Below are 57,671 nucleotides of genomic sequence, written 5' to 3'. Positions count from 1 at the left end.
AAACAGATGGTAGCTTCAAGCACAGCCTATCGACCGTACCGCTTTGGGGGACTAAGGCTTATAGTACGGACATAACGCTCACTAAATAGCCGCTAACGCCTCGGCGATCTAGATTTAGCTCACTTTTTTATGTAATAAAAATGAAAGGAACCTTTCATATCCGTGATATGATGCGGGAAATTTTCAATTCTCATTTTTCAACATGAAGTTTCCTGGACAGCGTAAATCTAAGCACTATTTTCCGACTCATGCTCGTGACCCTCTCGTCAATCAAATTCAACAAACGGCTATGCTCCACCGCCCAACAGTGGTCGGTGTTGGGCAAACCATTGTTGATATTGAAGCTCGTGTAGACAATGAGTTCTTAGAGAAACATCAATTGAGTAAAGGTCACTCACTGGTGCTCGAAGAGAGCAAAGCCGATGCGCTCTATGAAGAGCTAGTCGAACGAGGTTTAATTACTCACCAATACCCGGGAGATACGATTGGCAACACACTGCACAACTACTCTGTGTTGGCCGATAGCAAATCCGTTTTGCTCGGCGTGATGTCCAAAAATATTGAAGTCGGCTCATATAGCTATCGTTATTTGTGTAGAACCTCATCGCGCATGAACCTAAACCATCTTCAAACTGTCGATGGTCCTATCGGGCGTTGCTACACCCTAATTTCTGATGATGGAGAGCGCACCTTCGCCATTAATGAAGGGCATATGAATAAACTTCGCCCTGATAGTGTTCCTGAAGAGGTTTTTGAAAAAGCTTCCGCTTTAGTTGTTTCTTCTTACTTAATGCGTGGAAAGCCCGAAGATCCAATGCCACTTGCGGTCAAACGCGCTATTGAGATCGCTAAATCCAAGCACATTCCAGTGGTGTTAACCCTAGGCACTAAGTATGTAATTGAAGGTAATGCGAAGTGGTGGCAAGACTACATCAAAGAAAACATTACAGTCGTCGCCATGAATGAAGAAGAAGGTGAAGCGTTAACTGGTGAGAAAGATCCACTGCTTGCGGCTAACAAAGCACTCGAATGGGTAGATTTAATCCTCTGCACCGCGGGGCCCGTGGGTCTTTATATGGCTAGCTACACCGATGAAAGCGCAAAGCGCGAAACTGAATTACCTCTCCTACCGGGTAATATTGCTGAATTTAACAAGTACGAATTTAGCCGTGCGATGCGAAAACAAGACTGCCTCAACCCAATAAAAGTGTATTCACACATTGGCCCTTACTTGGGTGGCCCATTGGAAATCAAAAACACTAACGGAGCGGGAGACGGAGCGCTATCGGCTTTATTGCACGATATGGCCGCGAATAGTTATCATCAACGCAATGTTCCAAACTCTGCCAAACATGATGTGCCGTACCTCACTTACTCTTCGTTATCTCAGATCTGCAAATATGCAAACCGTGTCAGCTACGAAGTACTCACACAGCACTCTCCTCGTTTATCGCGAGCATTACCAGAACGTGAAGATAGCCTAGAAGAAGCGTATTGGGATCGTTGAATCGTATGACTTCTACATGAATAAAAGCGACAATTTGTCGCTTTTATTATTTCCACAACGAATAAACCGCACGATGCGATCCTACGTTATTTAAGTCTCACCATTTCGTTTCAGAAATAACAACTTCCGTGAAATAAACTGATAACTTGTGCCTAATTGATGAATCAATAGTTTTATAATTGAGACATCTTAGTACAAGCGTTATAGTACTCTTTAAAGATGAGTCATAAAGGTTTTGGCTCAAGACTCACAATTATCATCCATTGCTGCTTTCGCTTGAATTAGGATTAACATGACAATGTCATTTCCGCAGGAAGAGTATTCAATTTCAGACCTAGACAGTGCCGTTGCAAAGCAGCGTCTGGTTCATATTCTCGATTTTTTTAGTCAAGGTCTGTTTTATATGAGCAGCGATGGAAACATGGTGCTCTATAATCCAACGTTTTATGTACAATTTGGTGTAAACAGCGAAACCATTTCCTATGCTGATTGGCTGAGTTTAGTGCATCCTATGGATCGTGCACTGCTCAATAGCCGCGTCGACGAGCATATCAACACCACTGAATCAAGGGAAACGATTCAATACCGAGTCAAAAAAGCGAATGGTCAATATATCTGGTTAGAAGGGAATGCGGTCACAAAAAGTGTGAACGGTGAACATTTTATGGTGGGTAGCCATAAAGACATCTCCGATCAAAAATTGATGGAAGATTACATTCATCAAGCTGCATTTTTTGACAGCTCATCAGGCCTCTATAATCGAAGTAAATTACTGCTCGATATTGATGAGAAGGCACTCAAAATTGGAGACCCTTACTCACTTATCTACATCCAACTTGAAGATATTAAGTCTTATCTCAATCAATACGGCTCAGATATTGTTAAAGATTTACTGAATCACGTCGTCAGTGCACTGCGTGAACTGCCCGATGAATTTGCTGATTTTTACCGTATTCGCTCTGACGATTTTGCCATATTACTTAGAGGAGAACGCTCATACGATGAGCTCAAGCATATCTGCTCTCAAATAATGAAGCACTACTCGAAATCAGCCACGGAGCATGGGCACCTCTATGGTAATGATATTAGCATTGGCGTCTATCCCGAGATAAACCGTGCTATATCTGCCGATGAGTTGTTAAATATTGCATCACGAACTTGCCAATTTGCCAGTGCCAAAAATCATTCTCGTATCGAAATTTACAGTGGCCGAATTCAAAAGAACGTTGATCGTTATTTCTTCATCGAAAGAGGCTTAAAGGAAGCATTAGCTCAACGTTCATTATCTGTGAAATTCCAACCCATTATTCATGCACAATCAGGACAGGTATCCAGCTTTGAAGCCTTAGTCCGCTGGCGCTCAAAAGAGTTTGGTGAGATTTTCCCGGACGAATTTATTCCCGTTGCAGAAAAAAGGGGCTGATTGTTGATTTAGGCTATTTTGTCTTCAAAAAAGCCTGTGAGTTTATTGGCCGTTACAATAAACAAAATGGGGTCAATATTCGGGTTAATATTAATGTTTCAGTCCTGCAACTTCTGAAAAGTGACTTCCCACAACAGATACTAACGATGGCTAAGGCTTCCGCTGTATTGCCCTCTTCTATTGTGTTAGAACTGACGGAAACTGTCATACTCGATGGCGATAAAAATGCGATTAACCAGCTTCACTCCTTAAATGAAATGGGGTTTCAACTGTCGCTGGATGATTTTGGAGCTGGTTTTAGCTCACTCAATAGCTTCTTTGATTTGCCCCTCAATCAAATTAAAATAGACAAAAGCATTGTATGGAAAACACTGACCAACCCAGCATCAGAACAATATTTAGCCTTTCTCATCCAGTTTTGTCACACCAATGGCGTCGACATTGTTATTGAGGGGGTTGAAAATGGCGACATGTACCAAAAATTTAAAGAGATGGGGGCAACTTATTTACAAGGCTATTGGTTTTCAAAACCACTATCTTTAGCCAGTGCAAGCCGCTATACATTAAATGCCGTCAATGGATAAGCACAAAAAATAGCTTAGCTAAATTAAGCACTTACACCTAAAATTTGAAGAAGCAGAGCGGAAAGGAAGTAGTAAACCCTGTGAGCCCGACTGCGACTTCAAATCGCTTAAAGAACGTTGTTATTCTTTTTCTAGCACTAAGCGAGCATTGTGAGCTTGTATGGGCCGATTGTTATTTCCCATCACACTATGTAGTGCTGTACTTTGTTGCTGTGACAAACTTTTCGGCTGCTTGACCACCAACCATCTCACGCCTTCACTGCAAGGCGGCGTTGTGAGTGACCCATTAAAACGGTAATACTCATCTAGCTTAGGTAACAGTGACTGTACTGCTAACCCTTTTGCTAACTGCACACTCGTCCCAACTTTAGGCAACTCTGCAGTAAGCTGGGCTAATGGTTCATTCTGTGCGCCCGTTTCAAACATCACCGCCAAAACTGCCAGATTGCCAGCCGCATCAGCATGCACAAAATGCGCTTCTAAAGGATATTGATGTCCTTTAATTAAGTTTTCAGAAGGGGTATGGAAGTGAAATTGTTTGAGTTCAAATTCTGTACCATCCACTACCAGTGTATTTTTCCCTGAAACTGAGGCTTGCAGCGTGTGTCCATTGTTGGTCAATGTACCCACAACGCCTGAATAGTGGATATCTAAAGATTTTAAATCAGCTTCAACGAGGCCATTGATATCAATTGGGCTTTGATTTTTGCCCATTTCACAAATTTTAGAAACATGTCCCCAATGTTCAGGGCCACGTTCACCTTCATATCCCCATTCATTTGCTTGCGCCACATAGGTAAAGCAAACGCTAATTGCTAGAGTCAACAGTTGTTTTTTCATTATCGTTCCTTGAGACAGCTTGTTATCTAAAATGTAACATTCAGGTTAATATCACGCGCACATGGTAATACATTCTTCATACCGCATCCGTGGTGAAAAATAACATTACATTGACGTGACTAGTCATTCATTTCAGTTCGCGCTCACCCTTTCCATGGCTAGCGCCGAACAATGTTTTGGCAAAACTGTTCGATATGTTTTCGGGTGGTATTGGGGTTCATTAAAACCGCTTTTTCTCCCGGAATATGTAAACAATGTCCAGTGTCATCATAATGAGTGCGCGCAATCGAATCGACCCAATTGGTGTTGAGATGCTGGCCTTTATGAGATAAGAACTGATGACGATGGTAGAGCGTATTCTCTACTATCGAATCAACCATAGAACCCTGACGTGCGACGTTCATTTCTTGATCAAACATCGATTCAGCACACGTCACTTTCTGTGGGTCATAGAGACGAAAAGTAACACTTGGCCCTTGGTTTTCTACTGCTGCCACCTTGCAGTGTGGTAGAGCGGCTAATTGGCAGCGTAAATAATTAGCATTTTGCAATGTATGACCAATCACGGTTTGGTAGCCTTCGATACCTAAATGTTGCAGTGCTGAATAGGCAGAAAAAACACCCACGGCACTGCGTGAACATTCAATGGTCGATTGCAAATGGCTCTCTTCTCTTTGAGCATGTTCAAAGTAGGAGTAATAACCGGGATCTGTTTTTAATACCGCGAGATCGTGTTTATTTTTGAGCATCACCAAGCTGGAAGTATAAGGGACATAACCCCATTTTTGAAAATCGACCGTAAATGAATCCGCTAATTGTAAACTTTTAATCCTCGGCAATAAGGATTCAATACCCGTCAGTGTTGCCCGATTAAGCGATAAAGGGTTGCGTTCAAAATCATACTCTTGAAAAAACAACATACTCCACCCAACAGCAGCATCAACATGAATATGTGGTTTTATCGAAATCGCATATTCTTGGCATCTTCTTTCTCTTATCGCATAAACCTGTTCAATATCATCAGTTGCGAAGGTATCGGTACTGCCAAATGTCAGCATTATGCTAGGAACAGCAATGCCATTTTTAAAACAGAAAATCAATTGTTGGTCTAATTCAGCCAAATCCATTTCATTGTTATCTTTAACTTTGATCCGAATCGCTTTACCTTGAACATCAACCCCCAACAACGACAAATTTGTCATGTTTGAATAGTGACCTGCTTCTGAATTGAATATCCTGTAATCTTCTCCCGCCAAACCATTCAGAGCTGACTTTGGCAACACTTTTCGAATACCTAATAGATAGCCGTACAAATTACAAAATGTACCTCCTTGTGTGAATACTCCAGTCGCTTGATCACTATCATAACCAGCTAAATGCGCGATTTGCCGCACGACTAATTTTTCCAGTTCAATGGCATCTCCCGCATATTCGCTATAAACCAAGTTAGGGTTGGCGATAGTCGCAAGTAGCGCACCGTGAATGGCCGGATCACAAGGTGTCGAGATCACATTTTCCACTGAGCGAGGGTCATCCCAGTTTTTTGAACGTTTGGCTGCATAAAGCGCTAAGTCGTTAAAAGGGTGAATGGCGTGGCTCGAGTGTCGAGGAATGGTGTTTGAATGCCGTAATTGTTGCTGCAATGCAGTATTTACCACGGTTGGCGCATCAATTTTTCGCTCTTCAAGCCAACGGGCGATCTCATGAATACGATACAAAGGCCAACGATTGGGATCGCGAGCAAAAAAATGCGCTTTCACTGTCTGGAAAATTTGCTCAAACGCAGGGTTCAGTTGGTTGGCGTGCTCATCTAGCCACACGCTATAATACGCTGTTTTCATGATGCTCTCTCCATGCTTAATCCCAAATAAAACGCCGCGTTAGCGGCGTTTTATTACTTTAATTTAAAGTTGGAGACCAAGCGGTCAAGCTCATGGTTTGAGTAAGAGAGTGACTCTGTAGCACTAACGGTTTGTCTGCCACTCACCACCAATGATTCAACGATGTCTCTTATCGCTAGCATATTGCGACTGAGCTCTTCTGCGACTGTACTTTGCTGTTCGGTCGCAGCTGCGATCTGGGTACTGAGATCATCAATTTCGGACACGGAAGTGCTCATGATGTTTAAACTACCAGAAACTTCGGACGTTTTATCTGCTGTGGTTTGACATTGGTTTTTAGTTTTGTCCATTGCGGCTACAACGCTATCCGTCCCTTCAAGTAGCTTGGCCAGCATATCTGATATTTCAGTAGTGCTGTTTTGCGTTCTTGCCGCTAAAGCACGAACTTCATCTGCAACCACCGCAAACCCACGGCCTTGCTCACCCGCACGCGCCGCTTCGATCGCCGCATTCAACGCAAGCAAGTTCGTTTGCTCTGAAATAGCGCCAATCACGGTCAATACTTCGCTGATCTTGATCGCATCTTTGTTCATATTGGCAATGCGCTCAGACATCTGTTCAACATCACTCACCAATGAGCTGACCGTTTCAACCGCATTATTCACAATAATAATCGATTGTTTGGCCTCTTTGCTCGCCGAGTCAGTAATGTGATTCGATTGAGTGACGCTCTCTGCCACAGTACGTGCACTTTCACTCATTTCAGTAATAGCCGTCACTACTTGCTCTGTTTCAGATGAGTGCGAAAGCAGCATCCGCTCATTTTCCTTTGCCGTTTGACCTAACTGTTCAATATTAGAGGAGATGTTTTGACTGGCATCAGATATTTGCAACATCATTTTTTGTAGATTTTCTGAGAATAAATTGAAGCCTTGGCTTATCTGCGCTAAGTCATCATCACCATTCACCTCCAAGCGGCGTGTCAAATCACCAGAGCCTTTCGAAAGATCAAGTACCGCTTTTTTCAGGCGTAGCAAAGGCTTGTAGATATAATTAAGAATGACGAAGATTGCCGCAACGCTGATAATGAGCAAAGTCACTCCAGTGTAAATAGCACTACTTTGCGCTTCATACACATTAGCTAACGCTGTACCTTTGTCGACGAACACCATCATGGTCCAGTACATGTTATCGGTTAGGTTAACGCGCTTGAAATAACCATCAAACTCAATACCTAAATAAGGAAATGACAAATGACCAGCATCTTGCTGGCTAAAAAGTTTCTCCATTTCGAGGAAATTAGGGCTGACTTGCGAGGGCGTTCGTCCAATATCACTAGGATCATCACTAGCAAAAAAGACAGCATTCTTGTCGGTTAGTGTCGCTGCACCGCCGGCAAAGCGCATATTACTGACTTGGACAATGACTTCATCCAGTTGGATATCTCCCAGCAAAACACCAATGAAACGGCTTTGTTGGTAGACAGGCATAACTACACTAATAACCTGTTTACCGGTGATTTTATCTTCATAAATTTCAGTTACCTGAGCAGTTCGAGAGGTTTTTGCTTGCTGATACCAATCCCTACTGGTGAAATTTTGTTGACCTGTAACAACTCCGTTGTCTTTGTCAAACGACATATAGGCACGGCCATCGTCATACGCCATAATGACATTTGAAATTTGCGCACTCTCAGCTAACAATCGAACTAAGTTGACATTCTCTTGATCAGAAAGAGCAGATCGGAAATGTTGTGAACCTTTAACTACGGCTTGATAACGTGTTTTCACCCAAGATTCGAGTTCAGAAACGTGATAGTTGAGCTTGTTTTGAGTTTCTGTGGTTAAAGAAGTAATCATCTTCTCTTTTAACGACAGCATGTTGATGGTGCCCAAAACGATTAAAGAAATCGCAACGAGCAGTGCTACGCTCACATATATTCTGCTTTTAAAACCTAAAGTCATAGATTCACCCTCACCGTGTAACAGCTAGAAAGATTAAGGTGAAACTTGATCATATTATTAATATGAATGGTAGACCAATGAGACACCTAGCCAACCTAATAAAATTGGTACACGGCGAACACTTATGCAAGTTATGTCATTAATATTTATTATTGAGTGCGCAAAGTGAATTTTACATTAGAAGACAACATGATGATTTTTAATGGAAATACGTTGAGATGATGGTTAAGAAAAACGCGCAGTGGTGATGCTGCGCGCTGACTTATTTTTTATGACGCCACATTTGGCTTAGAAGCCCAAACGTAAAGCAGCTCTAGAGCAATTGTCGCACCAGCCAAAGCCGTTAGCTCACTTTGATCGTACGGAGGAGAAACTTCAACAACATCCATTCCCACCAAATTAATACCGGCCAATGCACGAATGATTTTCAGCGCTTTATCGGAATTCAATCCACCACATACTGGCGTACCCGTTCCAGGAGCAAAAGCGGGATCTAAACAATCAATATCAAACGTTAGGTATACGGGTTTATCACCAATAGTTTGACGAATATTAGCGACGATCTCTTCCACTGACATATCATTCGCTTGCATCGCATTGATGACATTAAAGCCGTGGCCTTCCTGTTTGTATTCGGTACGAATACCCACTTGCACAGAATGCTTGGCTGAGATTAACCCTTCCTTCGGCGCATGATAGAACATAGTGCCGTGATCATAAGCGCTGCCATTGGCATAAGTGTCTGTATGAGCATCAAAGTGAATCAATGCCATTTCGCCATAATATTTGGCATAAGCGCGCAATATAGGCAGCGTGATAAAGTGGTCACCACCTAAAGCAAGCATGGTTTTGCCACTTTTTAGAATTTCGCTAGTCGCTGCTTCTAAGCGATAAGTGAAATCTTCAGCGTCACCACAATCAAACACCAAATCACCCGCGTCGATCACTTTGGTATCTTGGAACAAGTTAAAGTTCCAAGGAAACTTTTTACCTTCCCATGCAAGGTTCACTGAAGCGCGACGAATCGCATCTGGACCCATTCTCGCCCCCGGGCGACCTGATGTAGCCATATCCAAAGGTACGCCCAGTACCACGACATCGGCATCTGCACTTACTGGGTCTTTAACATAAGGACGACGTACAAACGTCATCGCATTGGAATACAGGGAATAATCAGTTTTAGTAAACAAATCATTCATTTAGAAATCCTCTAGATAGGTATAACCGCTCAAGCCTTGCTCAAGCTCTTGCAATACATTTTCTTGTTCTTCAATCGCCACACGCTGGCTAACTAATTCGCGGTAGTTTTTACGGATGGCATCCACATCAATATGAACATAGCGCATCATATCTTCAACCGTGTCTCCTTCGTTGATCGATACGATTTCAGTTTCGCCATTCTCTGCCATGTTCACCACCACGCTGTGTGTGTCGCCAAATAGGTTATGCATATCACCTAAGATCTCTTGATAGGCCCCTACAAGGAAGAATCCCATCAAATACGGTTCATCGGCATTCCATGCTGGCACTGGCAGCGTTGTTTCAATACCTTGCCCCTCGACGTATTGCTCGATGGCACCATCAGAATCACAGGTGATATCCAGCATCACGGCGCGGCGATCTTCCACTTTTTCAAGGCCAGACAATGGCAACACAGGGAAAACTTGGTCGATTCCCCACGCATCTGGCAATGATTGAAACAGTGAAAAGTTAACAAAAAACTTATCCGCCAAACGCTCATTCAGTTCATCCAAAATAGGACGATGGAAGCGGTTTTTGGTGCTCATTTGCAGTGTCAGTTCGTGATAAATGCGCAGCGATAGCTGTTCAGCCCAAGCACGGTGTTGAAGGTTAATAACGCCAGTCGAAAACTGGTTGTGCGCTTCCGACAGATCGCTTTGCGTATCGTTGTAAATTTCAATCAGTGCACGCGCATCAGAGCCTTCACTTAAGCTTTGCCAGTTACGCCACATGTTTTGTAGCAATACCGGAGCTTCTTCACCGACTTCTGGAATCTCTTCTGGGTAATACGCTTCTGTACCAATAACATTAGTGATAAGTACGGCGTGGTGCGCGGTAATCGAGCGGCCTGATTCAGAAATAATGACTGGCCTTGGCTGACTATATAACTGGCACACATCGCTCACCGTGCTTACGATATTGCGTGCATATTCAGCTAAACCATAGTTCATCGAGTTGGATGATTGACTGCGTGTACCGTCGTAGTCCACCGCCAAACCGCCACCCACATCGAAGAAGTCAATCTCCGCACCAATATCACGCAGCTCGCAGTAAAAACGCGCCGCTTCGTTCACGCCATTACGCACATCACGAATATTCGCCATTTGCGAACCTAAGTGGAAATGCACCAGTTGCAATGCTTCTAGTTGCTGCTCTTTTTTAAGGCGTTCGATAACGGTCAACACTTGAGATGCAGAAAGCCCAAACTTCGATTTTTCACCACCACTCGCCTGCCATTTCCCCGCGCCTTGAGAAGCTAAACGAATACGGAGCCCTAAACGTGGTTTCACGCCTAGGCTTTTCGCTTCTTTCAGCACGAGATCCAGCTCAGACAATTTTTCCAAAACGATGAATACTTTATGGCCAAGCTTTTCACCAATCAGGGCCAGACGAATGTATTCTCTGTCTTTGTAGCCGTTACATACAATCACTGAACTTGCTTGTTGGGCTAAAGCCAATACCGCCAATAATTCTGGCTTACTGCCCGCTTCCAATCCAAGCTGTTTAGTCTCTAGCTGCGCTTGGCTGGCTAAAATCTCATCTACCACTTCTTTTTGTTGGTTCACTTTGATTGGGTAGACCAACAGGTAGTTGTTTGGATATTGGTATTCTTCAATCGCCTGATTAAAGGCGTCACAAATGTTATGTACGCGTTGATGCAGGATCTGCGGAAAACGTACAAGCACAGGCAAATTTAAATCACGCGCTTCAAGCTGCTTTACGATCGAACTCAAGGGGGTTTGGTGCGCCTTATCATGGCGCGGCGAAACATAAACTTCGCCTTGATTGTCAATACCGAAGAAGCCTTGGCTCCAATAATGAACATTGTAGTCAGCGCGAACGCGATCTAATTTGGATGGTTGTTCCACATCTAATCTCACAAAAACAGAGAGTAAAAAGTGAATCAGAAAGTCTGATATCACGACTTGACGCCTGTAACGTCAGGCGCATTAACGGTTAAAAGCGTATGTGTGTCTAATGATAATAATTTGTCGTTAAGATTACGTTTGATTATCACCAGTTCGCTATAAAAAGTGGATGAAATTTAATACAAAATCAAATGTTGCTACTGATAAGCTCGTCAAACTTCTTATTGCCGTGTAGCCCTTCTAAATCAGCTTCTTCTGCAATTAAATCTCGCAATGAAGCGCTAATTTCCGTGGCTCTTTGTAAATCCTCAATCGCTTGTTCTTCGGCTCCGATACGCGCATACGCACATGCTCGTTGGTACAAGGCTGGCGCATTAGCATCATCTAACTCTAGCACGCGATTACATAGGCTCAGTGCCCAGTAGTATTCCCGAATTTCCATCGCAGCATCTGCTTTGTATGTCAACGCTTCCAAATCTCCGGGACGGATTTTTAAAATTTCGTCATACACTTCAATACGCTGCTCTGGTGTTTGGACACTTTGTGCTCTCAACCATAAGTTATGGATTTCATTAATAATTTCAATTTCACGGTTGTTTTCGGTAATGATGCGTGTTTTGCGCTTAAGATCTCGCTCCAAGGCGAGGAATTTTTTCTCATATTCCTGCGCAATTTGATTTAGCCGTTTATCGGCCAGCTCACGCGTGTTGTGCTTCACTTCTTTAAGTGACTGCCAACCAATTAATGCAACTAATGAGGCAACACCAGCGATGACATAGAAAAAATAGGTCACCGTCACATTCGAGTAATTCAGTGACTTGTCTGCAACGGACAGTTCTCTGTCGGTAATTTGAATCGTGAGTCGTCGTTCAAGATCTTGTTGATCTTGTCTTAACGCTTTCAACTCATCCAATATGTAGCGCTCAACCAGAGGACGATCCAATATTGGCGATTCAGAATAGGGCTCTTCCTGTGCCAGTGTTGGGAAAGACGTTAGCACTATCAGGAACAAGAATAGCGGCAATAATTGCCGCACAATCGGTTGCTCATTTATTTTTCTCACTCTCTACCTCTTTCATCAGACACGTTGTCGATTTATTCGTCGCCATTTTCAAATCTGCACACCGATGGACCCAAATTTCTCTGGCCTGTCATCCACATATAACCATTTTAACTCAAACTATTTTTTGTTTTTTTAAATTTATTTTTGATATAAAAAATCAGTAAGTTAATGGAAAAATAGCTAATGACAACTGGGTTAAAACTTGAAAACCGTCAAATTAATGTTTAGTGTACTATACATATTTACGGCTAAACATTAAATAGCCATGAAGAACAAAGGATGTAAATCATGTCACCCGTGTTAGAAGTTAAGAACCTCTACAAGGTATTTGGAGAGACTCCGCAACAGGCTTTCCCGCTGTTAGAAAAAGGGTTGGATAAGGACCAAATTTTCGAGCAAACCGGACTCACTGTTGGGGTCAAGGATGTGTCTCTTTCAATCAATGAAGGGGAGATTTTTGTCATTATGGGTTTGTCCGGTTCAGGCAAGTCCACTTTAGTTCGATTGTTGAACCGCCTGATTGAGCCAACCCAAGGAAGTGTTTTACTGAAGGGTAAGGATATTGCCCATATTTCAGAGCAAGAGCTGCGCGATGTAAGACGTAAAAATATCTCAATGGTATTTCAGAACTTCGCACTCATGCCACATATGACCGTTCTTGAAAACGCTGCCTTTGGATTGGAACTATCAGGAGTAGTGGCTCATGAACGTAATAAAAGTGCAAAAGAAGCGCTCGCTCGGGCTGGCTTAGACGCCTACTGTGAGTCATTCCCTGATGAGTTATCGGGTGGGATGAAACAACGCGTTGGTTTGGCCCGTGCACTCGCCAACGACCCTGACATTTTGTTAATGGACGAAGCATTTTCTGCACTCGACCCGTTAATCCGCACCGAAATGCAAGATGAACTAATCCGCCTGCAAAATGATGATAAGCGAACCATCGTTTTTATTTCTCATGACCTTGATGAAGCAATGAGAATTGGTGACCGTATCGCCATTATGCAAGATGGCATCGTCGTACAAACGGGCACGCCCGATGAAATATTGCATCATCCTGCTAACGATTACGTCAGTTCATTCTTTCGTGGCGTTAATGTTGCCAGTGTTTTTTCAGCTAAAGACATTGCCCGCAAAAAACCCGCGGCCGTTTTTAAAAAACACGACAATGATGGCCCAGCTGCAGCAATGCAGTTACTGATGGATCATGACCGAGACTACGGAATTGTAGTTGACCGTACGAATAAATACTCTGGCATTGTGTCGCTCGACTCTCTGAAACAAGCTCTCAAGCAACAAACATCGCTTAGCGCGGCTCTACTGCCTGACATCGTGACGGTTGATCCGGAGCTGTCTGTTAGTGAATTAATCAGCCAAGTGGCTGAAGTCCCCTACGCCGTGCCTGTTGTCGATCAGCAGGGAAATTATTACGGCGTGATCACCAAATCACGCTTATTGCAGACTTTGGATAGGGAATAATTATGACAACGGAAACCAACATTCAATCCACAGAGGCGCTTGACCCATGGGCGTCTGCCGCGCAAACGCCTGTCAGCAGCGATCCTTGGTCAGCGACTACTGCATCCCCAACTACAGCAAGCGATTGGTTGAATGGTGCAACCGACGCTCCCGCGCCTTTCGATTGGCTGCACCCATTTCAAGATGCAATTATCCCCTTTGATCACTGGGTTGAAACCGGGCTGGGTTGGTTAGTGGAACACGGTAGGCCATTATTTCAAGCTGTCAGAGTACCTGTTGATTTTATTTTAAGTTCATTTGAAACCACGTTAGTTTCAACGCCAGCGCCTGTGATGTTGTTGATTTTATTTTTGATCACATGGCAACTTGCTGGACCTAAAATGGGTATCGCTTCATTAGCCTCACTGATTACGATTGGATTAATCGGAGCGTGGTCACAAGCAATGGTCACCCTCGCCTTGGTCATGACCTCGGTATTCTTTTGCCTATTGATTGGCTTGCCACTTGGGATTTGGCTGGCCAGAAATCAAACGGCTGCAAAATTCATCCGCCCCGTTTTGGATGCGATGCAAACCACGCCCGCATTTGTGTATTTAGTCCCGATCGTGATGCTGTTCGGAATTGGCAACGTACCTGGCGTGGTGGTAACCATTATTTTCGCCCTGCCACCGATTGTTCGTTTAACCATATTAGGTATTCAACAAGTTCCGGAAGAGCTTATCGAAGCTGGCCATGCATTCGGCGCAAGTCCAAAACAGATGCTCTACCGTATTCAGTTACCACTAGCCATGCCGACCATTATGGCCGGTGTCAATCAAACACTGATGCTATCGCTGTCGATGGTTGTGATTGCATCCATGATTGCTGTCGGTGGCTTGGGGCAAATGGTTTTGCGTGGTATTGGCCGACTTGATATGGGACTCGCTGCCGTGGGGGGACTTGGCATTGTCATTCTCGCCATCTTACTTGATCGCCTAACTCAGCATATCGGTACAGAAAATCGCGATCAAAAAGTACGCTGGTATCAAACCGGCCCTATCTCACCCTTTTATTTACTGAAGCAAAAACTGACTCATCAGAGTGCCAACAATCTAGGAGAACAGAAATGAATTACGCATGGAAGACGTTAATCTCAACCAGTTTAATCGCATCGGCGGCATTACCCATCAGCGCTTGGGCTGATAAACTTCCTGGCAAAGGTATTAGTGTACAACCCGTACAATCGACAGTGGCTGAAGAAACATTTCAAACTCTCATCGTGAACAAAGCGATGGAAGCGCTGGGGTACGATGTCAAACCGACCAAAGAAGTCGACTACAACGTGGCTTATACTTCGATTGCCGAAGGCGATGCAACCTATCTCGCCGTTGGGTGGTTTCCTTTACACGCCGACAAATACTCGATGGCGGGCGGCGACGCTAAGTTCTATCGAAAAGGTCAATATATATCAGGAGCAGCGCAAGGCTACTTGATTGATAAAAAAACGGCAGATAAGTACGGTATTACTAATATTGCTCAGTTAAAAGACCCTAAAATCGCCAAGCTATTTGATGCAAATGGCGATGGTAAAGCAGATTTAACTGGCTGCACACCCGGTTGGGGTTGTGAGATGGTGATTGAGGAGCACTTAACCGCCTACGGTTTACGACCGACCGTGACTCACAACCAAGGTAACTATGCCGCTATCATTGCCGATACGATTTCACGCTATAAAAAAGGCGACCCTATCCTTTATTACACTTGGACACCTTATTGGGTAAGTGGGGTTTTGGTCCCTGGTAAAGATGTCACTTGGCTTGAAGTCCCTTTCTCTGCCCTACCTGGTGAGCGCAAAAATATCGATACAACCCTACCCAACGGAAAGAACTTCGGCTTTGAGATGAACAGCATGCTGATTGTCGCCAATAAAAAATTCGCTCTAGAAAACCCAGCCGCAGCAAAACTTTTTGAAATCATGAAGTTGAATATTAATGATATCAGTGCACAAAACATGATCATGAGTAAAGGTAAAAACTCTGCCAAAGATATTGAAGCTCATGCCAATGGTTGGATAAAAGCTCACCAATCTGAATTCGATTCGTGGATAAAAACCGCCAAAGAAGCCGCTAAGTAAGAGAGTATGGAGCCACCCATATCAAAAGGGTGGCTCTGCTTATTTTCAAGGAGGAAAGTATTGGATATTCATGAAGAAGTACTGGTCGCTATACGCCAAATTATTCGTGCGACAGATCTCCATTCCAAAAAAATAAACAAAGATTTTGGCCTCACTAGCCCCCAACTATTGTTAATGCGTGCGATCCAAAACTCGGCCGATATGACCATAAAGCAACTCTCCGATCATACTAATATGAGCCAAGCTACAGCGACCAGCATTTTGGATCGCTTAGAAAAGCGCGCACTGATCATTCGAGAGCGAGATCAACAAGATAAACGTAAAGTTCATGCATTGTTGACCCCAACAGGAGATGAATTATTACTCAAAGCACCCACACTGCTAAAAGATAGCTTTATTGAACAATTTCAGGCGTTAAACGCATGGGAACAAACTCTCATTCTCTCCACTTTACAGCGGTTATCGATGATGATGAAAACACCAGAAATAGAAGCATCGACGCTATTGTCTAGTCTAGAACCCGATGATCCTCTCTAGTTTTTATTCGACCGACTAAAGCAAATTGGTTACTTTTTTCTCAGCCCAATTCCAATTATCAACCTCAGCCAGATTAGAGGTTGTAATTGACTGAATTTCGGTTATTTTGAACCAAATCTCCTTTTTCTGATTCGTCATGGAATACTTAGACTTATTTCAAAAAAATTATCAATGGATCATCACGATCATGGCGTTGCTTATTTATCCTAAAACAGCCAGCTACACCGTGCGATGGTTTGAGAATATGGTCATAGGCAAAGTCGATATTCATCGGCTTAAACGAGCACGTTGGCTGGTGAAGACCTTACTCTTCTTGGTGTTAGTGTTGACTCTGCTAATGATGTGGGGCGTGGAACTGCGTGGGTTATTGGTTGTTGGCTCATCACTTTTTGCGTTGCTTGGCGTCGGTTTGTTTGCAGGTTGGTCTTTGCTGAGCAACGTCACCTCATTTCTGGTTTTATTTGTACAAAACCACTGTCGCATCGGTTTATGGGTGCGAGTGGTGGATGGCGCAAATTTTGTTGAAGGTAAAATCGTCGACATGAACCTACTCAATGTCGTATTAGAGAATGTTGATGGCAATACAGTGCTCTATCCAAACAACCTCTTTATTGTTCGCCCTGTGATTGTATTAAACAAAACTCCAGAAAAAGCCGTAAAAAAAATCGTGAAGAAACAACTTCCTATCGGAGTAAAACGTTGAACGAATATCAAGACCTTTCACTGCATATTGAAACGATTTCAAAAGCCGATGAGCAGCAACAAATCGACTTACTCGGCGAGTACGTGGAAAGTGGGCTTGATGAAAGCTCGATCGCAATCATCTTAGAAGCTTTTCCTGTCGAGCAGCGGGTACGTCTGTGGCGTAGCCTACCCTTAGAGCTACACATTGATGTACTGACAGAGATGCGTGCTGAAGTACGTTTTTCTATCATCAACGCACTGTCAGAAATAGAACTAAAACTGACTCTCGCCAAACTCGATAACTTATCTCTGCTCGAATGGGCCGATTCTCTGCCTGATGAAATCATCAGTGAAGCGCTGCGCTTAATTAGTCGCGACGAGCTTGAATTATATGATCAAGCCAATGCCTATGAAGATACTGAAGTTGGCCACTGGGCAAACCGTAAAGTGTATACCTTGCCTTTCAGCATCAGTGTCGACAAAGCCAAGATACTATTGGAGAAATATCATTATGACTCTCCACAACATATCTATTTGATCAACAAAGCAAAAAAATTCCAAGGTATCGTGAGTTATACAGAAATTTTGCTTGCTGAAAGCAAAACTTTACTGAAAAACATCAAGCAAGATGATCTCTTTACGCTGAATGCTCACCAGTCACTTTCTGAAGCAGTAGAAGCGTTAGAACATTCCCAATTGCCGACCGTCGCCATCATTGATAACCATGAAATCTTAGTGGGTGAAATTGACTGGCAATTTGCCCTGAGTACACAACGAGAGATTTACGAATCACGCTTAATGGCTGGTACGGGTATGGATGAAGGAGATGACTTATTTGCACCCATCATTAAAAGTTCTAAAAAACGAGGTCTTTGGCTCGGGATCAACCTGCTGACCGCCATCCTCGCTTCGGTCACTATAGGTATGTTTGAAACGGTCATCTCGCAAGTTGTCGCGTTAGCGGTGTTGATGCCAATTGTTGCCTCGATGGGCGGTATTGCGGGAAGCCAAACCTTAACCTTGATGGTACGCGCCATGGCATTGAACCAAATTACACCGGGTAACCGTTTTGCGTTGCTCAAAAATGAAATTGGTATTGGTTCCATTAACGGTTTGTTATGGGCGTTGATCATTGGTGCCTTGGCAGGGCTCTGGTTCCAGTCAGCGATGATTGGCGCCACCATTTCACTAGCCATTGTCGTAAATATCATTACCGCCGCGCTGTTTGGGGTACTCATCCCGATCACGCTTGATAAGTTTAAGCTTGATCCAGCATTAGCGGGCTCTGTCATCTTAACCACAGTAACGGATGTTGTCGGCTTCTTTGCCTTCTTGGGCACAGCAAGTTTAGTGATGTTGTAGCTTTCCAAACCGCTTGAAACCTAATCGAGCTAAGCCACTTAAAAAAACAGCCGCTCAGAAAGTAAATCCCCCAATCACGTAAATTACGATGCGATTGGGGAATGATACTTCAATCTGAACCGCTAGGCCGCTTTTTTGGTAGATAGCAGTTTCGCAATCAACACATCATGTAAAACACAAATCGCGTGATTGTAATCGTTGTCTTCTACGACGAATTGTACATTGACATTACGCATCGACGAGTGAGCGGCAATAGGGCTAATTTTTGCGTTCACTAATGCTTGCATGCCTTGCGTTAATGCGTTGTTGGTGTTCATTGATGCACCGATTGCGGAAATGAGGGCGACCATTTTTCCTGATGCGGATGCATTCGGGTAGCGCTTCTCTATTTTGTACAACACGTGGTTTAAGTTATCGCTGCTGCCACTGAGGTAATACGTCATCGAGTTTGCATTCATCTCTTTACCAACGAGATGTACCTTAGCTTCGGCGATCACTTCCATCAATTCATAACTGGCATTATCAATTTTCCCGACCATGCTTTGGTCAAAAATATGCAAGGCGAACACTTTGTCCTTGCCCGCAATAATCTCTACCTTATTGTTCTTAGGCTTATGAACATTGGAAATGAGAGTACCTTTATGCTCTGGTTCGAACGTATTTTTGATTCTGAGCTCAATCCCCTGCTGACGCAGCCCAGCCGCCGCATTCGGATGAATCGCTTCCATACCTAAATTAGCCAGTTGGTCTGCTACGTCAAAGTTCGTCAATCCCATCGGGCTAACCTTATCTGCGCCTACAATTCTCGGGTCTGCGGAGCTTAAGTGATACTCTTTATGGATGATCGCTTGCGTTGCGTTGGTTAATGCGGCAATGCGGCTAAAGGTCATTTCACTATAGCCACGATCATAGGTTTTCATTAATCCTTCATTACAGTAAGCGTAGCCAGTCACGATTGGCAATTGCGTTGCTACATCAATGTCTTCGAAGGCAGCCAAAATCACCTCATCTAAGCTTCCTGCTTGCCCATTATTCCACCCGGAGAGATCAATGAAGCATGCATTAATCCCAAGAGTTTTTAGCTTCAAACTGGTGTTATAGGCACTATGAGCCTCGCCTATTGAAGATAAAAATTCTCGCACCTGAGGCAAATACTGACGCAATGAAAACTGCCCGTATTGACACGTTTCTAGAATATTATTAATGCAGTTGACTGCTTCTGAGATCCGCGAACGAATAAATTTATCCGCGCGAATACGACTCATAGGATCGGCGAACAAATGCTCATTAATCAGCAACATACGTTGCTCAAGTTGGTACATGGCCTCTTGCCATTGCGTATCATGTTTCGCGATCATCTGGTAAATACCGGGCTTGCCAGTGCGTTTGCATTCCAGTAGAGCATCGGTAATGGTTGCATACGCTGATACCACAAACACTCGATCATAAGGGTGATGAGGCCTTAGTAAAATATTGTCGAGTACAGCATCAAAAGCGCTCATTGATGTTCCACCGATTTTTTCTACGGTGTAAGACATGGGATCTCCTTTTCTTTTAAATTGGATGCAGTGAATCGTCGCGAGTGATTACTCAATGATTGGGTAAACACCTTTTTCATCATGCGTTTCAGTTCCTGTCAGTGGCGGGTTAAAAACACATGCCATAACCATATCTGCACCAGAATAAGCTCTTAAATAGTGCTCGTCATGTTGATCAAGGATGTACAAAGTGCCAGGTTTTATCGGGTAAGTTTCCCCTCCTATTACTTCGATTTCCCCTTCACCTGACATGCAATACACGGATTCCAAATGGTTTTGATAGTGGATATGGGTCTCGCCGCCTTTAAAAATGGTCGTAACATGGAATGAAAAACCCATATTGTCATCTTTCAGCAGCATACGAACGCTTTCCCAAGTTTGAGCAACAACCCGGCGCTCACTTTGACGACACTCTTCTAATGTTCTAACAATCATTTTTTATTCCTAAGATGCTTTTTTAATTAACTGAGAGGCTAGCTCTTCTACCGCTTGAGCAAAAATATCTAAACCTTGGTCGAGTTCGGTTTCCGTGATAGTGAGTGGACAGAAAAACTTAATCACTTCGTCATTTGGGCCTGCGGTTTCAATCACCATCCCTAGTTGAAAACAACGACGAGCAATTTTATGGGCGATCTCACCACTGCTACATTCAATGCCTTGCATTAGTCCACGCCCTTTGTGGCGGTTAAACAGTGTGGGGAAACGACGCAGTGTGGTTTGAATAACATGCGTCACTTGCTTGGCTCGATGTGCGATATGAGTGGTAAAATCATCATTTGACCAATAGGTTTCCAGCGCTTTTGTAGCGGTTACAAAGGCGTGATTATTACCGCGAAAGGTTCCGTTGTGCTCTCCCGGTTTCCACACATCTAACTCAGGTTTCAGCAGCACAATCGCCATAGGTAACCCATAACCACTGAGCGATTTCGATAGCGTCACTATGTCCGGTTTTATTGCTGATGGCTCAAAACTGAAAAAGGTTCCCGTACGTCCACAACCAGCTTGAATATCGTCAACGATAAGCAAAATGTCGTTTTTCTTACAGAGACGACTTAAGCGTTGCAACCACTCGTTGGACGCGCAATTCAAGCCACCTTCGCCTTGGACAACCTCCAATAATACCGCAGCCGGTTTGTCTAAACCCGATGAGTTATCATTCAGCATATTTTCAAATAGCGACAGGCCATCAATATTGGCATAGCCATCATAAGGGAGCCGCGTCACGCCACCTAAGCTAAGCCCAGCGCCGCCTCGATGATGTTGATTTCCTGTTGCGGCAAGTGCGCCATAAGAGCAACCATGAAAGCCGTTAGTGAAAGCCACAATATTACTTCTCCCCGTGGCTTTTCTGGCCAGCTTCATTGCCGCCTCTACAGCATTAGTCCCAGTTGGACCAGTAAACTGCACTTTGTAGTCGAGGTTTCTTGGTTCAAGAATGAGACTTTCAAATACCGCGAGGAACTCAGCCTTGGCAGAGGAGTGCATATCCAAGCCGTGAGTAATACCGTCTTTATCAATGTACTCCAATAGCGCCTGCTTAAAGAGGGCGTTATTGTGACCATAATTTAACGAACCAGCTCCAGCCAAAAAATCTAAGTAGCGATCACCAGAATCGGTAAATAGCCAGCTCCCTTTTGCCGTAGAGAAAACCACGGGAAAGTGATTGGCATAAGATTGCACGTTTGATTCTTTCTTTTTAAAAATGTCCATAACGATGATAATTATCCTGTTAAGTTAGAACGAGGTTTGAGCGGAATGCGGTACAAATACTCGGTATCATGTTCACCTTCAAAGTGACGAGTTTGATCGAGAAAGGTCGATACCTCTCCTTGCTCGCCATGTGCTCGATCAAACTTCTTAAAGAGGCTCCATGAACCTTGATTGTTTTTCGTGATAGTCGTTTCCAATACACGAACATCAGCCATAACGTCACGAGCGAGCAATTCATGTAACAAATGTGAGGCAAGCCCTAGCCCACGAGCATTTGGATGCACGGCCACTTGCCAAATAAACAATTCATCAGAATTGTCAGGCTTTAAATAGGCCGAAATAAACCCCACGGTTTCGCCATTTCTTTCCGCTAAGATGCAGGTCTCTTGAAAGTGAATCGCTTGTAGGAAATTACAGTATGAGGAGTTTTCATCTAAGGGAGGACATAGCCCAATCAAATCATGTACACGCTGCCCGTCGGCTTGATTAGGGGTACGAAACGTCCATTGTTCTGTCTTTGTTTGCATAATTTCCGGGTATGCAACCCAAGGTGCTGCTGTAATCATTGTCTGCCACATGAATAGTTAGAGCTCTAATTAAAAACCTCTATATAAACTAACAGTACAAATGAAAAATTCAACCCAAAAATTCAAAAAAATAACAACAATAGATATAAAGCACTGATTCAAAACGAACAAATAAGCTTGGGTATTTAACTAAAAAACCACCAATTAGTTAGATGTGTAATCAAATAAAAGTGAGATAGCAGAGCGAATGTGATTGAACCTAGCGGCATTAGCAATCTGAGTCATTTTTGCAGTTTGCATTTGCAGCCTGCAAAAATTTTCTTGAGGAAGTTTGAAAAAACAAGGAAACAATAGCAACTAAGCGCTATAAAACTTGGCACGTATGCTGCAATAACTATATCGACCCTTCTTAAGCCGAGGGTCACCTAGCCAACTGACGTTGTTAGTGAATACTCTTTGTTCACAATTTACATAGGCCAATCGCGAATATTGCGGTTGGCTTTTTTGTTTTCTGAGGGAGTGTGTTTACTGAGGGAAAACGTTAGAAGGGAACTTCAATTTGCATCATGACAACGCTGTCGAAATCTTCATGCCAACGATAGTCAAAACGCATGCGCGGCTCACCCGCTTTTTTCTCGCCAAAACCGATACTTAGCTGTAAGCCGTGACTCATTAACCACTCTTCGGTTGACATATCACTTTGCTCGTCAAGCAATTCAGAGGGTATCCAGACTCCAAAGCCAATGTAGCTTGTGGCCAGTTTCTGAGTAAACAGGGGATCCGAATCGGCTTTTAAAAACCAATCGGCCCAGTAAGAAGAGTCGGCTGGAGATTCTTCAAACAAACCTAAAGCCAGCAGTTGTTTCGATGCGTAGCCCATACTATCTAATACAGAAAAGCAGACGCCCGATGCGGGTAACATTGTTGGGCTACTATCTGCACCTAGTGTTAATTCTAACTCTGGCGTTAATAATGAACCGGAATAGAGATCGCAAGCTTCCGTCAGCGACGAAAACATGATTAACGCACAAACAGCCACATTTAACTTCATGAATGCAAACAGCTCCGACCACGAAAAGGGCGTGGATTGTCTAGTAAAGTTTTCTTTGCTGCAAGATTTTCCTAACAGAGATAGTCGTTAAATCGGTAATGTCTAAATTTTCAGCTAACCGCTGACGAATATCAGTACTACGAATCGCGACTTTTTCAGGACAGGCCATGACTGACCAGCGTTGCAAGATATCTTGAGCTTTATAGAATTTCGCAAAATTGAACAGATTATCCGGGCCCATTACAAAAGTAATGTCAGCATCAGGTGATTGTTTTTGCAGTAATGACAAAACAGCATGAGTTGTGACGCTCTGCCCGGGCTGTTGCAGTTCCTCTTCGACTATTGAGCGTTGTATCTTATCTGACTGCAAATCACGAATAAAAGCATCAATAAGCTCACAACGGATCTCATAACTGAGCATCTGCTTACCCCAAGCGTGTGAAATGCTCGGTACCAACAGAATTAAATCGAAATGGCTTAGCGATTCAATCACACTTTTATGTCCTAAGCTCGGAGGGTTAAAAGCACTCCCAAAGACGGCAATTTTGGTCATAGCAATCCTATTCAAGTCTGAAAACCATTTTCTCGGTTTTCTAATCTGATGATTTCGGTATGATACACCAAAGATTTATATTGCTTGCAGGAAAAGGAACCCTAATGGAACAAATGATCCGTGATGAGATGCGTGTTCTCTCATCCATTGACCCTGTTTATGAAATTGAACGGCGCGTTGAGTTTATTAAACGCAAATTGGTTGAATCTGGTTCTAAGTCTTTAGTGCTTGGCATCAGTGGTGGCGTCGACTCAACAACGTGCGGCCGTCTAGCCCAGCTCGCCGTGACACAACTCAACCAAGAATACGCGGTTAACGACTATCAGTTTATCGCCGTTCGTTTACCCTATGGCGAACAAAAAGATGAGGATGAAGCGCAGCTTGCTCTCTCCTTCATTCAACCTACACACTCAATTTCGGTCAATATTAAAGCGGGTGTAGATGGCCTGCACTCAGCCTCTCTTGATGCGCTACAAGGCACAAGCTTAACTCCAACTGACAGTGCCAAAATTGATTTCGTAAAAGGAAATGTAAAGGCGCGCGCTCGTATGGTCGCGCAGTACGAAATTGCAGGTTTTGTTGGTGCGTTAGTACTCGGCACGGATCATTCCGCAGAAAACATCACCGGTTTTTATACTAAATTTGGTGATGGCGCGTGTGATTTAGCACCACTTTTTGGCTTGAGTAAACGTCAAGTGCGCGCGGTAGCGGCTCAATTAGGCGCACCACAACAATTGGTTCAAAAAACACCCACCGCGGATTTAGAAGAGCTCGCACCACAAAAAGCAGATGAAGATGCGTTAAACTTAAGTTATGACCAAATCGATGATTTTTTAGAAGGGAAGCCTGTTTCACAGCACGTGATTGACCGTCTTGTCGCGATTTACACAGCAACTCAGCATAAACGTCAACCGATCCCAACGTTGTACGACTGATCGACACAATCTCTCTATAAAAAGCACTAAAGCCAACTTCTCAGTTGGCTTTAGTGTTAAAGTCGACAATACAAGCTTGCACAAAGTGCCAAATTATTGACTCATTTTAATCAGTGATTTACCAATCAGCCACTCAAGCTCCCTTGCGCTCTCTTTGCCAAACTGTACAGCCACCGTTTTGTATAACCGATCAACACCGTTTGCTGCAAATTCATCCGCATTTTCAGTCGTCACAACATGATGAAATAATAAACGCAAAATAGCCAAAAATTGTGCATTTTCCAGCGCATTTATCCAGCTATTTGAAAAACTTGAAAGGTCATTTTCAAAATCTAAATGCTCAACAAACAGCTTAAAAATCCGCCCATCTAAAGCGGCCGTAAAATCGGTTTTCTTTGGAAAATGGTGGCTAATCCCCGTTCGTGAAACCCCTGTTTGCTGACTCAACGTGGTATACGACATTTTGTCGTAACCCAGTCTCAATAACTGATCGACAACAGCATCCATTATTCTCTGAATGGTGATTTCAGTATCTTCTTTACTACGCTTTGGCATGGTCCAGACTCTTCTCTTTTTTATTAATCCATCTAACTCAATTGCGATGATAGTGCCGTTTCGCGAATCACCCCTCGTGGCATGGCATTTTCTGTCTAAAAAACCATCCCTTAAAACAGTAAATTCAAACCAGAATTATCTTGTTAAAAGCGTTATCTACTGGCTTGTTACTGTCACTCCTTTAGCTATCACTAATGAAACTTAAATTTCCAGTTTATTAGTCATCACCACTAATGGATGAAGCGCAATTTATAATATTAATAATTGTTTCAACCGAATAATCGTACAATCGTCAACAATTCGCAACGAACTGAACACTGTTCTGACAAATTTATGACACAAAAACTAGTGATTATTTGAGCAGTATCACACTCATTAATTCATAACGATGGCTAAAAACTTTCGAACAACCAAAATAAGACGCGATTTACCCCAAACCTGATTGGCTTTTTGTGGCTGATAAACGATTTGCCCGTTAGAATGTCCATACATTTACTAAGAGGATTCACAATGAGTATCGAAAAAGACGTTGATATCCAAGTCTGCGAAGCATGTGGCTGCGCTGGCGAAATTGGCTTTATTATCAAAGAAGGTGATGAAGTTGCCGAAGTGATGGTCATGGCACCCAACAAAGCTCAGCTAGAAGCTGAATTTGAGAAGTACCTCGCTCTTGCCAAACAAGTTTCAGATAATGTTGAGTTTGAAGTTTCACCGTTAGATGATAACTCTACTGAATTGCATGCACGTTTCAAATTTGAAGTCAGTGCCGAAAAACTTATTTTTGAACTGAAGTCGCGCTCTTTGGCTCGTTAATCTAATTGCTCTTAGCGGGCCTAATCATGGCTCGCTTTTTTATCGCCCAAGCACTTTGCTTTCTCATCCTAGGCAATGCATTATTGAAGCTTAACCGTAATCTGCCGATACTCTAGGTATCGTGTCTTCATCTGCAGGCTTTATGAATAAGTTTTCGCTTTTACTAACATTATGCAACCTTCTCTATGCCTCTTGTGCATGGTCACAGCCGCTCGATCAATATCAAATCCTTAACCACCTTGATAATTACGGCAATCTCTATTTGCGTAATAAACCCTACACAACACTACCCGAAAATCTCACGCTCAAAGGCAACCTAAATATTGCTAAGACATCGATAAAATCCCTGCCTAAGGGCTTGAATGTACAGGGTAGTTTAGAAGCATCTAATAGCTTGCTAGAGAATATTCCAAAAGGTACCACCATTCGTGGTTATGCGAACTTACTGGGTAGTAAAATCAAATCGTGGCCAATGAGAATCAAGGTCGGTGGTTACCTGAATTTCACAGATACACCGCTTGAAACGCTGCCTGCGAATCTCTTAGTCAAGGGGGATTTGAGCGTAATTCGAACGCCATTAACCCAATTGCCCGAAGGTTTGGTTGTGGAAGGGAGTTTGTTTATTGGCGGTTCCAAAATCACCGAATTTCCTGACACGATGACCGTCAATGGCAATATTTATTTGGGAGGTAATGTCATCAGTAAATGGCCAAGCAAACTGACCCTTGGCGGCGCGGTCGCAAGATAGGCTAGAAGAAAGAGAAGAGAAGAGAAGAGAAGAGAAGAAGCCGTGAGCCCCTCTCTTCATCGTTTAATGATTATTGCTGATTCTTTACTGGGTTGGCGTAGCTATCGAGTAAATAGCGCTGTGCCCCTTCAGGGATCTGAGTCAGCTTGCTTTCTAAGTGAGCGCGGATATCTGGCGTGATATCACTACTTTCTATCCCAGCCGCTAACTTATTGATCGGGAATAATTTGTAGTTTGCGTGAATTTGGCGATCGATCTCTTGCGCCAATGCTTCTGGCGTTTCAAATGCTTGAGTAATCACTTCACCAAAGCCAACATGCACTCGGCCTTTCTCACCGACAATACCTTGGACAATGCTTTCAATATCTTCAAATTCCCCTTTTTCATAACGCCCATGCGTCGCTTTTTCATACAACTCACACGCTTTGGCCATATCGCAGGGATCGTTTTCATATGAAATCGCGACCGGGACAATTTTGAGCGATTGAATATACTGAGCAAACTCTATTTTCTGCTTGCGCCCTTCCACATGGAACATTTTCAAAATGGCCGGATCGGTAAAATCGTTACCATCTTTTGCTCGTCCCTCTTTTTGCGCTATCCAGATAGAATTTCCAGTTTCAAGTGAGTGTTTAATGTAGGCAGATAAGGTACTGAGCGCTTTCATCATCTCGCGCGGGCCTTTAGCCGAGCGTTTCACAATAAAGCTCTTATTAAGACGCATCAGCTCTGTAGCACAAGGCTTTTTCAATAAGTTATCACCAATCGCAATACGCACAGTTTTATGCCCAGACATATACAGACCATAATTGACCAATGCTGGGTCCATCGCGATATCACGGTGGTTCGAAATAAATAAATAAGCCGTCTGTTTATCCAATTTATCGAGACCACTGAAGGTGACACCTTGTGTCGTTGATTCTAGCGTTTTCGTGAGATATTTCTTCACTTCAAGTTGGATTGCTTCCACGGACGTGAGTTTGGCCCATTTAAACTTTAAGTATGCTTTTACAAAAGGGCTCAGTATCGATTTTAGCCAAGCAGATCGTTTATCAAAACGATGTTGCAAAATAGCTGAGATAAATTCTTCATCATTGATTAAACGGTCAATAGCCGCTGGAATCTCATCGTCGTTGTAAGGACGGATATCTACATAAGGATCAGTTGTGGTGGTCATATATTCATACATCAAATAAAAAGCTGGCTCATTCTACGCATAGTTGACGTAGCTCGCAGCTACAGTCGTAACAGATTCACTAAGGTCAGACCAGAATAAGGTGATTTTAGTTCGCATATTTGGCATTTTCTGTGAGACAAGGTACTCTTAGCGCCCCAAAATCAGTGAGAAGTACCATGAACTACGCGATTCAATTTGAAGCCTTACTGTCTGCTAACTTAGTTGTCACCCCTCGCAAGAAAGTCATCAAACACAGTTTGATTCGAGTAATGAGCGGATTAGTACTGTGTAAACTTGGCAAACATGAATATTCAGTTGAAGCAAAGCAGAGTTTTTGGATCCCTTTTGACTGTTTATGCTCGCTGACTATTTTTCCTAATACGCAGTGGCAGCGTGTCGATTTTTCAGTACGTTTAACCGCCGATTTTTCCCATCAAGCGGGTTACGTCACCTTATCTGAACTGAGCCAAGCCGCTTGTGATCACCTGAGTCAATGTCAACCTAACGATGAAATCTATTCGCACCTTCTTCATGTACTAAAAAGTGAAGCCACGCATTTTAAACCCAAATTATCGTTAAACAACTTCAGCGAAAAGCTATCAGCGTGGCAACCACATCAAGTAAGTGAGCTACCAATTGAATGTCAAATAGCACTACGTGTTCGTGAGGCACAAAAGCGCAAACTGTCTGGCATCAAGCTGAACCAAATCGTCGATGAGCTTTTCCAAGGAAATGAACAAGAGTGCCAACAACTAGCGCTTTTAGTTCTCGGGCGAAATTTGTAATTTTTCGCTTAAAAATGGATTGTTTACTGGCTGAATGATTAATCCCTAACTATACATTTATTAATAATATTAATATTTATTGATGGAAGGGATTGCTATGAAATTCAGCCATAAGATCGTCGCGGCGTCATCTTTGCTACTGTTGGTCACCGTTACTCTGCTGACGATACAACAATACTTCACCGTCCAAAAAGAAGTGAAGTCACAAGTTGAAGCGAGTGTAACCGAAATAGTGGATGGGGTTAGCAATACAGCTGGTGCAGAGATCAATAGCCGCAAGGCCATTGCCGCTTACGCCACCAGCATGTTGGAAGTCGACATTAACCGAGAAAGTATGTCTAAGGTCATCACAAGGCCGATTGTCAAACAAACTTTTTTACTGGCTGGGGTCGGTTTTGAGAGTGATGGCTCTTACATAAGTAATGATCCTACTTGGAACCCAGGCGCATCATGGAATCCACGCGTGCGCCCTTGGTATATTGATGCAAAAAATGCCGACAAACTGATTATTACTGCACCTTACGCCGACTCTGCCACTAATGAAATATTGGTGTCTATTGCTACCCCAGTTAAAGATAACGGCAAATTTATCGGCGCCATCTTCTACGATGTTAGCCTTGCTGGGTTAGCAGAATTGGTCAACACCGTAAAATTATTTGATGCAGGCTATGTGTTTATTGTTTCATCCGACGGCACAACCATAGCCCACCCCCGAGCAGAGATGAACGGCAAGCCAATGAAAGAATACTTAGGCAATGCGGTTATCGCCGAAGAGCCTAAACAAGTGCTGATTGATGGCAAACACTACACACTCGATTTTTCAAAAGTACCCGGAGAGAATTGGTATGTCGGTGTCGTTTTGGATGAAGAGATCGCCTATGCGTCTTTAGCAACACTGCGCAACAGTTCGATCATCTATACGTTAATCGCTTTAGTCTTCAGTATTGCGATACTGCTTGTGCTTATCCGTCTGTTGATGAAACCGCTTGATGCACTCAATAATGCAATACAGAACGTTGCCTCTGGTAGTGGTGACTTAACCCAACGCTTAGCCACCGACACGGATAAAGAATTCTCGGTATTAGCGGTCGGTTTCAATACCTTTACTGAAGCCTTACAACAACAAATTACCCAATCTAAAGCCATCGGTTCAGAAATTTTACGCGGTTCGGAAATGACCTCGATGGGGTTGCAAGAATCGGCCGAAGCGATGCGTGATCAACTGCATGAACTTGAGCAATTAGCCACGGCTATGCATGAGATGGCCACCACTTCTGGCGATGTCGCCAACAACGCGCAAGGCGCGGCATCGGCGGCAAAAGATGCTGATGATGCGACAGAATTTGGTACCAATGTTGTGACCCAAACAACGCAAGCGATCGATAATCTTTCGACGCGTATTGATGAAGCAGTAACAGAGGTAAGTGCACTAGAAAATGCAACGGCAAACATCGAAACCATTTTGAAAGTGATCAACGACATTGCCGACCAAACCAACTTGCTGGCACTAAACGCAGCGATAGAGGCGGCTCGGGCTGGAGAGTCAGGCCGAGGCTTTGCGGTCGTTGCAGACGAAGTGCGTACGCTGGCGCAAAGAACGCAGCAATCCACGACGGAGATCCGTAATATGATTGAGAAGTTGCAGTCGAGCGCTACTTCTGTTGCCAATGCGATGAATCAGAGTAAAACAACGGCAGCTGAGGCGGTCAATCGTGCCGAAGAAGCAAATAATGCTCTGCTGAAAATCCGCGATGCTATTCAGCAAATTAGTGATATGAATATCCAAATAGCTTCGGCAGCCGAAGAACAAAGCTTGGTAGCAGAAGAGATCAACAACAACACGGTTAAGATCAAAGATCTTTCCGTTCAAGTTGCAGACGCTGCTGACAATGCCAATATCGCCATGCAAGCTCAAACCGAAAATATCAGAGAGCAAGATGCTATATTGAATAAATTTATCGTTTAATCCTCTACCGCAGCAACTGGGTAGACCAGTAAAGGCGCTGATTACGCGCCTTTACTTTTCTAACGACTCACCGTTTTATTCACCATCATTTGATAGCCGACAAAGCATCGCGCTAGAGCGAGCGGCGATATCCATGACAATCTTTTGGTTATTGGGTTGATACTGCTGCTTCGTAAACAATTCTAGCATTGGATTTGCCCAATCAATTTCAACGCGCTGACTGCGTTGAGATTTGTTCAAAACCACTATCCCTTCCTTACCGCGGCTGAACACTAACAAGTCATCACTCGCTTCTAGCGTTTTCATTGGCAACGCATGCATTTTATTATGAAAAGCAATACACGCCGCCATTTGTGGCGAACACCATGCCTCTTGCCAGCGCGGAAGACCAGCATGGCTCAGAATGCCACTGGTGTTTAAATCAGTGTAAATTAATGGCACTCCCCCATCGCGACCAAGAATGTAGCTGTAGGCGATATTTTCTAAGGCTTCATCCATGACGAGGTCGGCAAACACAGCGTTGTTGGGGATATCATGCGTAATGGTGAACGTAATCGCTCGGTTGTTGGAAAGCGCCTGACCAAAACAATAAGGGTCAATCAGCCATTTCAGGCTACCTTTTGTTTGTAACGCATCGTATACCGTTTGAAATAGTGGAAAATCATAAGCACCCAACTTTGTTTCTTGCAGATAAGGCTCGAGAAAAAGTTGGTACTCTTCTTTGGTTGCACCGCCATCAGTAATGATCTCGCCAAAAATATGCATGCCTTGCGTAATGTCATCGGCCCATACTTTCTTCAAATGCTCAATAGACATATGCTTAGCAGCATCAATTCGAAATCCTTTGACTCCTAACGCTTTCAACGCCCTTAAATAAGCCTGTTGTTGTACAACCACATGTTCATTATCACGCAACGTGGGTAGGCCCGGATCATGCGCCCCTCCAGTAATACGGCCATTTTGCACTTGCCAACGATCCTTCCAATCTTTTATGCCAAACGCTTCCACAAAATCATCTTTATCAAAGAGTGGCAGGGTCAGATCACCAAAGAGGCGCAGCGCTTGGTACTCATCGCTTTTATTCTGGTAGGAAGCTAAGTCTTGTGCGCTCGGGTATTGTAAATCCAAACGCAATTTGGATTCGTTGGCCATATGGTTGAACACCACATCGGCATAAATTCGCAAGCCTAATGCGGTTAAGGTTTCAACCATTTGTTTAAAATCATGGGTATTGCCCAGTTGATTATCAATGATGCGATAATCTTGCGGCTGGTAACGTTGCCACCATTTTGTACCTTGAGCGGTTTTGAACGATTTCATCGGCGGTGAAATCAACACCGTTTTATAACCCAGTTGGAAAATTTGCTCTGCACGCTCAGCGACTAAACGATACGGCCAATCAAAAGCATGCAAAATCACATCGGTTGGTTGAACATTTGTCATACGTCAATGTCCTTGTTCATCATGGTTAACTCACAAGTTGAAAGAGGCGAAACCTCACAATACGTCACTTGTTTCTCAAAGCGCAGTTTAATTCTCTGCATTTAACGTTTTTAGAGTATAGAGAGCGTTTCAGCAATTCCATCAGCCTTATTGCAATATTGTTTGTATGAGAGAAAAGGCGTAGAGCGATAAAAAAGCGCCTAGCTTTCCAAAGGGCTACACAACAAGTCACAGTTTATGCTGATAATCTCGCTATAATTAAGGTCAGTGAATTGCCAATCGCGGTAGGGAAGAAAATGAAAAAACTACGCATTGATATCGTGTCAGATGTTGTCTGCCCTTGGTGCATCATTGGCTATAAGCGGTTAGAGCAAGCGCTGCTGGCTCTCAGCGATACGATCGATGCAGACATCCATTGGCACCCTTTTGAACTCAACCCTGCTATGCCTATAGGTGGTGAACACCTACAGCAACATTTAGCCAAAAAATATGGCACGTCGATAGAAGCAAGTTTACAAGCACGCCAAACCCTCAGCGCCTTAGGGCAAGAAGTCGGCTTTCAATTCAATTTCAGTGACGACATGCGTATTTATAATACCCGTAAAGCGCATCAATTATTAATGTGGGCGAATAGCCAAGGAAAACAATTAGAGCTGGAAATGGCACTATTTCGTGCTTATTTCACTTTCGGGCAAGCCTTAGATGACGATGATGTCTTGCTCGACCTAGTACAGAGCCTTGGTTTAGACAGAGAAATCTGCCGCGCAGTTTTAACTGATGAGTCGTGGGCGAAAACCGTTTCTGTCACAGAGCAACAGTGGTTAGAGGCAGGAATTCAAGCGGTACCAGCCTTGATCATTGAGCAACGCCATCTTATCTCAGGCGCGCAAACGACAGAGATCCTTCAACAGGCACTCGAAGATATCGCGCAACAGCTTCCTATGACTCAATAACGTTTTCTGATAAAAAAGGGCACCACTACTGTGTGCCCTGAATACTATTGTGTACTCTAAATAAACTTGTGTGCTCTAAATTAAATAAAGTGGGTTTGAATTAATGGACGGGAGTATCCGTTTCTGTAAAGAACTGTCCAAAATGCTTTTCCAGCACTTCTGGCGTCAGCTTGCCTTCCGCTTCTAGCTGCTTAAGCTCAGCCACAATCGCTTTTTGTTCTTCCAACGAAGGCAGTTTCACTTCAGGTTCACCCGCCACCTGTTGCGACAATTGTACTAACTCTTTTTCGAAATCACTCATTTTACTTACCTAAACATAAACGTAATGGGGGAAGTGTACCGATTTCCCCCTCATGATTCTAGAGCTTAAAGCTACCCACCATTTTATCTAAACGGCCAGACAGATCACGCAGCTCTTGGCTCGCTTCTGCCAACTCTTCTGCGGTGCTGGTGGTCACTTCATTGATGGCGTTGATCTCTTCAATATTTTGATTGATTGTGTGCACCACCGTTGATTGCTCTTCAGTCGCCGTGGCAACCTGAGTGTTGCGATCGGAAATATCGTGGATCCGCTCTGAAATATTCACTAAAACGTTCACCGCTTCATCGGAAGCGTCAACCCCTTCCTGTGTAACAGCCTTACCAGAAGACATCGCCGAGACCGCATCTTTTACATCGTTTTGTAATTGATTGATCATCTTTTGAATTTCTTCCGTTGAAGAGGCCGTGCGGCTTGCCAAGTTGCGTACTTCGTCTGCCACCACAGCAAAACCTCGGCCTTGCTCTCCAGCTCTCGCCGCTTCAATTGCAGCGTTTAATGCCAGCAAGTTGGTTTGTTCAGAAATACCACGGATAACACCTAAAATAGAGCCAATATCTTGAGTGGTCGATGCTAGCTGCTCCACCACTTTACCCGTATTTTCGATATCCGCGGCTAAACGACTGATGGCATCTTTGGCTTTGCTTACCACTTCACGTCCTACTTCAGTGTTATCAGCCGCGTGATTTGCTGTTTCAGCTGCCGTCGCCGCGTTAGAAGCAATTTCACTGATAGTCGCCCCCATTTGATTGATCGCCGCCACCACTTGTATAGTTTGGTCACGCTGTTCTTGGCTATTGTCATGAGTTCGCGTCGATTTTTCCGACACCCGACCCGCCGCCGACTGCAACGCATGACTGGTAGAAGCAACTTCTTTCATCGATTGATGAATCTTCTCAATAAAACCGTTGAAGCCCGCTGATAATTGAGCGATTTCATCGCGGCCCAATACCTCAATCCGTTGCGATAAATCACCATCGCCTTTACCTAAATCGGTAAAGCGTTGTGCAATCTGTTTAATTGGGTTGGCAATACTATTGGCCAGAAAAAGACCCATCAAAATAAATAAACCCGCCACAGCTAAGGTTGTGAACAACATTTTTTGCGCAACGGCATTTAATTCGGCGAAGACTTCCGACACAGGTACTGAACCAATCACAAACCAGTCCATCGATTTCACGTAGACGCTAGCGACAAAAACATCTTGGTTTTGATAGGTTGTCGAAATCAGGTTGAAGCGGCTTTTATTCAATAGTTGGTTTGCGTTTGAGCTGTACAATTGTGTTAATGAGGCTTTAGCTTTCTCTTTTTGGCGATGGATTTGCACTTCCCCTTTCGAGTTGGTCAAAAAGACAAAACCTGTGTCCTCGATTTTAAATCCATTGAGCAGGTTCACCATGTCATCCATTGATTTCGACAAACCAGACATCGTATCGCCACTGACATTTTGATAGTTGGCAAACATTTTCACTTCGCCACTTGCCTCTTGGAACATACTGACCATGGTCTTTTGTCCCGATTGCGTAAAACCAAAAAACCAGCCATCTTGCTGTTGATTAAGCTGACGCAGAAAACCATTTTGGTTCCAGTAATACGCCGTTTTTCGGTTAGCCACAGAAGCATCATTTAACGAATATTGATCGCGTACATTATTGAGCTGCTTAATCAGCATCGCCTCTGCGTCAGCATTAATATCGGTCGTCTGAACGGCTTGCTTGATGAATTCATTATTGGCTAGTTGCTCAGCAGAAAAGAGCAATTGCGATACTTCTCGATCTATCTGGCTACTGATTTGATCAAGTAACGAGGGAAGTTCGATATCAATTAATCGGTGCTCCAGTACCTCTCGAGCTTGACGCTGCGCCATTACACCAACGATAACCGTCGAAGCGAGTACCGCGAACGTAATTCCTAATACAACCTTTTGCTTAATACTCATCGAATTAAGTTTGAACATTATTTGCGCTCTTTATTATTGTCTTGTCATGAATAACTTTTTTGTATCGGCAACAAACCCTCTCTCTTGAGAAATTTATCGATAGAATCGATTTATCTTCACGTAGAATGTGATCATGGCCAACAATGGTTGTTCCTAAGCATAGTCGAGTATGGTGACCAAACATTCTTTCGTTTCGCCAAATGGATAATAATTCGCCAATCAGTTGATGCGTCACACTTTTCATGGAACTTTTCGAATCAATAAATTACTAATTCAGCAAAACAGCAGGAGACCCATTCAATGCCATCGCACGCGTTTCAATCGCTACAACACTATTTAAATCAGCAAGTCATAGGCCAGACAGGTTTGGTTAAACAGTTATTAGTTGCACTTCTTGCTGATGGGCACATTTTGGTCGAGGGGCCTCCTGGCCTTGCAAAAACCCGTGCCGTGAAATCACTCGCCGATTGCATAGAAGGTGATTTTCATCGAATCCAATTTACACCTGATCTGCTCCCCGCCGATTTAACCGGTACCGATATCTTCCGCCCTGAAACAGGTGAGTTCACCTTTCAAGCGGGCCCGATTTTTAACTCATTAGTATTGGCTGATGAAATCAACCGCGCTCCAGCCAAAGTACAAGCTGCGATGCTCGAGGCGATGGCCGAAAAACAGATCACGGCAGGTCGAAAAACCTACCCATTACCTGAACTTTTTTTAGTGATGGCTACCCAAAACCCGATCGAGCAAGAGGGTACTTATCCTCTACCCGAAGCGCAGTTGGATCGTTTTTTATTGCATTTAAACGTTGATTATCCAGACGCTGAAAATGAACTCGCCATTTTACGTTTGAACCGCGGGGAAGCGCAGGGAATTGAGAAAATCTCTCCGCCAACATTAAGCCAAAACGATATTTTCAGTGCTCGACAAGCAGTGCTGAACATTCACATGGCCGAACCTATTGAGCAATATATTATTCGCCTGATCATGGCAACACGTAAACCCGCAGACTACGATACCACGTTGGCACAATGGCTAGAGATGGGCGTCAGCCCGCGAGCAACCATCGCGCTTGATCGATGCGCTCGCGCTCATGCATGGCTCAGTGGGCGTGATTTTGTCAGCCCTGAAGATGTTCAAGCGATGGTATTTCCGGTTTTGCGCCACCGGCTATTATTGAGCTACCAAGCACAGGCTGAGGGCGTACATCCCAACCAAGTTATCACTCACTTACTTTCACTGGTTGGTAGTGCTTAGCACTAAGACTAAGGTTTACTATGCAAGAGTCACTTCCACCGTTTAGTACGGGTGTCACACTTTCATTGGCTGAACTGTTGCCTTACAAGCAGCATGCTATTCGCTGGCTGCCACCTGCTAAAAGTTTATGGACGCAAGTATTGGGGCAGCATCAGAGCAAGCAACTCGGCCGAGGAATGGACTTTGCTGAGGTCAGGCAATACCAAGCAGGAGATGATATTCGGACCATCGACTGGCGCGTTACTGCGCGTACGGGAAAGCCTCATACCAAACTGTTCAGTGAAGAACGAGAAAAACCCGTCATTCTTTACGTTGATCTGAGCCGCTCTATGCAGTTTGGATCGCAGTTAATGCTCAAATCAGTGCAAGCGGCGCACATGGCAAGCTTGCTCAGTTGGTTAAGCATTGCCAACAAGGACCGAGTGGGCGCGGTGATTGATACTGGTTCGACACTGGTTGAGTTAAAACCGACTAGCCGCCAAAAAGGGCCATTACAGCTGTTGCAACAGTTGGTGACACTACAAAACCAACAGCTGCTGGAGCTTGATAAAACGAAATCACACAGCATGCAGCGCGGCCTAACTGCGTTGAATCGTTTGTGCCCTAAAGGCAGTGAAGTGATTTTGATCAGTGACTTCGTCCATTTCAATGCCACATTACAACCAATACTCAACCAATTGCAGAGACATAATCGTGTAAAAATTGTGCACATTTACGATCCATTAGAGCAAGGAGAGACCCAATTTCGCGGTGTAGAACGCGTAACCGATGACCAACAGACGAGCTGGCTCAACTTTTCGAAAAATAGTACGCGCTTAGGGTTAAAAAAAGCCTTTGAATCTCAAAAAGAAAAACTAAAATCATTGAGTCAAACTATGGCAATTTCTTATACCTCACTCTCTAGTGAGAAACCTTTGTTGCAACAACTATCCGGATATAAAGAATGAAGGAATCATCAATAGCTACACTTTTAGATTTAAGCGCGATGCAACTGCCTGAGCTACCCTCTTGGTTTCCCTTGGCTTGGGGATGGTGGGCAAGCGCGGCGGGCATACTGCTCTGTCTGCTGATTCTGGTGTTAGCCATTCGTTGGCGTCGTAAACGCTTAGCCCCGAAAAAAACGGCGCTGCGTTTACTCAACCCCCAATTTGGGCATTTAACTCCTTCTTCAGCGATTGAGCTACTTCGTCAAGCCGCGCTTTGTTACTACCCTCGAATGGAAATCGCACATCTTACCGGCAAAGAGTGGTACACCTTTTTAGATTCACAAATTTCTTACCCTCTTTTTGTTCCCAATGAAACATTGTGGCAGCAAGCGTTATACCAAAAGCAGAAAACAGAAAACAGTCAAGAGCTGATTAATCACTGCTATCAATGGGTTAATGATGCTTTGCCGCCTAAAAAACGGAGATAGCTAGGCTTTGGCAAATATAGAGTTATTGTGGTGGTGGATGCTATGTCTGCTGCCACTCCCGCTGGTCGTTTATCGATTCTTACCACCAGCAAAAGAAAGAGCAGCGATTCACCTGCCCTACCTTCCTAAAGATAATCAGCGTCAAGCACCAAACCAGATCATCGCTAAAATCATTGCGAGCGTTATTTGGTGCTTAGTATTGATCGCCGCAGCCCGTCCAGTGTGGTTTGGCGACCCGGTTATTGCTCAGCCCAAACACCGAGATCTGATGCTGGTGGTTGACCTCTCTTACTCCATGAGCCAAGAAGATATGCTGCTTGGCGATCAGTACATTGATCGTTTGAGCGCCGTTAAAAATGTGCTCTCTGATTTGATTGACAAGCGCGAAGGTGATCGCCTTGGGTTAGTCTTATTTGCCGATCACGCCTATCTACAAACGCCTCTGACTCTGGATAAAAACACCATTCGCCAGCAGCTTAATCAAGCCGTCCTTAAGCTGATCGGCACCCAAACCGCCATTGGTGAAGGGATTGGGCTTGCGACCAAAACGTTTATCGATAGTGATGCCCCACAGCGGGTGATGATTTTACTCAGCGATGGCAGCAATACCGCTGGCGTGCTCGACCCAATCGAAGCTGCGAAAATTGCCCAAAAATACAATGCCACCATTTACACAGTCGGTGTTGGCGCTGGCGAAATGATGGTCAAAGAGTTTTTTATGACTCGAAAAATCAATACCGCGGAAGATTTAGATGAGAAGACGTTAACACAAATAGCGACCATGACTGGTGGCCAATATTTTCGCGCACGAAATAGCCAAGATCTCGCCAAAATATACGACACCATTAATCAATTAGAACCCATAAGCCAAGCAAGCCAAACTTGGCGTCCACAAAGCGAATGGTTTGCTTATCCGTTGGCGATAGCGCTCGCGCTTTCTGTACTCTTAACGCTACTAAGGAGAAATCATGTCTGAGTTTGTTTTTCTTACACCTTGGTGGTTAACCGCACTATTCCCCTTAGCACTACTGCTGGGCTGGTTCACTCTGCGTGCCAAACGACACTCCTTGATAGCACCTCATCTGGCTAAGGTGATGGGTTTGAACGCTAAAAAGCATAACGCGGCCATTGTGATCATCAGCATCAGTTGGCTGCTCGCAGTACTGGCGCTAGCTGGTCCGAGTTTTGAATCTCAAACACGCCCCAGTTACAGCAATAGTAACGCGCGCGTATTAGTGATGGACATGTCGCTATCGATGTACGCCACTGATATAAAACCCAACCGCTTAACGCAAGCGCGTTATAAAGCGCTCGACTTACTCATGCAATGGCAAGAAGGTAGCACAGGGCTTGTCGCCTATGCTGGTGATGCCTATACCGTTAGCCCATTAACCACCGACACCGCAACCCTAAGCAACTTAGTGCCCAATCTATCGCCCGATATTATGCCCTACCCCGGCGCCGATGCAGCTCGCGCGGTTCAATTAGCCATCGACATGATGAAAAATGCCGGCCTTGCACAAGGTGACATTGTGTTATTGACCGATGACATCGACTCACAAGAGCAAGCTCAGATTGAAACACAGCTTACCAATACGCGTTGGAAATTGGTGATCTTAGGCATTGGTACACAAGCGGGCGCGCCCATTACGCTCAGCGATGGCAGCTTACTGAAAAATGCACAAGGGCAGACCGTAGTGGCCAAGACCAACTTTGCCAATATGCAGTCGCTCGCGCAGAATATAAATGGATTATTTACGCCAATCAGCTTAGACAATAGCGATGTCGCAATGATCGCTAAGCTAGACCAAAACGAACAACCACACAGTACAACCAAGAGTCAACAAATGGTGAAAGAGCGCGTTAACAATGGCTATTGGTTAGTGCTGCTCCTCATTATCCCGTGTTTGCTTTTGTTTCGCCGTGGCGTCATTTTTTCTTTGTTACTGCTCTTCATCCCTACACTGCACAGCAATAGTGTACAGGCTTCTCCTTGGCTAAATAGCAATCAACAAGCCAAAAAAGCGTTTGATGCAAAGGAGTATCAAGCGGCCAGTGAACAATTTACAGACTTAGAGTGGAAAGGCATCGCTCAATATCAGGCTGGAGAATATCAGGCAGCGGTGGAGACCCTCTCTCAACTGCCACAAGACAATGTGCGAGTGCAATACAACTTGGCCAACGCCTACGCGCAAAATGGAGAATTGGAAAAGGCCCAAACCTTGTATGAAGAGGTGTTAAAGCGCGACCCAAACCATAAAGATGCTCAGCATAATTTGGAAATCATAAAAAAAGCACAGCAACAGCAACAGCAACAGCAACAGCAACAGCAACAGCAACAGCAACAGCAACAGCAACAGCAACAGCAACAGTCTGGTGAGCCTTCCGATCCAAATCAAGATCAAAATCGCTCAGAAAATAAAAATAATGCGCAGAATAAAAACGACGAACAACAAGATGGCGAACAAACAGAAGATAAATCTGACAAACAAAACGATAACTCACCGCAGAACGACGGCTCTCAGTCTTCGCCTCAATCGGCACAAAGTAAAAATGAGCAAAGTGAGCGCTCCAAGGTCAACACGGCGGATGAATCGCCTGCCTCTCAACAGCAGACTGAAGCGACTCAAACAAATGAATCAATGAACAACGAAGATGAAGTCAGTGACAAAGAAGCCTCTGAGCAGCAAACACAGAAGCAATCGCAACAGCAAGGCGATAGCCAAACTATTGACCCGCAACTTCGCAAGCTAGAACAAGTCGAAAGTGCACGAGATCCTAGTGGCTTACTCAAAGCACAATTGTTGCTACAAGCAAGACAACGGCAAGAAGACCAAGCACAACCTCCACAAAACAACAGCAAGAAGTGGTAAGTATGAAATCGATCAAGCGTTCATTTTGGGCTGCGATTATCAGCCTAGTTTCTGTTGCTCTACTGAGCTCGGCCGCTAACGCGGCTGCACTTTACGCCAGCGTCAGTAAAAATAAGGTCGCGAAAAATGAAGTATTCCAATTACGAATTGTCGCCGATGAAAAAGTATCGACCGATGCGATCGACTTTAAGGCGTTAGAAGGCGATTTTTTTCTTGGCCGCCCAAGTTTTGGTACTTCGGTGAACATCATCAATGGCGATCGCAGCACGCGCAGTGAATGGAATGTATCGTTGGCAGCCAACAAACTCGGCATACTGACCATTCCTAGTTTTAGCGTCAATGGGGCAACTACTCAACCGATCGCGATTCAAGTTATCGCTGATGGTGAAGCGCCCAAGCAATCTGACCTTGTTGAAATACAAGCCGATCTAGAACGTAGCAAACTCTACCCGAGTGAAAGCACTTTTCTCAATGCTCGCCTAATCATCAAAGCTGATCCAAGAAGGCTGCAAAATCCACAAATTACGCCACCCGCTGTACAAGGATTAGAACTGACGACCGAGGGAGAAGCTAACCAATACCAAAGCTTATTGGATGGGGTTGAAGTCACTGTTGTAGACCAAAAATTTAGAGTCACGGCCCAAGAGGCAGGAACTTTCACGTTATCCGGCCCTTCGTTTAAAGCTGGCCTCATCTATGGTAACAACCAAACGGGCAGCACCCGCTTGCTGCAAGTCGATATTCCGGCCAAAACCTTTTCGCTCACCGTACTGCCGAAACCAGATAGCTATCAAGGCACTTGGCTACCTACGCCAAAACTAACACTCAACCAAACGTGGCGAGATGCCACAGGGCAGATCATCACCGCCGAGAGCTTTAAAACCAAAGTGGGTGAATCGTTGACTCGTGAATGGATTCTGACAGTGAAAGGCCTTACGCAGACGCAGTTACCTAACCTCTCAGTGCAATATCCAGACTCAATTCGGCTCTATGCTGAAAAGCCTCAGTTTAAAAGCTTAGATAATGGCGATGTGCAAATGACGCTAAAACAAGTACTCATCCCAAAAACCGTCGGTAAGGTTGAGCTGGCGGATCTCACCGTCAGTTGGTGGGACACCAAAAACGAATCTCAGCAAAGCGCGCAAGCCAAAGGATTAAAGCTAGAGGTTTCGCCAGGTGAATTACTCAACCCATCCACCTCGGTGCTGACACCACCAACAGTACAAACCGTCACCGTTAAAGATGCAGGATACTGGCCCTACTTTACCGCATTTTTTGCACTGTTATGGATGGCGACTATGGTAGTCGCTTGGTCATTTCGTAACGCGCCACAAACAGCAACACAGGAAACCAACGCTCATCATCAACCGCTTGAAGGCCACCAATATCAACAGTTAAAAGAAGCTGTACAAAGCCAAGATGGTGCCAAAATCAGCTATTACTTCACCCTCTGGCGCGATTCAGTCGTATTAAGTGATGAAGAGAAAACCGCACTAGATGCACAAGTCAACCAGCAACTTAAAACTTTGTACGCACCTCAGAAAAGTGATTGGGATGGCTCAGCGTTAATCTCTATGATTGATGCCATTCAAAAAAAGCAAACTAAGCGCCAGCATAAAAAGTTAGAATCGCTGGCAAAACTCTAACCGAAAATGGCTGTCGAAATCACAATCTCAAATCTAAGGTGTGCTGTTATATTCAAACGACTCACCGCTGCGACTTCAAGTCATTTTGGGACTGTTGCCAACAAAAGGAAAACAAGGCATGCAAATAAAAAGTAGCGCTTCATTGATCATCGGTTTGAGTTTAATACTCGGGCTCGCAACCCTCGGTTACTTTGTGCAGCAAACGGCTGTGAAATATAAAGAGTATGAGCGCGTAGTGACCGTTAAAGGATTATCAGAGCGAGAATATCCCGCCGACACAGTTGTTTGGCCGATCCAATTTAGTGTGGCCGACAATGATTTACCCACTATGTTCAACACGATTGAAAAGCAGAGCCAACTGGTGACCGCATTTTTAGCTCAGCAAGGCATTGATGAAAAAAGTGTCTCGCTATCATCGCCAGCGGTGATCGACAAAAAAGCACAGCAGTATGGTGGAGAAAATTTAGTCGAGTTTCGTTATTTAGCGAACCAAACCATTACGGTGTACAGCAATCAAGTTGACCTAGTGCGCGAGGCCATTAATAAGCTCGGCAATTTAGGAAAACAAGGCATCGTTTTTAATCAAGATCCTTACAACAACCGCGTTGATTATTCATTCTCTGGACTGAATGAAATCAAACCCGACATGATTGAAGAAGCGACCAAACAAGCAAGAGAAGTCGCAGAGAAATTTGCCAAAGATTCGCAAAGCTCACTTGGCAAGATTAAACGCGCTTCACAGGGACAATTTAGTATTGTGGATCGTGATAACAATACTCCTTACATCAAAAAAGTACGCGTCGTTTCAACGGTTGAATATTACCTCTCAGACTGAATAATCTGCTGTTCTCATTATCCTTGCCATGACTCGCCGCGCCAACACTATGAATTTGGCGCGGCGACTTTATCACTTCGAGTATGGTGTTTTTGCTCAGAGTAACCAACGACTTGGTTTCTACCATTATCTTTTGCTTGGTAAAGTGCCTTATCTGCTTTGCTGTACATCTCCTCAAACTTAAGTTCACTGGGAAGGTACTGGGCAATAGTGTAACCAATCGAGACACTTAAGCAGTCACCATCAGGGTTCTCACTATGTTCAATCTGCTCTCGTTCAATACTAAAGCGTATGCTTTCAGCCAACGCTTTCACTTCTGCTGCATCGCGGTTGGCCACCAACAATATAAATTCTTCACCACCAATTCGGCAAAAGAGTTCATTCTCTGCCTGAGCATGTTGGTTGAGAATATGGCCAATACGAATCAAAGCAATATCCCCTTCCAAGTGACCGTAGTAATTATTAAATAAACCAAAGTGATCAATATCAAGCAAAATTAAACCATAACTTACGGTCTCATTTTGTACTCTCGAACCGATGCGTTCCAATAAATGAGCTAACATCCGACGATTTCCAAGGCGAGTTAATGGATCCATTTTGGCCATTAAGTCCAGTTTGTCGTTCACTTTTTGTAACTCATAGGTACGGTTACGCACCTCAATTTCTAAATTCTCATTCAGTTCACTGATCGCCTGCTGAGCACTGGTGCGCATCAATACTTCGGTTAAATTAGAGGCGAACATGCGGATCACTTCTCGCAGTTGTGAGGTCAGTGGTGAGCGGCGGATCAAATTGTCCGCAGCAATAAAAGCAATAGGTTCGCCATTGTTGGTAAGCATGGTCATGGCTGTCCAGCCAAAACCAACAATGTTGCTGTCATGATAAATAGGGACTGACTCTTCAAACACCACCTCATTGGGGTTGGCTTTGGCCATATCAACAATCATATTATTGGTGGTCCCAGAACGAAAATACGATTCATCCACAATGTTGCCTTGGATATCGGTTCCCCACGTTCCTTGAATGTACGAGCAGTGTTTATCGGTCAAAAACACCGCCAGACGATCAATGCCCATGCGGTTAATCGCAAAACTGACCGCCGATTTGCACACGTCACTCACCGTCATACAACGTGACAGTTCAACCATGCTCGCATGCAACATGCGAACATTTTGCTCCTGACGCTTGCGAATATAAATTTGCGCAAGCAATGAACCAAAAGATTCCAACATCTGCTTTTGGTATTCAGTAATGGGCTGTCGATTAATGTAGTTATCAATCGCGATCCAACCAATGGTTTCATTACCATCACGTAGAATTAACATCCCATTCCACCCTTGTCCTACCACATTTCCCGCCGTGTATAGAGGGGCATCGTCGATCAACACCAAACTTTTAGTATCATCAGAAAGACCGCTTAAATAACTTTCTTCTAGCTGGTGCAAATCGTATTGGGTATGGTGTTCGCTCACCGTTTTTCCGCTTTCATCCGTACCATAAGTTCCGCTAAAACAACGTTTTTTCATATCAAGAACTAAAAAAGCGGCTCGATCAAACCCTAGGCGTGTTTTCGTTACATCAACGGCCGCTCTGTGCAGCGCATCCAAATTGTCTGGGTTAGCCAGTTCAATCGCTAATTGATGAACCAGCTTCATGTTATCAATGAACATTTCGCGCTGTTTAATTTCATCCAAATATTTTGCTTCGCGGATATCTCTATTTTTAAACTCCTTTGCCGCTTCAGATTCCGCGCGAAGACATTGCCAACGAGCCGCAATCAGTTGCAAACAATCGAGCTCTCCGGATTCTGTTTTCGCATGAATGTTGACGTTATCAATTGCCTCAAGCAGCAAATAGGTTCTTAAATCAGGGTGGTTATCTAACATAAAAAGATAAGACTCACCGCCCATCACACTACGGTAGTCCCAATTGCAGGTGTTGATCGCTAGTGGAATTAGACCATCAGAGGTGTCAAATTGTGCGGCCCAATTCCAAAAGGTATTTGGATAATTTTGCAGAGCAGTCGGTAAGTTGTACTCAAATAATGACTCATGGCGCTTGTTTAATGTTGGTGCATGAAAGATCCGCATTGATTTGGGAGAAATGAAACTTTGAAGAAAATCAAACGTTGCTTCCGCGAGCATACGGTGGTTGCGAGCAGAAGAAATCTGTTTGAGTAAAGTACGAGAGAACATATGAGCGGCCTGACATTTTAATAATTTTCATTGCAAAATTAGACAAAAGATCATGTGCAATCAAACTCTTAAAAAGGTCGCTGTTAAGTCGACCGCAAATTTGCACTCTATGTTTTTACATCCTAGAGTTAACCTACATTTTTGAGATTCTGTTTCCATTTATTACATGGTTAGCCCTATTATTTTTAGCATTGTCTTATTTGCAAGACAATATTGACAACTAGCCACGTTCATTCTTCCGCTGCATAATGTCTCTCTATTTGCCACCTTATCAGTACTGACACTCTCTTATGACCCGATACTCTAGGCTACTTTTGTTTCTATGTTTTTCACTCAACAGCGCAGCGGCTGAGATTGATCTGGTCAAAGTGGATAAATCTAAGCGTCGCATGTACTTAATCTCGGGACAGCAGATCATTCAAGAGTATCGAATTGCCTTGGGTAAAGAACCCAAAGGACATAAACAGCAAGAAGGTGATCAACGTACTCCAGAAGGTCGATACTATCTTGAAGCTATCAGTAATGATTCTGGCTATTATCGTTCGATTCATATCAGTTACCCGAATCATCAAGATAAAGTGCATGCACAGCGCTTAAACATCAATCCCGGTGGTGATATAAAAATCCATGGTCTAAAAAATGGCGACAAGCAACGACCAGAATATGTGAAAAGTTTTGATTGGACTAATGGGTGTATTGCACTGACTAACTCAGAAATGGATGAATTTTTGAGCCTAGTCAAAGAAGGCACGCCGATTGAGATTGAGTGGTAAAAGTGACACTTACGCTAAGGTGTGAGGGCGTGCATTAAAATAAATCACACAAACTTTGATTAGCGCAGATTTTTGGTTTTTAATATCGAAAAAGTATTTTTAATCAATGGTTGGAATTAACATGTCGTCAGATTTTTATGGTTCAAGTGCCAATTATGCTCGTAAAGAGAGCGGTTACCGAGAAAAAGCACTTAAACTTTACCCTTGGGTGTGTGGCAATTGCGCGCGTGAATTCGTTTATTCAAATTTACGAGAATTAACTGTGCACCACAAAGATCACGATCACACCAATAACCCTGAAGATGGCAGTAACTGGGAGCTTTTATGCCTCTATTGTCACGATCATGAGCACTCTAAATATTCAGACCACGACCGATTTGGCGCTGAGCCTGTTGCGAGATTAGACGATCATCAAAGCGCGACCTATAACCCCTTTGCCGATCTCGCCAAACTGATGAAAAAATAACGCGGTTAGCCACTAGATCACATATGCTTTAGTGGCTTAACCACGCTATCCAATCCTTCAATTTTCAACGCTAAGCAAAGTTGCAGCAAACGCCCGAGCTCCCCTTCAGGGAAGCCCTTCTTATCAAACCACAGCAAATACTCTTCTGGTAAGTCGATAAGCGCTCGCCCTGCATACTTACCAAACGGCATTGGCATACGCGCAAGTTTAATCAGGTTCTCTTTTTCTAACATTTTGCGCCTCACAAACTGGCTAAACTTGTTTAAGTCCAACCAGTTTATGTTTCTCAGCCACTTTTGGGTACTGATTTATCGCATAACGCTATAAGTGGATAAAAATATAATCAATATGAATCAGATGCGGTGTAGTAGTTTTCTTTAAACGCTAAGCTTCCCCACATAGCATTGGCATGAGCACGTTTAACCACTTCTGGATCCAACTCTTTTTCTGTCAGGGTATCTGATTTAAAATCATATTGATAAGTAGAAATACCTTGCTCAGGCCGAATAACAACCAGTTGGTTGTCTGCTGTCATATAGCCATAGTTTTTATCTCGTTGCATCATTACTCGCTGCTTCTCAGCAGGAACATCATGAGTTAAATCGAACCCAATCATTGGGTTTTGGCTACTGATACCGGCCAAAGAAAGCAGTGTGGGTGCAAGGTCAATTTGACTAACTAGACGATCGTCAATGCGGTGTTCAATGCCGCCACCAAAAATCACCGCTGGAATTCGAAAGTAATCGACTGGTACAGGCTGATTACCCTGTGTTCTAGCATCATGATCTGCCACAGCAACAAACACCGTGTTATCCCAATATGGTGACTTTTTCGCTTTTTCAATGAACTGTCCAAGCGCATAGTCTGCATATTTCACCGCATTTTCCACCGTTTGCTTTGGCTCATTATACGGTTCAATCACGTTATCAGGGTATTCAAATGGGCTGTGGTTCGATGAGCTAAAAACTAAGCTAAAGAACGGTTTACCTTCACGACTCATCTTCGTAAATTGCTGATCTGCCTTATTGTAGAGATCTTCATCTGACGCGCCCCATGAACCAACATATTTAGGCGAATCAAAAGTTGGGAAGTCTTGCATATCGACAAAACCGTTACCTAAGAAGAAACTCTTCATATTGTCAAAGTGGCTTTCACCACCGTAAATAAATTGTGTGTGGTAATTTCGAGACTTTAATAAATCAGCAATTGAAAAGAAATTCGTTTGGCTTTTACCTAACTTGACCACCGAACGTGCAGGAGTCGGAGAAAACCCAGTGGTCACCGCTTCAATACCACGAACAGAACGCGTTCCCGTTGCGTACAAACGGGTGAATGCCCACCCCTCATCAATCAATTTATCGATATTGGGTGACGCATCGATACCACCAAGACGGCTAACATAACGTGCACCGTGACTTTCAAGCAAAAGGATTACGATATTTTTAGGCTGGCCTTGATAGGTCGCTTGGTGCATTGCCATGCTAGGTTGTTGTGCAGAGACAAAGTCTTTATTGTCGACATTCATGGATGCACGAATTTCTTGGACGATCTCCTGCTTATCCATTTTCGGGTAAAACTCGAAAGCACTCGCTTCAGACTTCATCTGTTTGGCAGCAAAAATCGCTGAAAATGAGGAGTTTAACGTTAAATCATTCACCAAAGGGTCACTAGAAAAAGCCACCATCGCCGGATTTAATGGACGGTGTCCCAGTGAAGAACGCGCCCCCAAAATACCAATAGCCACAACAAAAATAGCAATCAGCGGACGCCAATACCATTTAGGAAAGCTTAAGTTCGAAACAAGCTGCTTGCTCCATTTCCAACCGACAAAAAGTGTGAACGTGGAAACTACGGCACCAAGGAAAAGTTCAAATTTATAGCCACTCCAAAGCATACTGAAAACTTCTTTGGGATAAATGAGATATTCGATAAAAATTCGATTAGGTCGCAGATCGTACTCAATAATAAATGGCGGTGTTGCTGCTTCCATGTAAACAATCAACCACAAACCGCCGGTAATCCACACACGTAAAAACCAATGCCAAACCCGACCGACAGCATGATCGCCAGACAGTAGGCTAGATAACAACGCTGGTAAAATGAGCAAATAACAAAGAGAAACAATATCAACTCGCAGACCACTTAAGAAAATGGTGAGCCATCCACCAGCATCACTCACCCGTTCAAAATGCCAGATAGCCAGTCCTAAACGAGAGACAAAAAAGATAACTAACCCCACCACGAATACAGCAGCAATTGGATAGAGAGGCCCTAAGTAGGGTTTGATTTTATTGAGCATAAATTTCAACAACTATTAAGATTAAATGAATGATTAGATAATACGTTAAGGCATTGATAAAAGAAATAAGTTCCATTTCATTTTGTAAAACGAAAAACTATCGCCTATTTTATCTTCATGCGTTAAATGTCTTAAGTTTTTCTTAAGATTAATATGGCAAATTCCTTTATCGAACACTGACAGAATTAAGAATGGCGGGATTTATTTAGATTAAATAAACGACAGAAATCCATTTCAATCTTGATAATATAAACAAAATAGAGGAACGCTAAAATGCCTAAAACTTACAAATGGGATCTATTTGTTCGCTTGACACATTGGATTGTGGCGGGATCTTTCTTAACCAACTACCTCATAACAGAAGAAGGTAGTAAAACACACCAATGGATTGGCTATCTACTGATGATCACGATATGCCTTCGTCTCATTTGGGGTCTTATTGTCCATTCCCCTGCTCGCTTGTCTGCCTTTAAGCCTTCAATACACAATGCGTTTATTCACATAAAGCAAGTGATAGAAACAAAAGAAGATCACCATGAAGGGCACAACCCAGCTGGAGCTGTGATGGTCTGGATTTTGTGGTCTGGCCTCCTCCTAACAGGACTTAGCGGCTGGGCAACACAACTGGATATGTTATGGGCAAATGACTGGCTCAGCGAATTGCATGGAGCGCTCGCAAATCTAACGATGCTGGCAACGATAAGCCATATAGCCGCCATTGTGATAATGAGCCACTGGACTGAGCACAATTATTTAAAAAATATGCTGTTACATAAAAAATAGAAATATGTTCATTGAACCTGAGTGCTTAGGTTCATCAGGTTTAATCGACTAAGTAACAGGGGTGTCTTTACAAAAAGATCCGTATTTAATGCTCTATTTAACTTTTAATTAGTATTCATGACTGAAGAGGCCGTCTAAATTTTAATCATTACTATGGCGATTTTTGTTAATAGGGATAACATCAACTTTGTATTATTTCAAAAAAGTGACATGGCAATGAATTTTCATATAGAAAAATAATAGATAGATACAGTATGCTACATCCGATAGCACTTTTTAATAAGATGAGAGTCAACTCAAGCTATCGACATTTTTATTATCTCATTATTAACTATTAGGTTACTCACTTTATGAAACCAGGCCGTACAGGAATAAGTCGTTTATTTTACGCTACAGGTTATTCAATGAAAGGCCTTCAGGCTGCATGGAAAAATGAAGCCGCCTTTAGGCAAGAAATCGTCGCTTCTATCATTCTAATTGCGATCACTTTTTTCTTGCCAGTCAATGAATTAGAACAGTTAATGATGATCGGTAGCTTAGTACTGATTGTCATCGTTGAGCTTATGAATTCAGCCGTGGAAGCTGTAGTTGATCGCGTAGGTAGTGAGTGGCATGAGCTCAGTGGCCGTGCGAAGGATATAGGATCAGCTGCGGTTTTGATTGCACTACTTTTTGCTGCATTTACATGGATTTTTATTTTGGTACGCTACATGAAGTGAGCGTTTGAAAATTATTCGTTTTCTTACGTCGGTATTAGTTTTCTCCTAGCGCTATATTTTTCCACCGCCGTTAACTTGCTTGTTTATTCTGTAGTCGCGGAGTAAATGCTGTTCAAAAAAAGCGCCCCAACCGGAGTAATGCCGATCAGTTAGGAAATTTTCGAGATCATTTGACCGATTTTTAAAAAGCTTCAAAATCCGATATTAGTTATCAGTGGGTCATACTGGTAGCGGTACCACCATCGGGCAGTTCTATATGTGTGAGCCTGTCATCTCCATTCCAAACAAAACGGGTGGTTTTGGGTCTGAAACCGTCTTTGTATTCGGTTTTCTCGACCACGCGACCACATATGTCGTAGTGATAACGGAATCGGCCCGTATCTAATACACGACCCGCCTTATCGTAGTGGCGAGATTGGCGTGTGACTCGTGCATCATCGAGCGAGACTACATTGCTATCACCATATTCAGTGGCAAAGCCTTGTTGGTTAAGGTTGAGTTCACTGTCGTAACCAAACAAGTGAACAAAGCGTTGCTGACTTTCCCACGTCTTTTGCTGGCGGACGGCTTGAACTTGGCCATTGGCGTTTAGGCTGAATCTGGATTTACCGCGTTTGGCATCGTCAATGCCCACTAACCTGTCTAGGGCATCGTATTGATACTGGCGTAAGCTATCACCATTTCTACCAAGCTGTTGTTGCAACAGTAACCCTGTTTCACTCCATTGATGGTGAAGGCTAAACCCCTGCTCTGTGGCGCGAGTTTGCTCTTGCCCACTTGGATGATACGCAAATTGCAGCGGGGTATGCTCGCCTACAGACAGTTGCTGTAATTGGTGCTGAGTCCATTGATATTGTCGTGCAGTTTTGCTGCCTGATGAACCAATACGGCGGCCATGTTCATCGTATTCATGAATGATAGGTGTGCCATTGAGGTTTTCTTCCAATAGCAGCCTAGATTGGCTGTAAGCAAAGGATACCCATGCATCATCATTTTCGGTGTAGGTTAAGCGGGATGCCGCGTCGTACTCATACCAAGTTTTACCCAGTGGTTGCTCGTTGTGGTCGAGCGTCACCGCACGCTTAAGAATTGAAGGGACAGACACCACAAAGGATGTCTGAATATCAGCCAGCGAAACTGGCTGGAGGCATGCACTCAGTTGGAGCGTCGCCGCAGTACAGCTGTAGGCTGCCAAGAAAGTGCAAAACAGGCGAAGCTCAATTTGAACAAACGTTGCATCCATTTACTTCGACTGAATAGCTAGCTTCCCATCCCCCATCTTTATCATCACGCCCTAACCTAAACAAAGAAGCAACTTGTTAGCGCTTGGCAATTCCTGCTGTTCATTGTCAGAGCGTAAATCCGTTCAAACGTCACTGGCTACTACACAGTTCTAACCACTTGGCTATCGCAACAAGGACTAACCAAGACCTCGCGCTGTATAAGCATGTGGCCTTTATAGTGGTGCCTGTCCTTGTTATTTTCTCGTTGTCTTTTTGCTATATCGAACTTTCCATCGTCACTTCTGTGACGATAATTCTTTTTCTAAGATAAATAAGATCAACTCTTATCTTCATTAAATTTCTCGGGGAAGTCACCTTCAAAAGACCAATATTTAACACTTTCCATAGCTCTTTCCAGATCATCCATATCGTCATCACCAAGTGTCAAATCAAATTTTTCCGATAACACTTTTCTGACATAAGCCAAACGCTTTGTAACCTGCCATTCATCAATGAACCGAGTAGTTTCAGCTTCATAGTTTTTTTTATCATGATCAACATAATAAGAACCCATGTCGTGTAATGATACCAGTATTAACTCAATCTCCTTTAATACGTTAATTAAGTCTTCACCGGATATAGTTATGCTTTTATTATTTGGTACCATTAATTATTTCCTTCTGAAAAATTTTGCATTTTTAAGTAGAAGATCACCTTTCACTGTTAATTCGGGTGTACCATAACGTGGATTTTTTACCCATTCCAATTGTGAGTCAGGTACATCAGTTTCCACATAATCACGCCCTTTTCCTCTTTTAATCTGGTATTTATCTTCTGCTGCAACTTGACTAAGAGCTTTTTTGTTGGCCGGTTCAACATATACACGATTATTATCCTGAGCTTTTATGACACCATCTTGCTCAATAGCTTTCGAACCTTTTCTGTTCGTATAATGCCGAACTCTTGTCGTTCCCTCACCCTTCCCTTCATGAGCTTCACCCGCCAAACCCAGCGGGTTAAACACATACGCCTGTGGCCTTAGTCCTCCCGCAAACCCTATTGGGTCTGGGCTTAAGTACTGGCCACTGTCTGCATCGTAATAGCGATTAACGTTGTAGTAAAGGCCGGATTCGCGGTCTTCTATTTGCCCTTGGTAACGCAGGTCACAGTAGAGCTCATCATTCTGGGCGTTTTCTCTAAAACCATGATTAGGAAGCACATTTTTCTGTTGGTAATGGCCCCACAAGGCTTGCTCACCTTGCCAAACGACCTCGCCATTTTCACTGCACAGCTCCTGTGGCGTGCCTGCATGGTCTGTCACGATATAGTGTAGCTGAGACGCTTGGTATGCCTTATGCGTCACCTGCGCGAGTGGGCGGAAGCTCTCTGGCTCGTACAGGTATTCAATTTCCTGAATGACACTGCCATCGGCGGTCTTTTGACTGTGCTGGACAATATTTGCCCCATCCCACAAATACTCAGTGATTCGCTGGGTGCTTAAACACTCTTTTGCGACTCGCCTGCCTAACGGGTCATAACGGTAGCGGTAGCGCCCCCCATCGGGCAGTTCGATATGTGTGAGCCTGTCATCCCCATTCCAAACAAAACGGGTGGTTTTGGGTCGGAAGCCGTCTTTGTATTCGGTTTTCTCGACCATGCGGCCACACTTATCATAGTGATAACGGAATCGCCCCGCATCTAATACACAGCCAGCCTTATCGTATTGGCGAGATTGGCGTTTTACTCGTGCATCATCAAGCGAGACTACATTGCGGCATCATACTTGATAGTGGTCGACGCGCGTAAGAATTAAAGGGAAAGGTGCCCCAACGGATGGAGCAGATATGAGTTGTTAGTGCAAAACAGGCGAAGCTCAACTTGAACAAACGTCGTATCCATTTACTTCGACTGGATAGCTAGCTTCCCGTCCCCCCATCTTTATCATCACGCCCTAACCCAAACAAAGAAGCAACTTGTTAGCGCTTGGCAATTCCTGCTGTTCATTGTCATAGCGTAAATCCGTTCAAATACCTCTGACCACTACCTAGGATTGACCTCTTGTCTTTCACCGCAAGGGACAACCAAAGCATTGCGCTGTATTAGCATGAGGTTTCTTCAGGAGTGCCTGTCCTTGTTATTTTCTTGCATGCTTTCAAAAAAATATCAACGTTTATTATTAGTCAATATACACTTCACAATGTTGAAAAATAAAGTCCTCAAATTTAATTTTCAGTTTCCAGTTTTCACCGGATTGTGATATGTACCTTGAATCATGATCTTCTATAATATTCAGTTTTGAATAGCCAACTGAAGCCCAGTTGTCTATTGATATATTATCACATCCGGTTCCATTTAATACCAAAACGATGACATTATAATTCTCCCCCCATTTACCCCATTTTTTCACTTCAATTTCAGGTTTCTGTTTTGTATGAACATTAATTGACATTCGACCTTCAACGTCAAGTTTTATCTGACCTAAATACACATCATCGATTAAACCTTGAGGAAATAGTTTTTTAATAAATTCATCTCGTCGAATAAAAGAAAAAAAATTCATATAATCACCAGTTAAAAGTTATAATGCCCATGTGTGCCATCATATGAGCCCGTATTTAGATTTGAAGCAGGTCTAACATTAAAGTGAGGAACATCACCATGCAATGGCGTTGCTTTACTATGGCCAAGACTATGTTCTTGAATCACTATTTTATCTCCTTTAGTATTAGTGTAGTGGTATTGTCTTACCTGTACGGGATTTCCATTTTTATCTAATACTTTAACCTTTTTGCCAAATTCATTTTCATCTAATAATTCTACTCGATCTACCATTGGCTTTTGATTATTTGGAATACCAGCGTCACGTTTAGCCTCTCTAAATGCCTCTTTTCTGCTTTTCGCTTCATAGACAGTTTTCTTGTTTTTCTGTTTGCAACCAGAAGAAGCCAACCCCAACGGGTCAACCCAATCCAGCGGGTTAAACACGTACGCCTGTGGCCTTAACCCGCCCGAAAACCCTATCGGGTCCGGGCTTAGGTACTGGCCACTGTCTGCATCGTAATAGCGATTAACGTTGTAGTAAAGGCCGGATTCGCGGTCTTCTATTTGCCCTTGGTAACGCAGGTCACAGTAGAGCTCATCATTCTGGGCGTTTTCTCTAAAACCATGATTAGGAAGTGTATTTTGCTGTTGATAATGGCCCCATAAGGCTTGTTCACCTTGCCAAACCACCTCGCCATTTTCGCTGCACAGCTCCTGTGGCGTGCCTGCATGGTCAGTCACGATATAGTGTAGCTGAGAATCTTGGTTGGCCTTATGCGTCACCTGTGCGAGTGGGCGGAAGGTCTCTGGCTCGTACAGGTATTCAATTGTCTGAATAACACTACCATCAGCGGTCTTTTGACTGTGCTGGACAATGTTTGCCCCATCCCACAAATACTCAGTGATTCGCTGGGTGCTTAAACACTCTTTTGCGACTCGCCTGCCTAACGGGTCATAACGGTAGCGGTACCGCCCACCATCGGGCAGTTCGATATGTGTGAGCCTGTCATCCCCATTCCAAACAAAACGGGTAGTTTTGGGTCGGAAGCCGTCTTTGTATTCGGTTTTCTCGACCACGCGGCCACACATGTCATAGTGATACCGGAATCGCCCTGTATCCAATACACGGCCAGCCTTATCGTATTGGCGAGATTGGCGTTTGACTCGTGCATCATCGAGCGAGACTACATTGCTGTCGCTATCACCGTATTCAGTGGCAAAACCTTGTTGGTTAAGGTTGAGTTCACTGTCGTAACCAAACAGGTGTACAAAGCGTTGCTGGCTTTCCCACGTCTTTTGCTGGCGGACGGCTTGAACTTGGCCATTGGCGTTTAGACTGAACCTCGATTTACCGCGTTTGGCATCGTCAATGCCTACGAGCCTGTCTAGGGCATCGTATTCATATTGGCGTAAACTATCACCATTTCTACCAAGCTGTTGTTGCAACAGTAACCCTGTTTCACTCCATTGGTGGTGAAGGCTAAAACCCTGCTCTGTGGCGCGAGCTTTCTCATGCCCACTGGGGTGATACGCAAATTGCAGCGGCGTATGCTCGCCTACAGACAGTTGCTGTAATTGGTGCTTAGTCCATTGATATTGTCGCGCGGTTTTACTGCCTGATGAACCAATACGACGGCCATGTTCGTCGTATTCATGAACGATTGGGGTGCCATTGAGGTTTTCTTCCAATAGCAGCCCAGATGGGCTGTAAGCAAAGGATACCCATGCATCACCATTTTCGGTGTAGGTTAAGCGAGAGGCGGCGTCGTACTGATAGTGGTCGACGCGCGTAAGAATTGAAGGGACAAATGCCCCAACGGATGGAGCGGATATGAGTTGTTAGTACAAAACAGGCGAAGCTCAAGTTGAACAAACGTCGCATCCATTTACTTCGATTGGATAGCTAGCTTCCCGTCCCCATCTTTATCATCACGCCCTAACCTAAACAAAGAATCAACTTGTTAGCGCTTGGCAATTCCGGCGGTTCATTGTTAGAGCGTAAATCCGTTCCAATGTCACTGACTACCTAGATTTGACCACTTGTCTATCGCGAGCAGGGCCACGCGCTGCATTAGCAGGTGGTCTTTATAATGGTGCCTGTCCTTATTATTTTTTCCTTGGTTATTTTTTTGATGATAAAAATTCTTCACATGTCATCCGTTGATAACCCTTAGGTGGCAATGGAAGCTCTGGATAAAGAATTGACTTTTGATTATCCCAATTAATACCAGTTTCATAATAAGTCGATATGCGACTACGAATCACTTCAGGCTTACCATTCATTCCAAGATATTCAAAGGAATAGAGGATATCTCTATGCTCTTCTGGATCTAAATTTGGTATAAGAACCATTTCATTATTTGAATCGTATATTTCTTCATGCTTTACAAGCATCAGGCTGAAAACTTTTGTCGATGGTCGAACCTCACCAAGCGTCAAGCTGAGTATTGGCTGAGGTCGCTTATTATTACTCACTGATTCTGATACTTCTTTCGAAAAGAGTTTTAGCAGCCTGTGCCCTGCAACAACTATATTAAAGAGTACAGGTACATTATTAAGATCAACACCTTCCCACGTATCTTCTTTTCTCAAACAATCAAAAACTTCTAAATGATGATCTTTCCTAAATTGTGCTAGAACATACCCATATTCAGGTACTTGAATGGAGAAAACTGAATCAACGACTAAATCTTTTTTCCTAATAACCATTATCACTAAACTCCTTACTCACATGCTTTAGGTGGTTTATTAATGTGCTCATCTGCTTTGGCTAAATATTCTTCTCGTCTAGGGTTGTTAGGCCCAACAGGATTTTGTTTGTTTGACGTACCTTCTAATCCACCGAGTTTTTCAAACTGACGTTGTTCTAACCCCCTAGCTGTATACTTTCCTTCTAACCCTTCTCCTTTGTAAAAAGCTTTAGGCGCAATATCGAACGCATCATAATTTTTGCCGTATCGGTAATCTAATACATCCTGCTCACTATGCCCGAAACCCGGTTTACTTGCGTACCCGACATAAGGTCTGCCATCCTTCAATCCTTGATACGTAATGTGGGTAGCTTTTGCTGGGTCACCCGCCAAACCCAACGGGTCAACCCACTCCAGCGGGTTAAACACGTACGCCTGTGG

At 43.7% G+C, this 57,671-nt stretch carries 51 protein-coding genes and 2 pseudogenes (1 of these 53 running past the window's edge); 26 read left to right on the top strand and 27 right to left on the bottom strand.

Annotated features, from left to right (window positions below; genetic code table 11):
- From AACT42_RS23915 to AACT42_RS23905, 3 genes and pseudogenes are all read left to right on the top strand, one after another.
- A pseudogene (locus AACT42_RS23915) lies at nucleotides 1-89 on the top strand (CreA family protein) (its annotated part extends 301 nt beyond the left edge of the window); the annotation flags it as partial.
- 113 nt (nucleotides 90-202) lie between these two features.
- Entirely contained in the window at nucleotides 203-1,507 is a 1,305-nt protein-coding gene (locus tag AACT42_RS23910; protein ID WP_013867964.1) for an inosine/guanosine kinase, read from the top strand.
- Between the two features lie 292 nt (nucleotides 1,508-1,799).
- Nucleotides 1,800-3,514 (top strand): annotated as a pseudogene (locus AACT42_RS23905) (EAL domain-containing protein).
- Between the two features lie 120 nt (nucleotides 3,515-3,634).
- On the opposite strand, the gene AACT42_RS23900 reads toward AACT42_RS23905, so the two are convergent.
- The 6 genes from AACT42_RS23900 to AACT42_RS23875 form a co-directional block, all read right to left on the bottom strand.
- Entirely contained in the window at nucleotides 3,635-4,354 is a 720-nt protein-coding gene (locus tag AACT42_RS23900; protein WP_094133301.1) for a carbonic anhydrase, read from the bottom strand.
- 158 nt (nucleotides 4,355-4,512) lie between these two features.
- On the bottom strand, nucleotides 4,513-6,195 hold the full coding sequence (locus AACT42_RS23895; RefSeq protein ID WP_094133300.1) for a pyridoxal phosphate-dependent decarboxylase family protein: 1,683 nt from the start codon (nucleotides 6,193-6,195) through the stop codon (nucleotides 4,513-4,515).
- Nucleotides 6,196-6,248: 53 nt separating this feature from the next.
- Nucleotides 6,249-8,159, bottom strand: coding sequence for a methyl-accepting chemotaxis protein (locus AACT42_RS23890; protein WP_019280802.1), 1,911 nt, complete (start codon nucleotides 8,157-8,159; stop codon nucleotides 6,249-6,251).
- Between the two features lie 269 nt (nucleotides 8,160-8,428).
- Nucleotides 8,429-9,358, bottom strand: a complete 930-nt coding sequence (gene speB, locus AACT42_RS23885; protein ID WP_094123951.1) for an agmatinase — start codon at nucleotides 9,356-9,358, stop codon at nucleotides 8,429-8,431.
- Nucleotides 9,359-11,269: an arginine decarboxylase gene (gene speA / locus AACT42_RS23880; protein ID WP_026028213.1), complete on the bottom strand. Its 1,911-nt coding sequence runs from the start codon at nucleotides 11,267-11,269 to the stop codon at nucleotides 9,359-9,361.
- Nucleotides 11,270-11,456: 187 nt separating this feature from the next.
- The gene (locus tag AACT42_RS23875; protein WP_235800204.1) at nucleotides 11,457-12,281 is read right to left on the bottom strand and encodes a tetratricopeptide repeat protein; all 825 of its coding nucleotides are present in this window, start codon (nucleotides 12,279-12,281) and stop codon (nucleotides 11,457-11,459) included.
- Between the two features lie 339 nt (nucleotides 12,282-12,620).
- Between AACT42_RS23875 and proV the strand changes: the two genes are divergently transcribed.
- The 6 genes from proV to AACT42_RS23845 all read left to right on the top strand — a co-directional run bounded on the left by proV (nucleotide 12,621) and on the right by AACT42_RS23845 (nucleotide 18,504).
- Nucleotides 12,621-13,808 carry a glycine betaine/L-proline ABC transporter ATP-binding protein ProV gene (proV, locus tag AACT42_RS23870; RefSeq protein WP_094132135.1) on the top strand — a complete coding sequence of 396 codons (1,188 nt, stop codon included), beginning with the start codon at nucleotides 12,621-12,623 and terminating at the stop codon, nucleotides 13,806-13,808.
- A 2-nt stretch (nucleotides 13,809-13,810) separates the two neighbouring features.
- Nucleotides 13,811-14,917, top strand: coding sequence for a glycine betaine/L-proline ABC transporter permease ProW (proW, locus tag AACT42_RS23865; RefSeq protein ID WP_013867973.1), 1,107 nt, complete (start codon nucleotides 13,811-13,813; stop codon nucleotides 14,915-14,917).
- Entirely contained in the window at nucleotides 14,914-15,921 is a 1,008-nt protein-coding gene (gene proX, locus AACT42_RS23860; protein ID WP_017043349.1) for a glycine betaine/L-proline ABC transporter substrate-binding protein ProX, read from the top strand. Before proW ends, proX begins: the two co-directional genes overlap by 4 nt.
- A 6-nt stretch (nucleotides 15,922-15,927) precedes the next feature.
- On the top strand, nucleotides 15,928-16,458 hold the full coding sequence (locus tag AACT42_RS23855; RefSeq protein ID WP_013867975.1) for a MarR family winged helix-turn-helix transcriptional regulator: 531 nt from the start codon (nucleotides 15,928-15,930) through the stop codon (nucleotides 16,456-16,458).
- Nucleotides 16,459-16,594: 136 nt separating this feature from the next.
- Nucleotides 16,595-17,161, top strand: a complete 567-nt coding sequence (locus AACT42_RS23850) for a mechanosensitive ion channel domain-containing protein (protein ID WP_094132134.1) — start codon at nucleotides 16,595-16,597, stop codon at nucleotides 17,159-17,161.
- Nucleotides 17,158-18,504: a magnesium transporter gene (locus tag AACT42_RS23845; RefSeq protein ID WP_017046070.1), complete on the top strand. Its 1,347-nt coding sequence runs from the start codon at nucleotides 17,158-17,160 to the stop codon at nucleotides 18,502-18,504. Before AACT42_RS23850 ends, AACT42_RS23845 begins: the two co-directional genes overlap by 4 nt.
- A 122-nt stretch (nucleotides 18,505-18,626) precedes the next feature.
- On the opposite strand, the gene AACT42_RS23840 is transcribed toward AACT42_RS23845, so the two are convergent.
- The 6 genes from AACT42_RS23840 to AACT42_RS23815 form a co-directional block, all read right to left on the bottom strand.
- Nucleotides 18,627-20,042: an aspartate kinase gene (locus tag AACT42_RS23840; RefSeq protein ID WP_094132133.1), complete on the bottom strand. Its 1,416-nt coding sequence runs from the start codon at nucleotides 20,040-20,042 to the stop codon at nucleotides 18,627-18,629.
- Between the two features lie 48 nt (nucleotides 20,043-20,090).
- Complete coding sequence (locus tag AACT42_RS23835; RefSeq protein ID WP_013867980.1) at nucleotides 20,091-20,477, bottom strand: ectoine synthase; 387 nt, start codon at nucleotides 20,475-20,477, stop codon at nucleotides 20,091-20,093.
- Between the two features lie 9 nt (nucleotides 20,478-20,486).
- On the bottom strand, nucleotides 20,487-21,752 hold the full coding sequence (gene ectB / locus AACT42_RS23830) for a diaminobutyrate--2-oxoglutarate transaminase (RefSeq protein WP_047689962.1): 1,266 nt from the start codon (nucleotides 21,750-21,752) through the stop codon (nucleotides 20,487-20,489).
- Nucleotides 21,753-21,763: 11 nt separating this feature from the next.
- Nucleotides 21,764-22,330 carry a diaminobutyrate acetyltransferase gene (gene ectA / locus AACT42_RS23825; protein ID WP_017046068.1) on the bottom strand — a complete coding sequence of 189 codons (567 nt, stop codon included), beginning with the start codon at nucleotides 22,328-22,330 and terminating at the stop codon, nucleotides 21,764-21,766.
- A gap of 490 nt (nucleotides 22,331-22,820) precedes the next feature.
- Nucleotides 22,821-23,330 carry a hypothetical protein gene (locus tag AACT42_RS23820; protein ID WP_094132132.1) on the bottom strand — a complete coding sequence of 170 codons (510 nt, stop codon included), beginning with the start codon at nucleotides 23,328-23,330 and terminating at the stop codon, nucleotides 22,821-22,823.
- Between the two features lie 40 nt (nucleotides 23,331-23,370).
- The gene (locus AACT42_RS23815; RefSeq protein WP_026027468.1) at nucleotides 23,371-23,883 is read right to left on the bottom strand and encodes a nicotinate-nicotinamide nucleotide adenylyltransferase; all 513 of its coding nucleotides are present in this window, start codon (nucleotides 23,881-23,883) and stop codon (nucleotides 23,371-23,373) included.
- A 104-nt stretch (nucleotides 23,884-23,987) separates the two neighbouring features.
- On the opposite strand from AACT42_RS23815, the gene nadE reads away from it, so the two are divergent.
- Complete coding sequence (gene nadE, locus AACT42_RS23810; RefSeq protein WP_094132131.1) at nucleotides 23,988-24,818, top strand: ammonia-dependent NAD(+) synthetase; 831 nt, start codon at nucleotides 23,988-23,990, stop codon at nucleotides 24,816-24,818.
- Nucleotides 24,819-24,911: 93 nt separating this feature from the next.
- On the opposite strand, the gene AACT42_RS23805 is transcribed toward nadE, so the two are convergent.
- Entirely contained in the window at nucleotides 24,912-25,373 is a 462-nt protein-coding gene (locus tag AACT42_RS23805) for a TetR/AcrR family transcriptional regulator (RefSeq protein ID WP_013867986.1), read from the bottom strand.
- A 510-nt stretch (nucleotides 25,374-25,883) separates the two neighbouring features.
- Between AACT42_RS23805 and AACT42_RS23800 the strand changes: the two genes are divergently transcribed.
- Both AACT42_RS23800 and AACT42_RS23795 read left to right on the top strand, forming a co-directional pair.
- Nucleotides 25,884-26,186, top strand: a complete 303-nt coding sequence (locus tag AACT42_RS23800; RefSeq protein WP_010318562.1) for a YfcZ/YiiS family protein — start codon at nucleotides 25,884-25,886, stop codon at nucleotides 26,184-26,186.
- Between the two features lie 121 nt (nucleotides 26,187-26,307).
- On the top strand, nucleotides 26,308-26,934 hold the full coding sequence (locus AACT42_RS23795; protein WP_013867989.1) for a hypothetical protein: 627 nt from the start codon (nucleotides 26,308-26,310) through the stop codon (nucleotides 26,932-26,934).
- Nucleotides 26,935-27,004: 70 nt separating this feature from the next.
- On the opposite strand, the gene AACT42_RS23790 is transcribed toward AACT42_RS23795, so the two are convergent.
- Complete coding sequence (locus AACT42_RS23790; RefSeq protein ID WP_026028217.1) at nucleotides 27,005-28,111, bottom strand: 1-acyl-sn-glycerol-3-phosphate acyltransferase; 1,107 nt, start codon at nucleotides 28,109-28,111, stop codon at nucleotides 27,005-27,007.
- Nucleotides 28,112-28,287: 176 nt separating this feature from the next.
- Between AACT42_RS23790 and AACT42_RS23785 the strand changes: the two genes are divergently transcribed.
- Complete coding sequence (locus tag AACT42_RS23785) at nucleotides 28,288-28,896, top strand: hypothetical protein (RefSeq protein ID WP_017043337.1); 609 nt, start codon at nucleotides 28,288-28,290, stop codon at nucleotides 28,894-28,896.
- 97 nt (nucleotides 28,897-28,993) lie between these two features.
- The gene (locus AACT42_RS23780; RefSeq protein WP_026028218.1) at nucleotides 28,994-30,862 is read left to right on the top strand and encodes a methyl-accepting chemotaxis protein; all 1,869 of its coding nucleotides are present in this window, start codon (nucleotides 28,994-28,996) and stop codon (nucleotides 30,860-30,862) included.
- Nucleotides 30,863-30,937: 75 nt separating this feature from the next.
- On the opposite strand, the gene AACT42_RS23775 is transcribed toward AACT42_RS23780, so the two are convergent.
- Nucleotides 30,938-32,305 (bottom strand): alpha-amylase family protein, encoded by a 1,368-nt coding sequence (locus AACT42_RS23775; protein WP_094132800.1) that lies wholly within the window; start codon nucleotides 32,303-32,305, stop codon nucleotides 30,938-30,940.
- Nucleotides 32,306-32,577: 272 nt separating this feature from the next.
- Here AACT42_RS23775 and AACT42_RS23770 point away from each other — a divergent pair, with 272 nt between their 5' ends.
- The gene (locus AACT42_RS23770; protein WP_013867994.1) at nucleotides 32,578-33,258 is read left to right on the top strand and encodes a DsbA family oxidoreductase; all 681 of its coding nucleotides are present in this window, start codon (nucleotides 32,578-32,580) and stop codon (nucleotides 33,256-33,258) included.
- 100 nt (nucleotides 33,259-33,358) lie between these two features.
- Here AACT42_RS23770 and AACT42_RS23765 read toward each other — a convergent pair whose 3' ends face one another.
- Both AACT42_RS23765 and AACT42_RS23760 read right to left on the bottom strand, forming a co-directional pair.
- Entirely contained in the window at nucleotides 33,359-33,559 is a 201-nt protein-coding gene (locus tag AACT42_RS23765) for a restriction endonuclease subunit S (protein WP_094132802.1), read from the bottom strand.
- A gap of 58 nt (nucleotides 33,560-33,617) precedes the next feature.
- Nucleotides 33,618-35,534 (bottom strand): methyl-accepting chemotaxis protein, encoded by a 1,917-nt coding sequence (locus tag AACT42_RS23760; RefSeq protein WP_094168000.1) that lies wholly within the window; start codon nucleotides 35,532-35,534, stop codon nucleotides 33,618-33,620.
- A 282-nt stretch (nucleotides 35,535-35,816) separates the two neighbouring features.
- Between AACT42_RS23760 and AACT42_RS23755 the strand changes: the two genes are divergently transcribed.
- The 7 genes from AACT42_RS23755 (at nucleotide 35,817) to AACT42_RS23725 (ending at nucleotide 43,541) form a co-directional block, all read left to right on the top strand.
- Nucleotides 35,817-36,773 carry an AAA family ATPase gene (locus AACT42_RS23755; RefSeq protein WP_094131816.1) on the top strand — a complete coding sequence of 319 codons (957 nt, stop codon included), beginning with the start codon at nucleotides 35,817-35,819 and terminating at the stop codon, nucleotides 36,771-36,773.
- 20 nt (nucleotides 36,774-36,793) lie between these two features.
- Entirely contained in the window at nucleotides 36,794-37,720 is a 927-nt protein-coding gene (locus AACT42_RS23750; RefSeq protein ID WP_013867998.1) for a DUF58 domain-containing protein, read from the top strand.
- Nucleotides 37,717-38,187, top strand: coding sequence for a DUF4381 domain-containing protein (locus AACT42_RS23745; protein ID WP_013867999.1), 471 nt, complete (start codon nucleotides 37,717-37,719; stop codon nucleotides 38,185-38,187). The genes AACT42_RS23750 and AACT42_RS23745 overlap by 4 nt, the downstream gene beginning before the upstream one ends.
- Before the next feature lie 7 nt (nucleotides 38,188-38,194).
- On the top strand, nucleotides 38,195-39,163 hold the full coding sequence (locus AACT42_RS23740; RefSeq protein WP_094131817.1) for a vWA domain-containing protein: 969 nt from the start codon (nucleotides 38,195-38,197) through the stop codon (nucleotides 39,161-39,163).
- Nucleotides 39,156-41,060 (top strand): vWA domain-containing protein, encoded by a 1,905-nt coding sequence (locus tag AACT42_RS23735; protein WP_094131818.1) that lies wholly within the window; start codon nucleotides 39,156-39,158, stop codon nucleotides 41,058-41,060. The genes AACT42_RS23740 and AACT42_RS23735 overlap by 8 nt, the downstream gene beginning before the upstream one ends.
- Nucleotides 41,054-42,706 carry a BatD family protein gene (locus AACT42_RS23730; RefSeq protein ID WP_094131819.1) on the top strand — a complete coding sequence of 551 codons (1,653 nt, stop codon included), beginning with the start codon at nucleotides 41,054-41,056 and terminating at the stop codon, nucleotides 42,704-42,706. The genes AACT42_RS23735 and AACT42_RS23730 overlap by 7 nt, the downstream gene beginning before the upstream one ends.
- A gap of 118 nt (nucleotides 42,707-42,824) precedes the next feature.
- Entirely contained in the window at nucleotides 42,825-43,541 is a 717-nt protein-coding gene (locus AACT42_RS23725; protein WP_026027736.1) for an SIMPL domain-containing protein, read from the top strand.
- 47 nt (nucleotides 43,542-43,588) lie between these two features.
- On the opposite strand, the gene AACT42_RS23720 is transcribed toward AACT42_RS23725, so the two are convergent.
- Nucleotides 43,589-45,736 carry a GGDEF domain-containing protein gene (locus tag AACT42_RS23720; protein WP_094123584.1) on the bottom strand — a complete coding sequence of 716 codons (2,148 nt, stop codon included), beginning with the start codon at nucleotides 45,734-45,736 and terminating at the stop codon, nucleotides 43,589-43,591.
- Between the two features lie 290 nt (nucleotides 45,737-46,026).
- On the opposite strand from AACT42_RS23720, the gene AACT42_RS23715 reads away from it, so the two are divergent.
- Both AACT42_RS23715 and AACT42_RS23710 read left to right on the top strand, forming a co-directional pair.
- Nucleotides 46,027-46,509 (top strand): L,D-transpeptidase family protein, encoded by a 483-nt coding sequence (locus AACT42_RS23715; RefSeq protein WP_094131820.1) that lies wholly within the window; start codon nucleotides 46,027-46,029, stop codon nucleotides 46,507-46,509.
- Between the two features lie 121 nt (nucleotides 46,510-46,630).
- Nucleotides 46,631-46,975, top strand: coding sequence for a YajD family HNH nuclease (locus AACT42_RS23710; RefSeq protein ID WP_010318547.1), 345 nt, complete (start codon nucleotides 46,631-46,633; stop codon nucleotides 46,973-46,975).
- Nucleotides 46,976-46,992: 17 nt separating this feature from the next.
- Here the strand turns inward: AACT42_RS23710 and AACT42_RS23705 are convergent, their stop codons facing one another.
- Nucleotides 46,993-47,208 carry a DUF3820 family protein gene (locus AACT42_RS23705; RefSeq protein ID WP_026028377.1) on the bottom strand — a complete coding sequence of 72 codons (216 nt, stop codon included), beginning with the start codon at nucleotides 47,206-47,208 and terminating at the stop codon, nucleotides 46,993-46,995.
- A 110-nt stretch (nucleotides 47,209-47,318) separates the two neighbouring features.
- Nucleotides 47,319-49,274 carry an LTA synthase family protein gene (locus AACT42_RS23700; protein WP_038170427.1) on the bottom strand — a complete coding sequence of 652 codons (1,956 nt, stop codon included), beginning with the start codon at nucleotides 49,272-49,274 and terminating at the stop codon, nucleotides 47,319-47,321.
- Between the two features lie 273 nt (nucleotides 49,275-49,547).
- Between AACT42_RS23700 and AACT42_RS23695 the strand changes: the two genes are divergently transcribed.
- A complete protein-coding gene (locus AACT42_RS23695; RefSeq protein ID WP_088733473.1) occupies nucleotides 49,548-50,057 on the top strand; it encodes a cytochrome b/b6 domain-containing protein in 510 nt (169 codons plus the stop codon).
- 350 nt (nucleotides 50,058-50,407) lie between these two features.
- Nucleotides 50,408-50,776, top strand: a complete 369-nt coding sequence (locus AACT42_RS23690) for a diacylglycerol kinase (RefSeq protein ID WP_094131821.1) — start codon at nucleotides 50,408-50,410, stop codon at nucleotides 50,774-50,776.
- 211 nt (nucleotides 50,777-50,987) lie between these two features.
- Here the strand turns inward: AACT42_RS23690 and AACT42_RS23685 are convergent, their stop codons facing one another.
- From AACT42_RS23685 to AACT42_RS23655, 7 genes are all read right to left on the bottom strand, one after another.
- Complete coding sequence (locus AACT42_RS23685) at nucleotides 50,988-52,019, bottom strand: RHS repeat domain-containing protein (RefSeq protein WP_254918696.1); 1,032 nt, start codon at nucleotides 52,017-52,019, stop codon at nucleotides 50,988-50,990.
- 317 nt (nucleotides 52,020-52,336) lie between these two features.
- Nucleotides 52,337-52,666 (bottom strand): hypothetical protein, encoded by a 330-nt coding sequence (locus AACT42_RS23680; RefSeq protein WP_045612897.1) that lies wholly within the window; start codon nucleotides 52,664-52,666, stop codon nucleotides 52,337-52,339.
- Nucleotides 52,667-52,669: 3 nt separating this feature from the next.
- A complete protein-coding gene (locus tag AACT42_RS23675; RefSeq protein WP_094183061.1) occupies nucleotides 52,670-53,656 on the bottom strand; it encodes an RHS repeat-associated core domain-containing protein in 987 nt (328 codons plus the stop codon).
- 519 nt (nucleotides 53,657-54,175) lie between these two features.
- Nucleotides 54,176-54,559: a hypothetical protein gene (locus AACT42_RS23670; RefSeq protein ID WP_094132080.1), complete on the bottom strand. Its 384-nt coding sequence runs from the start codon at nucleotides 54,557-54,559 to the stop codon at nucleotides 54,176-54,178.
- An 11-nt stretch (nucleotides 54,560-54,570) separates the two neighbouring features.
- Nucleotides 54,571-56,229, bottom strand: coding sequence for an HNH/endonuclease VII fold putative polymorphic toxin (locus AACT42_RS23665; protein ID WP_094183060.1), 1,659 nt, complete (start codon nucleotides 56,227-56,229; stop codon nucleotides 54,571-54,573).
- A gap of 432 nt (nucleotides 56,230-56,661) precedes the next feature.
- Complete coding sequence (locus AACT42_RS23660; RefSeq protein ID WP_094183059.1) at nucleotides 56,662-57,249, bottom strand: hypothetical protein; 588 nt, start codon at nucleotides 57,247-57,249, stop codon at nucleotides 56,662-56,664.
- A gap of 14 nt (nucleotides 57,250-57,263) precedes the next feature.
- Nucleotides 57,264-57,671: hypothetical protein (locus AACT42_RS23655; RefSeq protein WP_217899769.1), on the bottom strand; the 408-nt coding region annotated here is incomplete at its 5' end.

Origin of the sequence: Vibrio sp. V15_P4S5T153, assembly GCF_963874485.1 — a bacterium.
In the GTDB taxonomy this organism is placed as follows: Bacteria; Pseudomonadota; Gammaproteobacteria; order Enterobacterales; family Vibrionaceae; genus Vibrio; species Vibrio anguillarum.
The sequence above is the reverse complement of the archived record's forward strand: the minus strand, read 5'-3'. Positions and strand labels throughout refer to the sequence as shown.

Coding starts and splice junctions, on each gene's coding strand:
- AACT42_RS23910 (WP_013867964.1), top strand. CDS start 203: ATGAAGTTTCCTGGACAGCGTAAATCTAAGCACTATTTTCCGACTCAT.
- AACT42_RS23900 (WP_094133301.1), bottom strand. CDS start 4,354: ATGAAAAAACAACTGTTGACTCTAGCAATTAGCGTTTGCTTTACCTAT.
- AACT42_RS23895 (WP_094133300.1), bottom strand. CDS start 6,195: ATGAAAACAGCGTATTATAGCGTGTGGCTAGATGAGCACGCCAACCAA.
- AACT42_RS23890 (WP_019280802.1), bottom strand. CDS start 8,159: ATGACTTTAGGTTTTAAAAGCAGAATATATGTGAGCGTAGCACTGCTC.
- speB (WP_094123951.1), bottom strand. CDS start 9,358: ATGAATGATTTGTTTACTAAAACTGATTATTCCCTGTATTCCAATGCG.
- proV (WP_094132135.1), top strand. CDS start 12,621: ATGTCACCCGTGTTAGAAGTTAAGAACCTCTACAAGGTATTTGGAGAG.
- proW (WP_013867973.1), top strand. CDS start 13,811: ATGACAACGGAAACCAACATTCAATCCACAGAGGCGCTTGACCCATGG.
- proX (WP_017043349.1), top strand. CDS start 14,914: ATGAATTACGCATGGAAGACGTTAATCTCAACCAGTTTAATCGCATCG.
- AACT42_RS23855 (WP_013867975.1), top strand. CDS start 15,928: ATGGAGCCACCCATATCAAAAGGGTGGCTCTGCTTATTTTCAAGGAGG.
- AACT42_RS23850 (WP_094132134.1), top strand. CDS start 16,595: ATGGAATACTTAGACTTATTTCAAAAAAATTATCAATGGATCATCACG.
- AACT42_RS23840 (WP_094132133.1), bottom strand. CDS start 20,042: ATGTCTTACACCGTAGAAAAAATCGGTGGAACATCAATGAGCGCTTTT.
- AACT42_RS23835 (WP_013867980.1), bottom strand. CDS start 20,477: ATGATTGTTAGAACATTAGAAGAGTGTCGTCAAAGTGAGCGCCGGGTT.
- ectB (WP_047689962.1), bottom strand. CDS start 21,752: ATGGACATTTTTAAAAAGAAAGAATCAAACGTGCAATCTTATGCCAAT.
- ectA (WP_017046068.1), bottom strand. CDS start 22,330: ATGTGGCAGACAATGATTACAGCAGCACCTTGGGTTGCATACCCGGAA.
- AACT42_RS23820 (WP_094132132.1), bottom strand. CDS start 23,330: ATGAAGTTAAATGTGGCTGTTTGTGCGTTAATCATGTTTTCGTCGCTG.
- AACT42_RS23815 (WP_026027468.1), bottom strand. CDS start 23,883: ATGACCAAAATTGCCGTCTTTGGGAGTGCTTTTAACCCTCCGAGCTTA.
- nadE (WP_094132131.1), top strand. CDS start 23,988: ATGGAACAAATGATCCGTGATGAGATGCGTGTTCTCTCATCCATTGAC.
- AACT42_RS23805 (WP_013867986.1), bottom strand. CDS start 25,373: ATGCCAAAGCGTAGTAAAGAAGATACTGAAATCACCATTCAGAGAATA.
- AACT42_RS23800 (WP_010318562.1), top strand. CDS start 25,884: ATGAGTATCGAAAAAGACGTTGATATCCAAGTCTGCGAAGCATGTGGC.
- AACT42_RS23790 (WP_026028217.1), bottom strand. CDS start 28,111: ATGACCACCACAACTGATCCTTATGTAGATATCCGTCCTTACAACGAC.
- AACT42_RS23785 (WP_017043337.1), top strand. CDS start 28,288: ATGAACTACGCGATTCAATTTGAAGCCTTACTGTCTGCTAACTTAGTT.
- AACT42_RS23780 (WP_026028218.1), top strand. CDS start 28,994: ATGAAATTCAGCCATAAGATCGTCGCGGCGTCATCTTTGCTACTGTTG.
- AACT42_RS23775 (WP_094132800.1), bottom strand. CDS start 32,305: ATGACAAATGTTCAACCAACCGATGTGATTTTGCATGCTTTTGATTGG.
- AACT42_RS23765 (WP_094132802.1), bottom strand. CDS start 33,559: ATGAGTGATTTCGAAAAAGAGTTAGTACAATTGTCGCAACAGGTGGCG.
- AACT42_RS23760 (WP_094168000.1), bottom strand. CDS start 35,534: ATGTTCAAACTTAATTCGATGAGTATTAAGCAAAAGGTTGTATTAGGA.
- AACT42_RS23755 (WP_094131816.1), top strand. CDS start 35,817: ATGCCATCGCACGCGTTTCAATCGCTACAACACTATTTAAATCAGCAA.
- AACT42_RS23750 (WP_013867998.1), top strand. CDS start 36,794: ATGCAAGAGTCACTTCCACCGTTTAGTACGGGTGTCACACTTTCATTG.
- AACT42_RS23745 (WP_013867999.1), top strand. CDS start 37,717: ATGAAGGAATCATCAATAGCTACACTTTTAGATTTAAGCGCGATGCAA.
- AACT42_RS23735 (WP_094131818.1), top strand. CDS start 39,156: ATGTCTGAGTTTGTTTTTCTTACACCTTGGTGGTTAACCGCACTATTC.
- AACT42_RS23725 (WP_026027736.1), top strand. CDS start 42,825: ATGCAAATAAAAAGTAGCGCTTCATTGATCATCGGTTTGAGTTTAATA.
- AACT42_RS23720 (WP_094123584.1), bottom strand. CDS start 45,736: ATGTTCTCTCGTACTTTACTCAAACAGATTTCTTCTGCTCGCAACCAC.
- AACT42_RS23715 (WP_094131820.1), top strand. CDS start 46,027: ATGACCCGATACTCTAGGCTACTTTTGTTTCTATGTTTTTCACTCAAC.
- AACT42_RS23710 (WP_010318547.1), top strand. CDS start 46,631: ATGTCGTCAGATTTTTATGGTTCAAGTGCCAATTATGCTCGTAAAGAG.
- AACT42_RS23705 (WP_026028377.1), bottom strand. CDS start 47,208: ATGTTAGAAAAAGAGAACCTGATTAAACTTGCGCGTATGCCAATGCCG.
- AACT42_RS23700 (WP_038170427.1), bottom strand. CDS start 49,274: ATGCTCAATAAAATCAAACCCTACTTAGGGCCTCTCTATCCAATTGCT.
- AACT42_RS23695 (WP_088733473.1), top strand. CDS start 49,548: ATGCCTAAAACTTACAAATGGGATCTATTTGTTCGCTTGACACATTGG.
- AACT42_RS23690 (WP_094131821.1), top strand. CDS start 50,408: ATGAAACCAGGCCGTACAGGAATAAGTCGTTTATTTTACGCTACAGGT.
- AACT42_RS23685 (WP_254918696.1), bottom strand. CDS start 52,019: ATGGATGCAACGTTTGTTCAAATTGAGCTTCGCCTGTTTTGCACTTTC.
- AACT42_RS23680 (WP_045612897.1), bottom strand. CDS start 52,666: ATGGTACCAAATAATAAAAGCATAACTATATCCGGTGAAGACTTAATT.
- AACT42_RS23675 (WP_094183061.1), bottom strand. CDS start 53,656: ATGGTCGAGAAAACCGAATACAAAGACGGCTTCCGACCCAAAACCACC.
- AACT42_RS23670 (WP_094132080.1), bottom strand. CDS start 54,559: ATGAATTTTTTTTCTTTTATTCGACGAGATGAATTTATTAAAAAACTA.
- AACT42_RS23660 (WP_094183059.1), bottom strand. CDS start 57,249: ATGGTTATTAGGAAAAAAGATTTAGTCGTTGATTCAGTTTTCTCCATT.